Annotated in this window: 52 protein-coding genes and 2 pseudogenes (2 of these 54 cut by a window edge); 37 read left to right on the forward strand and 17 right to left on the reverse strand. The window is 57.5% G+C overall.

Annotated elements, in window-relative coordinates:
* On the forward strand, positions 1 to 127 hold the 3' end of the coding sequence (locus RAC60_RS19820) for an AraC family transcriptional regulator (protein WP_033739797.1). It extends 782 nt beyond the left edge of the window; only the last 127 of its 909 coding nucleotides appear in the window; its start codon lies off the left edge, out of view; the stop codon is at positions 125 to 127.
* Positions 128 to 138: 11 nt separating this feature from the next.
* Here the strand turns inward: RAC60_RS19820 and RAC60_RS19825 are convergent, their stop codons facing one another.
* From RAC60_RS19825 to RAC60_RS19835, 3 genes are all read right to left on the reverse strand, one after another.
* Complete coding sequence (locus RAC60_RS19825; RefSeq protein WP_006118175.1) at positions 139 to 798, reverse strand: DedA family protein; 660 nt, start codon at positions 796 to 798, stop codon at positions 139 to 141.
* 218 nt (positions 799 to 1,016) lie between these two features.
* The gene (gene metC / locus RAC60_RS19830) at positions 1,017 to 2,207 is read right to left on the reverse strand and encodes a cystathionine beta-lyase (RefSeq protein WP_185200142.1); all 1,191 of its coding nucleotides are present in this window, start codon (positions 2,205 to 2,207) and stop codon (positions 1,017 to 1,019) included.
* Between the two features lie 78 nt (positions 2,208 to 2,285).
* Positions 2,286 to 3,092, reverse strand: coding sequence for an IclR family transcriptional regulator C-terminal domain-containing protein (locus RAC60_RS19835; protein ID WP_110268406.1), 807 nt, complete (start codon positions 3,090 to 3,092; stop codon positions 2,286 to 2,288).
* 186 nt (positions 3,093 to 3,278) lie between these two features.
* Between RAC60_RS19835 and RAC60_RS19840 the strand changes: the two genes are divergently transcribed.
* From RAC60_RS19840 to pcaC, 6 genes and pseudogenes are all read left to right on the forward strand, one after another.
* Positions 3,279 to 3,968, forward strand: a complete 690-nt coding sequence (locus RAC60_RS19840) for a 3-oxoacid CoA-transferase subunit A (RefSeq protein ID WP_054633141.1) — start codon at positions 3,279 to 3,281, stop codon at positions 3,966 to 3,968.
* A gap of 10 nt (positions 3,969 to 3,978) precedes the next feature.
* Entirely contained in the window at positions 3,979 to 4,635 is a 657-nt protein-coding gene (locus tag RAC60_RS19845; RefSeq protein WP_033739788.1) for a 3-oxoacid CoA-transferase subunit B, read from the forward strand.
* Positions 4,636 to 4,645: 10 nt separating this feature from the next.
* Complete coding sequence (pcaF, locus tag RAC60_RS19850; protein ID WP_375094200.1) at positions 4,646 to 5,848, forward strand: 3-oxoadipyl-CoA thiolase; 1,203 nt, start codon at positions 4,646 to 4,648, stop codon at positions 5,846 to 5,848.
* Between the two features lie 3 nt (positions 5,849 to 5,851).
* On the forward strand, positions 5,852 to 7,192 hold the full coding sequence (locus RAC60_RS19855) for a 3-carboxy-cis,cis-muconate cycloisomerase (protein ID WP_162285892.1): 1,341 nt from the start codon (positions 5,852 to 5,854) through the stop codon (positions 7,190 to 7,192).
* Positions 7,189 to 7,944 (forward strand): annotated as a pseudogene (gene pcaD / locus RAC60_RS19860) (3-oxoadipate enol-lactonase); the annotation flags it as partial. The gene RAC60_RS19855 and the pseudogene pcaD, both read left to right, overlap by 4 nt.
* Entirely contained in the window at positions 7,945 to 8,331 is a 387-nt protein-coding gene (gene pcaC, locus RAC60_RS19865) for a 4-carboxymuconolactone decarboxylase (RefSeq protein WP_206536933.1), read from the forward strand. It begins immediately after the preceding pseudogene.
* Positions 8,332 to 8,340: 9 nt separating this feature from the next.
* Here pcaC and RAC60_RS19870 read toward each other — a convergent pair whose 3' ends face one another.
* From RAC60_RS19870 to pcaH, 3 genes are read right to left on the reverse strand one after another with little or no spacing between them, the layout of a single operon-like run.
* Complete coding sequence (locus tag RAC60_RS19870) at positions 8,341 to 9,273, reverse strand: LysR substrate-binding domain-containing protein (protein ID WP_375094201.1); 933 nt, start codon at positions 9,271 to 9,273, stop codon at positions 8,341 to 8,343.
* Between the two features lie 60 nt (positions 9,274 to 9,333).
* On the reverse strand, positions 9,334 to 9,954 hold the full coding sequence (gene pcaG, locus RAC60_RS19875; RefSeq protein WP_033739781.1) for a protocatechuate 3,4-dioxygenase subunit alpha: 621 nt from the start codon (positions 9,952 to 9,954) through the stop codon (positions 9,334 to 9,336).
* Positions 9,951 to 10,691 (reverse strand): protocatechuate 3,4-dioxygenase subunit beta, encoded by a 741-nt coding sequence (pcaH, locus tag RAC60_RS19880; protein ID WP_033739780.1) that lies wholly within the window; start codon positions 10,689 to 10,691, stop codon positions 9,951 to 9,953. Before pcaH ends, pcaG begins: the two co-directional genes overlap by 4 nt.
* Positions 10,692 to 10,924: 233 nt before the next feature.
* Between pcaH and RAC60_RS19885 the strand changes: the two genes are divergently transcribed.
* Both RAC60_RS19885 and RAC60_RS19890 read left to right on the forward strand, forming a co-directional pair.
* Positions 10,925 to 12,817, forward strand: coding sequence for a bifunctional sugar phosphate isomerase/epimerase/4-hydroxyphenylpyruvate dioxygenase family protein (locus RAC60_RS19885; RefSeq protein ID WP_162285896.1), 1,893 nt, complete (start codon positions 10,925 to 10,927; stop codon positions 12,815 to 12,817).
* Between the two features lie 279 nt (positions 12,818 to 13,096).
* The gene (locus tag RAC60_RS19890; RefSeq protein WP_162285897.1) at positions 13,097 to 14,473 is read left to right on the forward strand and encodes an aromatic acid/H+ symport family MFS transporter; all 1,377 of its coding nucleotides are present in this window, start codon (positions 13,097 to 13,099) and stop codon (positions 14,471 to 14,473) included.
* Positions 14,474 to 14,488: 15 nt separating this feature from the next.
* Here RAC60_RS19890 and RAC60_RS19895 read toward each other — a convergent pair whose 3' ends face one another.
* Positions 14,489 to 15,004 (reverse strand): hypothetical protein, encoded by a 516-nt coding sequence (locus tag RAC60_RS19895; RefSeq protein WP_226375065.1) that lies wholly within the window; start codon positions 15,002 to 15,004, stop codon positions 14,489 to 14,491.
* A 695-nt stretch (positions 15,005 to 15,699) separates the two neighbouring features.
* On the opposite strand from RAC60_RS19895, the gene exbB reads away from it, so the two are divergent.
* Positions 15,700 to 16,425: a tol-pal system-associated acyl-CoA thioesterase gene (gene exbB / locus RAC60_RS19900; RefSeq protein ID WP_193750319.1), complete on the forward strand. Its 726-nt coding sequence runs from the start codon at positions 15,700 to 15,702 to the stop codon at positions 16,423 to 16,425.
* A gap of 5 nt (positions 16,426 to 16,430) precedes the next feature.
* Positions 16,431 to 16,853 carry a TonB system transport protein ExbD gene (exbD, locus tag RAC60_RS19905; RefSeq protein ID WP_006118163.1) on the forward strand — a complete coding sequence of 141 codons (423 nt, stop codon included), beginning with the start codon at positions 16,431 to 16,433 and terminating at the stop codon, positions 16,851 to 16,853.
* A gap of 128 nt (positions 16,854 to 16,981) precedes the next feature.
* Here exbD and RAC60_RS19910 read toward each other — a convergent pair whose 3' ends face one another.
* Positions 16,982 to 17,116 (reverse strand): hypothetical protein, encoded by a 135-nt coding sequence (locus RAC60_RS19910; RefSeq protein ID WP_255421309.1) that lies wholly within the window; start codon positions 17,114 to 17,116, stop codon positions 16,982 to 16,984.
* 52 nt (positions 17,117 to 17,168) lie between these two features.
* On the opposite strand from RAC60_RS19910, the gene RAC60_RS19915 reads away from it, so the two are divergent.
* The gene (locus RAC60_RS19915; RefSeq protein WP_006118162.1) at positions 17,169 to 18,491 is read left to right on the forward strand and encodes an MFS transporter; all 1,323 of its coding nucleotides are present in this window, start codon (positions 17,169 to 17,171) and stop codon (positions 18,489 to 18,491) included.
* Here the strand turns inward: RAC60_RS19915 and RAC60_RS19920 are convergent.
* The 5 genes from RAC60_RS19920 to RAC60_RS19940 are packed head-to-tail and all read right to left on the reverse strand — an operon-like array spanning position 18,488 to position 23,742.
* A complete protein-coding gene (locus RAC60_RS19920) occupies positions 18,488 to 19,462 on the reverse strand; it encodes a spore coat U domain-containing protein (RefSeq protein ID WP_039342185.1) in 975 nt (324 codons plus the stop codon). The genes RAC60_RS19915 and RAC60_RS19920 overlap by 4 nt on opposite strands.
* Entirely contained in the window at positions 19,459 to 21,906 is a 2,448-nt protein-coding gene (locus RAC60_RS19925) for a fimbria/pilus outer membrane usher protein (RefSeq protein ID WP_039342188.1), read from the reverse strand. The genes RAC60_RS19920 and RAC60_RS19925 overlap by 4 nt, the downstream gene beginning before the upstream one ends.
* 6 nt (positions 21,907 to 21,912) lie before the next feature.
* Positions 21,913 to 22,611: a molecular chaperone gene (locus RAC60_RS19930; RefSeq protein WP_006118160.1), complete on the reverse strand. Its 699-nt coding sequence runs from the start codon at positions 22,609 to 22,611 to the stop codon at positions 21,913 to 21,915.
* A gap of 18 nt (positions 22,612 to 22,629) precedes the next feature.
* Positions 22,630 to 23,151 (reverse strand): spore coat U domain-containing protein, encoded by a 522-nt coding sequence (locus RAC60_RS19935; RefSeq protein ID WP_006118159.1) that lies wholly within the window; start codon positions 23,149 to 23,151, stop codon positions 22,630 to 22,632.
* A 24-nt stretch (positions 23,152 to 23,175) separates the two neighbouring features.
* Positions 23,176 to 23,742, reverse strand: coding sequence for a spore coat protein U domain-containing protein (locus RAC60_RS19940; protein ID WP_006118158.1), 567 nt, complete (start codon positions 23,740 to 23,742; stop codon positions 23,176 to 23,178).
* A gap of 52 nt (positions 23,743 to 23,794) precedes the next feature.
* Here RAC60_RS19940 and RAC60_RS19945 point away from each other — a divergent pair, with 52 nt between their 5' ends.
* The 3 genes from RAC60_RS19945 (at position 23,795) to RAC60_RS19955 (ending at position 27,955) form a co-directional block, all read left to right on the forward strand.
* The gene (locus RAC60_RS19945) at positions 23,795 to 24,133 is read left to right on the forward strand and encodes a hypothetical protein (RefSeq protein ID WP_375094204.1); all 339 of its coding nucleotides are present in this window, start codon (positions 23,795 to 23,797) and stop codon (positions 24,131 to 24,133) included.
* Positions 24,134 to 24,379: 246 nt separating this feature from the next.
* Positions 24,380 to 26,476 carry a bifunctional diguanylate cyclase/phosphodiesterase gene (locus RAC60_RS19950; RefSeq protein ID WP_205955664.1) on the forward strand — a complete coding sequence of 699 codons (2,097 nt, stop codon included), beginning with the start codon at positions 24,380 to 24,382 and terminating at the stop codon, positions 26,474 to 26,476.
* Positions 26,477 to 26,548: 72 nt separating this feature from the next.
* Complete coding sequence (locus tag RAC60_RS19955; protein ID WP_054633191.1) at positions 26,549 to 27,955, forward strand: PLP-dependent aminotransferase family protein; 1,407 nt, start codon at positions 26,549 to 26,551, stop codon at positions 27,953 to 27,955.
* Here the strand turns inward: RAC60_RS19955 and RAC60_RS19960 are convergent.
* Positions 27,952 to 28,434: a YlaC family protein gene (locus tag RAC60_RS19960; RefSeq protein ID WP_006118156.1), complete on the reverse strand. Its 483-nt coding sequence runs from the start codon at positions 28,432 to 28,434 to the stop codon at positions 27,952 to 27,954. The genes RAC60_RS19955 and RAC60_RS19960 overlap by 4 nt on opposite strands.
* Positions 28,435 to 28,512: 78 nt before the next feature.
* Positions 28,513 to 29,673: an amidohydrolase gene (locus tag RAC60_RS19965; protein WP_164482573.1), complete on the reverse strand. Its 1,161-nt coding sequence runs from the start codon at positions 29,671 to 29,673 to the stop codon at positions 28,513 to 28,515.
* A gap of 630 nt (positions 29,674 to 30,303) precedes the next feature.
* On the opposite strand from RAC60_RS19965, the gene RAC60_RS19970 reads away from it, so the two are divergent.
* The 14 genes and pseudogenes from RAC60_RS19970 to RAC60_RS20035 all read left to right on the forward strand — a co-directional run bounded on the left by RAC60_RS19970 (position 30,304) and on the right by RAC60_RS20035 (position 45,928).
* Entirely contained in the window at positions 30,304 to 31,305 is a 1,002-nt protein-coding gene (locus tag RAC60_RS19970; RefSeq protein ID WP_375094205.1) for an LLM class flavin-dependent oxidoreductase, read from the forward strand.
* A 15-nt stretch (positions 31,306 to 31,320) separates the two neighbouring features.
* Positions 31,321 to 32,475: an amidohydrolase gene (locus tag RAC60_RS19975; protein ID WP_110268396.1), complete on the forward strand. Its 1,155-nt coding sequence runs from the start codon at positions 31,321 to 31,323 to the stop codon at positions 32,473 to 32,475.
* Between the two features lie 77 nt (positions 32,476 to 32,552).
* A complete protein-coding gene (locus RAC60_RS19980; protein WP_039342208.1) occupies positions 32,553 to 33,866 on the forward strand; it encodes an LLM class flavin-dependent oxidoreductase in 1,314 nt (437 codons plus the stop codon).
* Positions 33,867 to 33,877: 11 nt separating this feature from the next.
* Positions 33,878 to 34,816 (forward strand): ABC transporter substrate-binding protein, encoded by a 939-nt coding sequence (locus RAC60_RS19985; protein ID WP_205955662.1) that lies wholly within the window; start codon positions 33,878 to 33,880, stop codon positions 34,814 to 34,816.
* Positions 34,817 to 34,826: 10 nt separating this feature from the next.
* Complete coding sequence (locus RAC60_RS19990) at positions 34,827 to 35,339, forward strand: GNAT family N-acetyltransferase (RefSeq protein ID WP_006118148.1); 513 nt, start codon at positions 34,827 to 34,829, stop codon at positions 35,337 to 35,339.
* Positions 35,340 to 35,348: 9 nt separating this feature from the next.
* Positions 35,349 to 36,275 (forward strand): amino acid ABC transporter permease, encoded by a 927-nt coding sequence (locus tag RAC60_RS19995; protein ID WP_058708812.1) that lies wholly within the window; start codon positions 35,349 to 35,351, stop codon positions 36,273 to 36,275.
* Complete coding sequence (locus RAC60_RS20000; protein ID WP_006118146.1) at positions 36,259 to 37,053, forward strand: amino acid ABC transporter ATP-binding protein; 795 nt, start codon at positions 36,259 to 36,261, stop codon at positions 37,051 to 37,053. Before RAC60_RS19995 ends, RAC60_RS20000 begins: the two co-directional genes overlap by 17 nt.
* Positions 37,054 to 37,062: 9 nt before the next feature.
* Positions 37,063 to 37,962: pseudogene (locus tag RAC60_RS20005) on the forward strand (ABC transporter substrate-binding protein).
* Positions 37,963 to 38,337: 375 nt separating this feature from the next.
* Positions 38,338 to 38,940 carry a cupin domain-containing protein gene (locus RAC60_RS20010; protein WP_033739757.1) on the forward strand — a complete coding sequence of 201 codons (603 nt, stop codon included), beginning with the start codon at positions 38,338 to 38,340 and terminating at the stop codon, positions 38,938 to 38,940.
* A 301-nt stretch (positions 38,941 to 39,241) separates the two neighbouring features.
* Positions 39,242 to 40,948 carry a lysophospholipid acyltransferase family protein gene (locus RAC60_RS20015; RefSeq protein ID WP_033739756.1) on the forward strand — a complete coding sequence of 569 codons (1,707 nt, stop codon included), beginning with the start codon at positions 39,242 to 39,244 and terminating at the stop codon, positions 40,946 to 40,948.
* A 74-nt stretch (positions 40,949 to 41,022) separates the two neighbouring features.
* Positions 41,023 to 42,090 carry an ABC transporter ATP-binding protein gene (locus RAC60_RS20020; RefSeq protein ID WP_375094208.1) on the forward strand — a complete coding sequence of 356 codons (1,068 nt, stop codon included), beginning with the start codon at positions 41,023 to 41,025 and terminating at the stop codon, positions 42,088 to 42,090.
* Positions 42,091 to 42,105: 15 nt separating this feature from the next.
* Positions 42,106 to 43,107, forward strand: coding sequence for an ABC transporter substrate-binding protein (locus RAC60_RS20025; protein WP_039342226.1), 1,002 nt, complete (start codon positions 42,106 to 42,108; stop codon positions 43,105 to 43,107).
* A gap of 2 nt (positions 43,108 to 43,109) precedes the next feature.
* Entirely contained in the window at positions 43,110 to 44,852 is a 1,743-nt protein-coding gene (locus RAC60_RS20030) for an iron ABC transporter permease (RefSeq protein ID WP_033739752.1), read from the forward strand.
* The gene (locus tag RAC60_RS20035; RefSeq protein WP_033739751.1) at positions 44,840 to 45,928 is read left to right on the forward strand and encodes an MBL fold metallo-hydrolase; all 1,089 of its coding nucleotides are present in this window, start codon (positions 44,840 to 44,842) and stop codon (positions 45,926 to 45,928) included. Before RAC60_RS20030 ends, RAC60_RS20035 begins: the two co-directional genes overlap by 13 nt.
* A 17-nt stretch (positions 45,929 to 45,945) precedes the next feature.
* Here the strand turns inward: RAC60_RS20035 and RAC60_RS20040 are convergent, their stop codons facing one another.
* Positions 45,946 to 47,010 (reverse strand): LacI family DNA-binding transcriptional regulator, encoded by a 1,065-nt coding sequence (locus tag RAC60_RS20040; protein ID WP_039342364.1) that lies wholly within the window; start codon positions 47,008 to 47,010, stop codon positions 45,946 to 45,948.
* 217 nt (positions 47,011 to 47,227) lie between these two features.
* Between RAC60_RS20040 and RAC60_RS20045 the strand changes: the two genes are divergently transcribed.
* Both RAC60_RS20045 and RAC60_RS20050 read left to right on the forward strand, forming a co-directional pair.
* Positions 47,228 to 48,535 (forward strand): MFS transporter, encoded by a 1,308-nt coding sequence (locus tag RAC60_RS20045; RefSeq protein WP_033739750.1) that lies wholly within the window; start codon positions 47,228 to 47,230, stop codon positions 48,533 to 48,535.
* A 10-nt stretch (positions 48,536 to 48,545) separates the two neighbouring features.
* Entirely contained in the window at positions 48,546 to 50,909 is a 2,364-nt protein-coding gene (locus tag RAC60_RS20050; RefSeq protein ID WP_375094210.1) for a TIM-barrel domain-containing protein, read from the forward strand.
* A 70-nt stretch (positions 50,910 to 50,979) separates the two neighbouring features.
* On the opposite strand, the gene ftnA is transcribed toward RAC60_RS20050, so the two are convergent.
* Positions 50,980 to 51,486: a non-heme ferritin gene (gene ftnA, locus RAC60_RS20055; RefSeq protein WP_006117595.1), complete on the reverse strand. Its 507-nt coding sequence runs from the start codon at positions 51,484 to 51,486 to the stop codon at positions 50,980 to 50,982.
* A gap of 423 nt (positions 51,487 to 51,909) precedes the next feature.
* Here ftnA and RAC60_RS20060 point away from each other — a divergent pair, with 423 nt between their 5' ends.
* The 6 genes from RAC60_RS20060 to RAC60_RS20085 form a co-directional block, all read left to right on the forward strand.
* Positions 51,910 to 52,509 (forward strand): pentapeptide repeat-containing protein, encoded by a 600-nt coding sequence (locus tag RAC60_RS20060; protein ID WP_375094217.1) that lies wholly within the window; start codon positions 51,910 to 51,912, stop codon positions 52,507 to 52,509.
* Positions 52,510 to 52,856: 347 nt separating this feature from the next.
* Entirely contained in the window at positions 52,857 to 54,443 is a 1,587-nt protein-coding gene (prfC, locus tag RAC60_RS20065) for a peptide chain release factor 3 (protein ID WP_039342235.1), read from the forward strand.
* Between the two features lie 255 nt (positions 54,444 to 54,698).
* A complete protein-coding gene (osmY, locus tag RAC60_RS20070; RefSeq protein WP_006117598.1) occupies positions 54,699 to 55,313 on the forward strand; it encodes a molecular chaperone OsmY in 615 nt (204 codons plus the stop codon).
* Positions 55,314 to 55,412: 99 nt separating this feature from the next.
* Positions 55,413 to 55,574 carry a DUF1328 domain-containing protein gene (locus tag RAC60_RS20075; RefSeq protein ID WP_003848537.1) on the forward strand — a complete coding sequence of 54 codons (162 nt, stop codon included), beginning with the start codon at positions 55,413 to 55,415 and terminating at the stop codon, positions 55,572 to 55,574.
* Positions 55,575 to 55,813: 239 nt separating this feature from the next.
* Positions 55,814 to 56,863: a patatin family protein gene (locus RAC60_RS20080; RefSeq protein ID WP_058702246.1), complete on the forward strand. Its 1,050-nt coding sequence runs from the start codon at positions 55,814 to 55,816 to the stop codon at positions 56,861 to 56,863.
* Positions 56,860 to 57,138 carry the 5' end (the start) of a metal-dependent hydrolase gene (locus tag RAC60_RS20085; RefSeq protein WP_006118238.1) on the forward strand. 495 nt of this gene lie beyond the right edge of the window, so only the first 279 of its 774 coding nucleotides appear in the window; its start codon is at positions 56,860 to 56,862; its stop codon lies beyond the right edge, outside the window. The genes RAC60_RS20080 and RAC60_RS20085 overlap by 4 nt, the downstream gene beginning before the upstream one ends.

Here is a 57,138-nt window from a genome sequence, read left to right on the forward strand (position 1 = left end):
TGCGGCGGTGCGCGTCGGTTATGAGAGTCCGTCGCAGTTTTCGCGGGAGTTTAAGCGCTACTTTGGCGTGACGCCGGGTGAGGAAGTGAATCGGGTGCGTCAGACGGTGGCCGAACCGCCCGCCTGACGCACGCGTGGTCAGGCTCTTTGACGACGTTTTTTCCAGATAACCACAATGCTGCCAACCAGCCCGACGACCAGCAGCACCATCGGTAATACCATCAGAACAGCCATCACCTGATCTTCGTGCCGTTTGATAAACGGCACCTGGCTGATGCCGTAACCCAGCGTCACCACAATGCCCACCCATAGCAGACCGCTCAGCCAGTTAAACAGCTGAAAACGGCTGTTCTTCAGGCCGGAAATGCCCGCCATTGTTGGCAAAATGGTACGAATAAAGGCCAGAAAACGTCCCACCAGCAGCGCCATCAGGCCATGACGATTAAACATATTCCATGCGCGTTGGTGATATTGTGCCGGAAGCTGCATCAGCCAGCTCTTAACCAGTCGGGTATTACCCAGCCAGCGGCCTTGCAGGTAACTGAGCCAGCAGCCCAGACTGGCTGCGGTGGTCAGGATCAAAAGCGTGGGGAAAAAATCCATCACGCCTTTGGCTACCATCGCGCCAGCCAGCAGCAGCAGACTGTCGCCGGGCAGAAAAGAGGCGGGCAGTAAACCATTTTCCAGGAATAGCGTCATAAACATCACGCTGTAGACGATCCATACCACTTCCGGATTGGCCAGCGCGGCGAAGTCTTGATGCCAAAGCGCGTGCACAATCTCATGTAAAACACCCATTAGCTATCCCATTACGTCACAATCATGCTGAATTATAGTGTTCAGATCGGCCTGACCTCTTGGTTGTCGCCTGTCCCAGAGTGGGCGACAACCTTAACCTGCGGGGGTTCTTCTGCTCGCTGAACACTTTTATATTAAGAGAATTTTAACATCTATCTGGCTGTGGCCTGTCGATATATCACACGGGTCTGTATCTGGTTTATATCAGGTTTACTCTTTTAGCGCGTCAGGCGTGCAAAACCCGCGTCAAGATCAACCAGTAAATCATCCACATGTTCCAGACCGATGTGCAGCCGTACCAGCGTACCGCTGAAATCAACGCCGCCCGCCGGGCGAATAGCCGCCAGCTCTTCGGGTTGACTGGCTAAAATCAGCGACTCATAACCGCCCCATGAGTACGCCATGCTAAAGTGCTGAAAATGATCAAGATACATCGCTAACTGCTCGCGGCTCAGTTTTTCTTTCAGCACAAACGAAAATAATCCGCTGCTGCCGCTGAAGTCGCGTTGCCAGAAGGCGTGACCGGGGCATGAGGGCAGCGCCGGATGATTCACTCTGGCGACCTCCGGGCGGGCGGCCAGCCATTCCGCGACCTGAAGTGCACTTTCTTCATGCTGCCGCAGACGTACGCCCAGCGTACGTAACCCCCGGCTGGCCATGTAGGCGGTATCGGCATCCACCATCTGCCCCATCAGGTAGCTGTTCTCGCGCAGTTGATCCCAGCAGCGGGCATTGGCGACGGCGGTCCCGATCATGGCATCGCTGTGACCAATCAGGTATTTGGTGCCAGCCTGAATCGAAATATCCACGCCCAGCGCAAGAGGACGAAACAGCACGCCCGCCGCCCAGGTGTTGTCGATCATAATAATCGCGTCCGGTGCTTTTGCGCGCACCGCCGCCACAATGGCGGGGACGTCCTGCACTTCCATCGTGATGGAGGCGGGCGACTCCAGGAACACCACGCGCGTGTTGGGCTGAATCAGGGTGGCGATCGCATCGCCGATGCCGTGATCAAACCAGGTGGTGGAGACCTGAAGTTTAGCAAGGATTTTGGTGCAGAAATCCTGGGTTGGTTCATACACCGCGCCGCTCATCAGCACATGATCGCCTGCTTCAACAAACGCCAGAATAGCGTTAGAGACCGCTGCGGCGCCGCAAGGATACAGCACACAGCCCGCGCCGCCTTCCAGCTCTGTCATGGCGTCCTGCAAGGCAAAGTGGGTCAGCGTGCCACGACGACCATAAAACAGTTCGCCCTTTGCCCGCCCTGCGGTCGCGCGTTTTTTCTCCGCAACGGTATCGAAAACCAGCGACGAGGCTCGCTGAATGACCGCATTCACCGAACCCTGGGTATAACGTTTATCGCGTCCTGCGCTGACGAGTGTGGTATCAATTTTTTTTGTGGTCATGAACTCCCTGCCTTGCCGCTTGCACCTGAGCCTTCACGTTAGCACGAATTCGGCGATGACGTTGAGGGGCAACACAGATTATTCGCGCAGCAACAGGGAGATTTCCCGTGCGGCCTCCTGCAGTAGCGGCAAATGGTGTTGACGCAGCGTATCCGCAGAAACCTGTCCGGCATGGACGCCGACGTTCAGAGCGGCCACGATGCGTCCGTCCGCGCCACAAAGCGGCACGGCAAGCGAACGCAGACCGATTTCCAGTTCCTGATCGTTAATGGCGTAACCCTGCTGCCGGACGCGGGTCAGTTCTTCACGCAGTGCGCTGCTGCTGACCAGCGTGTGGCTGGTATAACGCAGCTGGGTCAGCCGCGCCAGATAGTCGTTCAATGGCTCAGCGGCAAGCCCACTCAGCAGCACTCTGCCCATGGAGGTGGTACTGGCGGGCAGACGACTGCCGATATGCAGGTCGATCGTCATGATGCGCGACGCGGACGCGCGGGCGATATAGAGAATGTCATCCCCGTCCAGCACCGCCATTGAGCAGGACTCGTTCAGCGTCTGGCTCAGCTGGCGTAAAACCGGCTGTGAGGCGCTGGCGAGCGGCGTGGCGCCCAGCCAGTTATGACCCAGAGTGAGCACGCGCGGACGCAGTTCAAAGTTTTTACCATCTTCGGCGTAGACAAAACCCAGCTTACTCAGGGTGTACAGACAGCGCCGCACGGCTGCGCGCGGAATACCGGTGCGCTGACTGATTTGCGACACGGACATCACGCGTCGCTGTGGGGTAAATGCCTGCAAGACCTCCAGCCCACGCGCCAGTGAAGCCATAAAGTTCGGATCCCCTTTCCAGGGATCGCTGCTGCCGCGCAGCGTCTGATCGTCATCCGTCATGCTTTTCTCCCGAGATTAACAGGATCGTCCTGCAACTGTGCGAACGATCACAATGTGCCATTTGGTTTTGCCAGTGACCGATAATCGCACACTATTTCGATAATCGGTATTGTTTGCGCTCACAGAGCGATCTACTTTTTGGCTATTCACTACCAACCGGCTGATGCCGGGCTAAAGGAACAGCTAATGATCAATAAAAGTGTGGCAACACTGGCAGAGGCCGTGGCGGTCATCCCGGACGGGGCCAGCATCATGATTGGCGGATTTGGACCTGCCGGTCAGCCGCTGGAACTGATCGATGCGTTGATCGAAAGCGGCGCTCGCGGGCTGACGGTGATCAGCAATAACGCTGGCAACGGTGACAGCGGCCTGGCCGCGCTGCTTAAGGCAGGCCGCGTTGACAAAATGATTTGTTCATTTCCGCGCCAGGTTGACTCCTGGGTGTTCGATGAGCGCTATCGTCGTGGAGAGATTGAACTGGAGCTGGTGCCGCAGGGCAACCTTGCCGCCAGGATGCAGGCCGCAGGCAGCGGTTTAGGCGGCATTTTCACCCCCACCGCCTTTGGCACGCCGCTGGCGGAAGGCAAGGAAACGCGGGAAATCGATGGCCGCCATTACGTGTTCGAAAAACCGCTCAAAGCCGATTTCGCGCTTATCAAAGCCCATCAGGGCGACCGCTGGGGCAACCTGGTGTACCGCAAAGCGGCGCGGAATTTTGGCCCCGTGATGGCGATGGCCGCCACCACGACCATTGCCCAGGTAGCAGAGCTGGTGCCGCTGGGCCAGCTCGATCCTGAAAACGTCGTCACGCCGGGCATTTTTGTCCAGCGCCTGGTGTGCGTTCCCCATCCCGTTACCCTGACCGTTTCAGCCTGAGGAGTCGGCAATGCAAAAACTCACCCGTGACCAACTGGCACAGCGCGTGGCGCGCGATATTCCGGAAGGGGCTTACGTTAACCTGGGGATTGGCCTGCCGACCCGCATTGCGAACTACCTGCCTGCAGACAAAGAAATCTTTCTGCACAGCGAAAACGGACTGCTCGGCATGGGGCCAGCGCCTGCGCCGGAAGACGCCGATCCGGAGCTGATCAATGCCGGAAAAGAGCTGGTAACCCTGCTGCCGGGCGGCTGCTTTTTCCATCATGGCGACTCCTTTGCCATGATGCGTGGCGGGCATCTGGATATCTGCGTCATGGGCGCGTACCAGGTATCCGTCAGCGGCGATCTGGCGAACTGGAGTACCGGTGCGCAGGATGCAATTCCTGCTGTCGGCGGCGCCATGGATCTCGCCATTGGCGCGCGCAAGGTTTACGTGATGATGGACTACCTGACGAAAAAAGGGGAATGCAAGCTGGTGAAGCAGTGCAGCTATCCGCTCACCGGGCTGGGGTGCGTCAGCCGGATCTATACGGATATGGCCGTGATTGATATTACGCCGGATGGTCCGCTGGTGGTCGAGTGCTGCCCCGGACTGAGTTTCGAGGCGCTCCAGGCGGTCACGCCGGTGCGTTTACTGCAACCTGAACTGGCGACCACCGCCTGAGGAACCGCGAATGCAACAGGCTTTTATTTGTGATGCGCTCCGCACGCCATTTGGCCGTTATGGCGGCGCGCTCGCGGGAATTCGGGCAGACGATTTGGCGGCTTTACCGCTGGCGGCGCTGCTTGCCCGTCAGCCTGCTTCTGTCGCGCAGGCGATCGATGATGTGATCTATGGCTGCGCCAATCAGGCAGGCGAAGACAATCGTAACGTGGCGCGTATGGCCCTGTTACTGGCCGGGCTGCCGTCCAGCGTGCCTGGCACGACGATCAATCGTCTTTGCGGTTCGGGGCTGGATGCCATCGGCATGGCGGCCAGGGCAATAAAATGCGGCGAAGCCGAGGTCATGATCGCAGGCGGCGTAGAGAGTATGTCGCGCGCGCCCTTCGTGACCGGAAAAGCAGAAAGCGCGTTTAGTCGCAGCCTGAAAATGGAAGACACCACCATGGGATGGCGTTTCATCAACCCGCAGATGCGCGCCCGCTTTGGCGTTGAAACCATGCCGGAAACGGCGGAAAACGTGGCACGCGATTTTGCCATCAGCCGCGCCGATCAGGATGCCTTTGCGCTACGCAGCCAGCTTCGTACCGCGCGTGCGCAGGAGATGAGCCTGTTCAGTGACGAGCTGATGACCGTCACTCTCCCACAGCGCAAAGGGGAAGCCATCACTGTTGCCTGCGATGAGCATCCGCGCAGTACCTCCCTGGCGGCGCTGGCGGGATTAAAAGGCGTCGTGACGCCGGACGGCAGCGTGACGGCAGGCAACGCCTCGGGCATCAATGACGGGGCCTGCGCCTTATTACTCGCCAGTGAAAACGCGGTTGCCGCCCACGGCCTCACGCCGCTGGTGCGTGTGGTCGCGATGGCTGCCTGCGGCGTTGAACCGCGTATCATGGGTTATGGTCCCGTACCTGCGGTACGCAAAGTGCTGGCCCAGAGTGGCCTGACGCTGGCACAAATGGACGTAATCGAATTAAATGAAGCGTTTGCTGCCCAGGCGCTGGCTGTGACGCGGGCGCTCGGGCTGGCCGACGATGCCGCGCAGGTGAACCCTAACGGCGGCGCAATAGCGCTGGGCCATCCGCTCGGCGCATCCGGTGGAAGGCTGGCCATGACCGCGGCCTATCACCTGCGGCGCACCGGAGGACGTTACGCACTCTGCACCATGTGCGTCGGTGTCGGGCAGGGAATCGCACTTATTCTGGAACGGGTATAATCAATGTCTCTTTACCGCGCCATGTTTATGGCTTCTCCTCTCAGTGAGGGCTTCAGCGATACGGCGCTGCTGCAGGGGATGCTGGATTTTGAAGCTGGCCTTGCACAGGCACTTGCCAGTGCGGGGCTGATGGACCGCGAATCTGCGCAGATCATTCAGGACTGCTGCCGTGCCGACGCGATCGATGCCGCTGCGCTGACCCAGGCCGCAGGGCTGGCCGGCAACCTGGCGATTCCCCTCGTCAAACAATTGACCGCTTTGGTGGCTGCCCGATCGCCCGAGGCGGCGCGCTATGTCCACTGGGGCGCAACCAGCCAGGACGCAATCGACAGCGGACTGATGCTGCAACTGCGCGCGGCGCTCAGCGGTACGGCTACGCTGCTGGATCGGCTGATTGCCGTGCTGAGCGCGCAGTGCGAACGGCACAGCAAAACGCTGATGGTCGGACGCACGTGGTTGCAACATGCCTTGCCCGTTACCCTTGGGCTAAAGCTGGCAGGCACGCTGGACGCCCTGGTACGCGATCGACAACGCCTCAGGGCGATGCAGCCGCGGGTACTGGCGTTGCAGTTTGGCGGGGCGGCAGGCACGCTGGCCTCGCTGGGCGATAAAGGCGAGCAGGTCGAGCAGGCACTGTCCGAGGCGCTGAATTTGCCGCGTAGCGCCACGCCCTGGCATGCTCAGCGCGACAGGCTTACCGAGCTGGCAGGCTGGTATGCCGGCCTGACCGGGACGCTGGGCAAGCTGGCGCGGGATATGTCGCTGCTGATGCAGAGCGAGGTAGGGGAGATCAGCGAACCTCAGGCGGCAGGGCGGGGCGGCTCCTCAACCATGCCGCATAAACGTAACCCGGTATTGTGCGCCGCCATTCTCAGCGCGGCCAATCGGGTACCGGCGCTGATGTCCGGTCTGTATGCCGGGATGGTGCAGGAACACGAGCGTGCGCTGGGTGGCTGGCAGGCCGAGTGGCAGAGCCTGCCTCAGCTGATCGTACTGAGCGGCGCGGCTCTGGCCCACAGCACGGAACTGATCGACGGGCTGGAGGTGCATGAAGATGCCATGCAACGTAACCTTGGCCTGACGCAGGGATTAATTATGGCGGAAGCGGTCACGCTGGCGCTGGCGAACGAGATGGGACGCCAGCAGGCGCACCATCATATTGAGCAGTGCTGCCGCCGGGCGCTGGACACACAGCAGAGTTTGTTGTCCGTACTGAGCGCGGATGAAACGGTCAGAACGCGCCTGAGTCATTCAACGCTGGAGGCGCTGCTCGACCCGGCCAATGCCACGGGCAGTGCGGCGCGCTTTATTCAACAGGTTTTAGCGGCGGCGAGGGAATCATGACACTTCATTACATCCTTGAGGGGCCAGACGATGCTCCGGTGGTGTTATTCAGCAACTCCTTAGGAACGACGGCAGACATGTGGCAGCCCCAGCGCGATGCGCTGATCGGTCATTATCGCATTCTGCGTTACGATGTCCCGGGGCACGGTGCCTCGGCACCGAACGGACAAACCCGTTCGCTGGAACAGCTGGGGATGGCGGTGCTGTCGCTGCTGGATAAGCTGGCTATCGACAGGGTGCATTTTTGCGGCATTTCGATGGGCGGGCTGACCGGACTCTGGCTGGCCCGTTTCCATCCTCATCGCCTGATCACGCTCACGGTCGCCAACAGCGCCGCGAAGATCGGTGAGTCTGCGGCCTGGCAGCAGCGCGCAGCGCAGGTGCGTCAGTACGGTATGGCGGCGATTGCTGACGGGGCCGCCGCACGCTGGTTTACGCCGGCGTTCTGCGAACGGGCCCCCGCCACCGTGCAGGCGTTGCTCACGCAACTGCGTGCCTGTGATGCAGAAAGTTATGCGGACTGCTGCGATGCGCTGGCTGCCGCAGATTTACGTCACGAACTGGCGGCCATTCATCTTCCTGTGCTGGTCATTGCGGGGCGGGACGATGCCGTGACGACGGTGGCCGACGCAGAAGCCATGGTGGCGCACATCCACGGCGCGCAGCTGGTGGTGTTGCCTGCGTCGCATCTCTCCAGTGTGGAGGTGTGGCTGGCGTTTAATCGTGCCCTGCAGCCGTTTATTGACGCGCAACTGACGCAGCAGCAGCGTTATCAGCAGGGAATGACGGTGCGCCGCGCGGTACTCGGTGACGCGCATGTGGACCGCACTTTGGAGAATCTGTCCCCTCTGAACGACGAATTTCAACACTTCATCAGTCGTTACGCCTGGGGAGAGATCTGGACCCGGCCCGGATTGTCGCGCCACACGCGCAGCCTGATCACCATCGGTATGCTGATTGCGCTTAACCGTGAAGCCGAACTGAAAATGCATCTGCGGGCCGCATTCAACAACGGGGTCAGTCGGGATGAGATCAAAGAGGTACTGATGCATGCCGCGCTGTATTGTGGCCTGCCTGCGGCGAACGCGGCGTTCCACCTGGCACAAAGCATTTTCGACGAGCGGGATAGTGCCCGTTAAATCGCGGCGTCAGACCGGGACATCCAGCACCCGCTGACGCAATGCCGCCACCAGATGTTGTTGTTCAGGGGGCGGTGTATGCTGCTGACGGGTCAGGATGCCCACCGCTTCGGCCATGCCCTGGTTCGGCAGCGGCAGAGCCCGAAGCTGATTACTCGTTAAGTCGTCGCGCACCGCGCCGTAAGGCACCAGCCAGACGTAACCGTGGTTTTGCGTCAGCCGCCGCGCCAGCGTCGTTGACAGGGTTTCTACCGCGCCTTCAGGCAGGGTCAGCCCATGGCTGGTCATCAGCGATTCCGCATTCTGACGCGGTACGGTACCGCGTGGCGAAAGGATCAACGGCCAACTGAGCGCTTCTGCCAGGGGCACGCCCGCATGCAGCAAGGGATGGTGCGGGGCCACGACCAGGCGCAGTGTTTCCAGATACAACAGTTCAAAGTTCAGACCGTCCATCAGAACCGGTTCCGCCATCCGTCCGATTCCCAGCGTCATTTGCCCCGACTTTATCGCCATCAGCAGCGCGTCGTTCGAAAGCGTAGTGACCTGTATACGCCAGCCCGGATAGTGCTGCTGCAGGCTGGCCAGCACCGGCGCAACCACGCTGCCGATGGCGGTCGGCAAGGCACCGATATGCAGAGGCGCGAGATGTGGCGCGCTGTCCGGACGCATGACCTGATCGACCAGCGTAAGTGCATCCAGGATGCGAATGGCGTCATGCAGAAAGCGCGTCCCGCTGGCGGTCAGCGCTGTTCCCTGGCGGCTGCGCACCAGCAGTTGTTCACCGGTCAGGTATTCCAGTTCGCTGAGGGTTTTCGATAAGGCGGGCTGAGTAATACCCAGTTGGCGGGCGGCACGGCCCAGCGTCCCTTGCTGCGCGGTGGCAACAAAAGCGTGAAGATGACGCACGCGCACGCGCTGACTGAACCGGGAAACACTATCCATGGCTCATGGTAAGAATTTGCCGCCGCAGCGGCAAGGACAATGTAGCGACTTTGTTAAGCGTCAGACATCAAAAAATACGGTTTCGTTTTCGCCCTGCAGAACGATATCGAAACGGTAAACCGTTTCGCTGCCGCGTTGTTCACGGTGTGCCAGCAGGGTGTTGCGCCGCTTCTCCCACTCAATCAGATTCAGCACCGGATCCCGGGCATTTGCCGCCTGTTCATCGGCAAAATAGAGGCGGGTGTTCAGGCCGATATTGATACCTCGTGCCACAATCCATAAGTTGAGGTGAGGCGCCATGGGACGTCCGTCGCGGCCGGTCACGCTGCCGGGCTTGATGGTTTCAAAACGCCAGATGCCGCTGTCAAAATCGGAGCAGGTGCGCCCCCAGCCGCGAAACGCCGGATCCAGCGGCTTGTCGTGCTGCTGGTCAGCGGGATGCTGGTAGCGCCCGGCGGCATTGGCCTGCCACACTTCAATCAGCACATCGCGCACCGGCGTGCCAGAACCATCGTAAACACAGCCTTCAACGGTAATGCGCTCACCGCGCGTTTCCGGCTGCGTGAGCACCTCGCTGAAATTATGTTCAAAGATATCAAAGCCCGCGGCATGCGGTGCCAGGCCAATGTGCACGTAAGGGCCGGCAGTTTGTGAGGCCGTTTCAGGCAGATAGTTTTTCATGATGCGGCTCCCTGAGTGCGGTTTTCGAACCAGGTTGCGCGGTGACCCCGCAATACCAGATCAAAGCGATAGGCCAGACAGTCCAGGGGAATCGCCGAATGCGTATCCAGCTCTGCAATCAGGGTGCGGACGGCTTCTTCGCTGCCTACCGACTGCAGGATAGGACAGCGTCCTACCAGCGGATCGCCCTCAAAATACATCTGCGTAATCAAGCGCTGAGCAAAGGCTTCGCCAGAAAGGGAAAAATGAATATGGGCTGGACGCCAGTCGCTGACCTGGTTACGCCAGGGATAGGGGCCGGGCTTAATGGTCCGAAAGCAGTAGTAGCCATTGTCGTCGGTCAGCATGCGACCACAGCCGCCAAAATTCGGATCGATGGGGGCCAGATACTGATCTTTTTTATGACGATAGCGACCGCCAGCATTGGCCTGCCATACCTCAACCAGGGCATTCCGCACCGGCTGACCAAACGCATCGCGCACGTAGCCATGCACAATGATGCGCTCGCCAATCGGCAGGCCGTCCTTCGCATAATTAAGAATCAGATCGCTGTCCCGGGGGCCCAGCTCCTGACGAGTGAACACCGGTGCGGTGATTTCCGATAAGGAATTTTGCAGCGAAATCAGTGCATTGCGCGGCGAGCGCAGTATGCTGGTTTTGTACAACGGCGCAAGCGCCGGCGGGTGATGGCGGTAATCACGGTGTACCAGTTCACGGGCGGGCCAGTCATTTTTCATCCAGGCATCCTTATTGTTTTGTTTTTCGCGTACAGAGGAACGAGTGTAGGAAGCGTAACTTGTAAAAGAAAAGTGAAAAAACGTAGCTGTGCTCATAACCAAAAATCATGACCTGTCACATTGACGAAATGTTCCATCTGGTTCATAACAATTGCCAATCTCCGTTAGCAGAACGCCTCGCTGCTGACTGGCTGCTTTAAGGTCACCCTGTGACCGTTTATCAGGAGGCAATAATGAAACGTTCTGTCGCAACGGTCTCGGTATCGGGCACGCTGCCGGAAAAGCTGCGCGCAATCGCGGCCGCCGGCTTTGATGGTGTCGAAATTTTCGATAACGATTTAGTCTATTATCCCGGCTCACCCGTGGAGATTCGCCAGCTGTGCGAAGAGCTGGGGCTGGAAATTTTGCTGTTCCAGCCCTTCCGTGACTTCGAAGGCGGCCCACGTGACAGGCTGGCACAAAATCTGGCCCGTGCGGCGCGCAAGTTTGAGGTGATGACGCAACTGGGCTGCCAGCGGATGCTGGTATGCAGTAATGTGTCACCCGACTGCAGCGATGATTTCAACACCCAGGTCAGCGATCTGCGTGCGCTGGCGGAGCTGGCCGCGCAGTACGGTATTACCCTCGGTTATGAGGCGCTGGCCTGGGGCCGACATGTCAGCCTGTGGCGTGATGCCTGGGCCCGCGTGGAAGCGGTGGACCATCCCTCCTTTGGCATTGTGCTCGACAGTTTTCATATTTTGTCTCGCGGCGACAGCCTTGACGGCTTGGACATCGTGCCGCCCGAAAAAATAGTGTTCGTGCAACTGGCAGATGCGCCGCTGCTGAAAATGGACGTGCTTTCCTGGAGCCGTCACTTCCGCTGCTTCCCCGGCCAGGGGGAACTGAATCTGACGCAGTTTATGACGCAGCTGTCAGCACATGGCTATCGCGATGCCTGGTCGCTGGAGATTTTTAACGACGGATTCCGCGCTTCACCGGTAGTGCCGACGGCGCAGGACGGCTACCGATCGCTGTTGTGGCTGGAGGAGCAAACCCGCGACTGGCTGGTCAGACAACCGCTGCTGCCCAGCGCGCTGGCTTCACTGGCGGGAGAAGAATTATTTCACTCAGCGCCTCAGCCGCCGCTGCTGGCACTGGAGTTTATTGAATTTGCCGTCAGCCATAACGATGCGCTGGCGTTAGGGCAGTGGCTCACGCAGCTTGGCCTGGTGCACGCGGGCGAGCACCGTTCGAAACAGGTTTCGCTTTATCGCAACGGCAAGGTCAACGTCATTCTGAATGCGCAGCCCGACAGCCAGGCCAGCGGTTACTACCATCAGCATGGTATTTCCCTCTGTGCAGTGGCCTGGCGCGTACGCGGCGTGGAGAACCTGATTCAACGGGCGCAGGATTATGGCTACGCTATCTGGCAGGGCGAAACCGGCCCGAATGAACGTCAGATACCGGCTTTATGCGCGCCGGATGGCAGCCTGATTTATCTGGTGGAAGACGAGCCCGCCGGTCAGGACGGTTACCACAGTGATTTCAATTTAACGCATCGCAGCGCGCCTCAGCCTGCGATGCAGACCCTGGATCATCTGGCGATCGCGTTGCCGGATGAAACGCGCGACAACTGGATTATGTTCCTGCGCAGCGTACCGGGCTTTGTTCAGGATACCGAATGGGAACTGCCTGATCCGCTTGGGCTGGTGCGCAGCCGCGTTTTACGCAGCCCGAATGATGCTATCCGTCTGCCGTTGAATATGTCGGTCAGCCGGGAAACGCAGATCGCCCGTGCGTTGACGACCTACCAGGGGGCGGGATTACAGCACGTGGCGTTTGGTTGCGACGATTTGTTTAGCGCAGTAAAAGCCGCCCGCGAACGCGGCCTGAAAACCTTGCGCATCCCCGCTAACTATTATCAGGATCTGCTGGCGCGCTTTGACCTCGACCCGGATTTTCTGGCGCAGTTACAGCGCTTTGACGTGATGTATGATCGCGATGAACAGGGCGGAGAGCTGCTTCACGTCTATACGGAACCCTATGAAAAAGGGCGCTTTTTCTTTGAACTACTGGAGCGGCGGCGTCGCTATCACGGCTTCGGTGCGGCAAACGCGCCGGTACGGCTGACCGCCATGCGGTAATTCACAGGGGCCAGGCTGACTGGCCCCGTTACCCCAATCCCGCGTTTTCTCTCTTTCCCCTTCCTGGCATCACGCCGATCACGCTCACAATCCTCACCGGACAGTCCAGACAGACTTTCCAGAAAATTCCTTATTTTTAACAAGCCATTAACGCATTTCAGCTGCCCGCACGGGCGCAGGTTGCGCGATAAACGCACGAAATTTCGATTATCGCCATTTCTTGCCCTGCAGCGCCTGCATATAGTAACTGCACATTACTTATTTCACCGGAGAGTCACCGTGGCGGAAAGCAAAGCAATTGATGTTCGGGCGTTAATCGACAGCCGCCCGCTGGGGATGTGGCAAAAGATGGTGGTGCTGTTCGGCTTCTGCATCATCGCGCTTGATGGGTTCGATATCGCCATCATGGGGTTTATTGCCCCTGAATTAAAAGCAGACTGGGGGATCACGAATCGCGAACTGGGGCTGATTATCAGCGCGGCGCTGGTGGGACTGGCGCTGGGGGCGATGCTCTCGGGTCCGCTGTCCGATAAGCTGGGCCGAAAAGTGGTCATCATTAACAGCGTGTTCTTTTTTGGCGCGTGGACGCTGATCACCGCCTTCTCGCAAAATATGGAACAGATGGTCCTGTTTCGCTTTCTCACCGGCCTGGGTTTAGGCGCGGCGATGCCGAATGTGGGGACGCTGGTGGCAGAGTTTGCCCCGGCCAGACGGCGCGCCTTTCTTATCACCGTCGTTTTTTGTGGCTTTACTTTTGGCGCGGCACTGGGCGGTTTCGCCGCCTCCTGGCTGATGCCGCACTTTGGCTGGCATGCTGTGCTGTTGCTGGGCGGCATCCTGCCGATCCTGTTTGTGCCGTTACTGCTGTGGGCGCTGCCGGAGTCGGTCTGCTTTCTGGTGGTCAGGCGCGCGGCCAGCCAAAAAATTCACCGTATCCTGGCGAAACTGGCCCCGGATCTGGATCTGCAACAGTGTACGGTGGCGTTGCCCCCGGTCAGTCGGGCTCACGCGCAGCCTGTGAAAGTCGTCCTCAATGACACCTACCGCTTCGGCAGCCTGATGCTGTGGGGCGCCTATTTCACCGCACTGTTTCTGTTTTACACCCTGGGCAGCTGGCTGCCGATGCTGATTAAAGACAACGGCTTTAGCGTGGTTCAGGCGGCGGTTATTACGGCCTTGTTCCAGGCTGGCGGCACCTGCGGTTCTCTGTTTTCCGGCTGGCTGATGGATCGTATTGAATCGCATCGTGCCTTATCGCTGATTTACGGTGCGGGTGGACTGTTTACTGTTTGTATGGGGCTGTCGATGACGCATCCGGTGTTGCTCGGCGGCTGCGCACTGATGATAGGCTTTTGCATTGGTGGCGCGAACACGGGAATGAATGCCCTGTCGGCCAGCTTTTATCCCACCGAGGCGCGGGCAACCGGTTCCAGCTGGATGCACGGCGTCGGGCGCGTTGGCGCAATCCTGAGTGCACTGGCGGGCGCGGAAATGCTGGCGCTGGGATGGGGCGTTACCACGATTTTTGCGGTATTAGCGATTCCGGCCTTGCTGACGGTGGCAATGATTGCGGCGAAAGGACGCTATCAGCAGCGTCAGCGCGCGGACAGCGGCACCGTCTCCCGCTGGGGCGTCAGCCCGGGGGATATCCATTAACCTGCCCAGCCGCGGTCAATGCAGACAGGGCAGTAAGCCCGCGTCCATGTCCCGTTGCGGCACAAACAGATTTTGCTGTGCCGCGTTGTCTGCCTGACTCAGGCAGGGCGGCAGCGGTTGCGCAGGGCGCTGACGCAGTAAGGTATCAGGCTGGAACAGGGGGGAGGTTGACGTACTTACCGGTGTTGGCGCTTCCCCGCTGTCTGCACGGAATGGCGGCCGGACGGACTTTTTACCGGCGTGATGCGCATAGTGAAAACGCTTCAGTTTGCCCGGCGGTGCCGCATTGCGTGAAGCATGAATAAAGCGAATGAGCGCGACCGTGCGGAGCTGACGACTGAAACACTTCACCATACCGGATGAGGGCTTGCCCGATTCATAGCAGCGCCTGAAGAAGTGTAACGTAATCAAGGTGTTCGTCGCGGCATAGCACGCCCCTGAACAGGGTGAAACCATGCCCGAACCCGGCAACAGCAGTGAGATAAGCAGGAAGACGCGCGACAGCCAGAGAGAGGCTGGGCGTCCCGGCATTTGTGGCGAGTCCTCAGCGCCTGGTACAGATACCAAAGAGGACCGGCGCGCGCCGGCACTCAGTGACGCATCTTCCGGATGGGCCCGGACGGATTGCCGATCAGCGTGGCGATTGCAGGCAGCGATCCTGTTATGTGAAGCACAGCGGCCCTGCTGCTTTATTCGACGAAAAAACGTCATCAGGCTGGCGATAAAGAGGTTACTCATCGGCTGTTTTCATTATGTTTGCGCAACGGCCACTTACAACAGGCAAACCCTGACTGGCGGCCTCAATGTTTTACGTGCTGGCTTATCTGACAATGAAAATTCAGATTGATGCTGGACCGGATAAAATTATTTTTCTCGCGCCATTATGACGCCCGATGGCTTATTAAACGCCACAAAACACTTTCCCTGCGTCTGCGGTTAGCGTGCTCAGCAGGGCGGGCTGCGGATCAACTCACTCTCCATGCGCATCAGCCATCGACCAGGCAGTTTCTGACCGCCCTCATCGCTGCGTTGCATACTGTCCGGATACAGGCAACACGGTGCAACAGATACGGCTACGCGTTATCCCTTCTTCCAGCGATGTCCAGCTATTTGATTGTAAATACTAATGAGAACCACTATCAATTCGATTGATTTTTGCTATCATTTGCCCTTATTCCGCATCCTGTATATGAAGTTGGAGAAGCAGCGTGGTAGCCAGTGATTTAATGCAAGCGGACCTTTCCGTGTGGGGCATGTATCAGCATGCCGATATTGTGGTGAAGGTTGTCATGATCGGTCTGTTACTGGCCTCGGTCGTGACCTGGGCCATTTTCTTCGGGAAGTACGCTGAGCTGAGCGCCGCCAGACGTCGCCTGAAGCGTGAACAGCTGGCATTAGGCGAAGCCCGCAGTCTCAATGATGCCGCGCGCGCTTCCCAGAGCTTCCATGCGGCCAGCCACAGCGCGGTACTGTTACATGATGCGCAAAACGAGCTGGAACTGTCCGCAGGCGTGGAAGAAACCGGCGGCATTAAAGAACGCACTGCGTTTCGTCTTGAGCGTCGGGTTGCGGCATTCTGCCGTCATGCGGGGCGCGGGAATGGCTTCCTGGCCACGATTGGCTCGGTGGCCCCCTTCGTCGGCCTGTTTGGTACCGTCTGGGGCATCATGAACAGCTTTATCGGTATTGCCAAAACCCAGACGACTAACCTGGCGGTCGTGGCACCGGGTATCGCCGAAGCGCTGCTGGCGACGGCCATTGGTTTAGTCGCGGCGATTCCGGCGGTTGTGATTTATAACGTGTTTGCCCGTATGATCGCTAATTACAAAGCCTCCTTAGGCGACGTTGCCGCACAGGTCATGCTGCTGCAAAGCCGCGATATCGACCTGGGAAACCTGGCTCAGCCTGAGGTCAGCCGTCCTGCCGCCGCGCAAAAACTGCGTCTGGGGTAAGCGTTATGGCAATGCGATTTAACGACAGCTCAGAAACCGATGGTGAAATGCATGAAATCAACGTCACGCCGTTTATCGACGTGATGCTGGTACTGCTGATTATCTTTATGGTGGCTGCGCCCCTGGCAACGGTGGATGTGCGTGTGAATCTGCCCGCGTCCACCAGTGCGCCGCAACCGCGTCCGGAAAAACCGGTCTATCTCTCGATTAAAGCCGATAAGCAGCTTTACGTAGGTAACGATCAGGTGAACAAGGACGCGCTTATCAACGTGTTGATGCAGCAGACGCAAGGCAACAAAGATACCACCATTTTCTTCCAGGCCGACAAATCGGTCGATTATGAAACTCTGATGAGCGTGATGGATGAACTGCGCACGGCGGGTTATCTCAAGATCGGCCTGATGGGGATGGAAACGGTAAAAAAATAACGCGTCGTTGATGTGCGCAGGCTAAACCCGTCCTGCACAGCCTTGCATTGAGTGCGTTTCGCCTGTTTCTCCTTCATCCATTTATCCCTTGTTTTGTAATACAGCGCGTTCAGCCCGACGCGCTTTTTTTATGCCTGAATTTTTGCCACATCTTGTCTGGCAAATCCTGCGCCGAGCAGGCAGTTATGCTGCTGTAACCCTTCTGTTAATTTCTTGTTACTTAAACCAGAGAGTTTGTAAAGTGCAATGGTGATGGAGGTCACATTAATCTCACCTCTGGCAGGCTAAAAGGGATAAAAAACCAAGGAAGCAGTTATGAGCCAAAGTGAAACTTTACAAAAGCCGCCAAAAGGTGCGGCCAGAACCATTTTCAATGTTACCAGCGGTAACTTCCTTGAAATGTACGATTTTATGGTGTTTGGCTACTACGCCACGGCCATTTCCAAAACCTTTTTCCCCGGAGACGATCCCTTCTCCTCATTAATGCTGACACTGATGACCTTTGGTGCCGGCTTTCTGATGCGTCCTCTGGGGGCGATTATTCTGGGAGCGTACATTGACCATCATGGCCGTCGTAAAGGACTGCTGTTAACGCTTGGGCTGATGGCGTTAGGCACGCTGACTATCGCACTGGTACCGGGTTATGCCACCCTGGGTGCTGCCGCACCGATACTCATTTTACTTGGTCGCTTATTGCAGGGTTTTTCTGCCGGGGTAGAACTGGGCGGCGTTTCGGTTTATCTGGCCGAAGTGGCACCGAAAGGGCGTAAAGGGTTCTTTGTCAGCTGGCAGTCCGGTAGCCAGCAAATCGCGGTGATCTTCGCGGCTCTGCTGGGGCTGGGGCTGAACCATCTGCTCTCACATGATGAGGTGACCGAATGGGGCTGGCGTATTCCGTTTGTCGTGGGCTGCCTGATCGTCCCTTTCCTGTTCTATATTCGTCGCATGCTGGAAGAGACCGAAGCCTTTAGTCAGCGTAAACACCATCCATCAATGACCGACATTATGCGTTCCGTCGCCAGTAACTGGGCACTGGTGCTGGCCGGTATGCTGATGGTGGTGACTACCACGGTGATGTTTTACATGATCACCGCGTTCACCCCAACCTTCGGCAAGACCGTATTAATGATGAGTGACAAACAGGCCTTTATGGTGACGCTGTTTGTGGGGATTTCCAACCTGTTCTGGCTCCCGGTGATGGGCGCGCTGTCTGACCGCGTAGGTCGTCGTCCGCTGCTGCTGACGTTTACGGTATTGATGATTGCCACCGCCTGGCCCGTGCTGCACTGGATGGTTGGCGCGCCGAGCTTCGGCCACCTGCTGGCGGCGGAGCTCTGGCTCTCCTTCCTGTACGCCAGCTACAACGGCGCGATGGTGGTTTATCTGGCAGAAATTATGCCCGCCGAGGTGCGTGCCGCCGGTTTCTCGCTGGCTTACAGCCTGGCCACGGCGCTGTTCGGTGGCTTCACGCCCGCCGTTTCCAGCTATCTGATCCACGCCAGCGGCGATAAGGCGATGCCCGGCGCGTGGCTGACCTTTGCGGCCATTTGTGGATTGATCGGGACATTACTGATTGGCCGCATGGTGAAACAGTATCGCGCCCGCCATAGCGGAACCCCCGTCAGCGCGCCGCTCTAAAACGCGATATCCACCACGACGCTGTCGGTATAATTCCCTGCAGGCGGCGTATTTTGGGTGGTGAGGACACGCGCAGTGTAGTTGTAGCTGCGCGTCAGCCCATCGGTACTGACGGTATCCGCCGCCGTGCTGCTTACCCGTTCCGTGCCACTCGGTCCCCAGCGATTACTGGTCGTTCCTTTATAAATCTCGTAACTCAGTCGGTTCGTCCCACTCGCCATATTACGTACGCTGCTTACCGCGTTATTGCCGTTGCTTAACCCCACTGTATAGGTGCTGCCTTTACTGCACAGGACATTGATGGTTTGTGACACGCTGCCAAAACTGGCGACCAGCGGTGCGCTGCCAAAGCTGATATTGGGCGCGGTGATGGCGGTACAGTCGTTGCTGAGCACCACGGTAACAGTAATGGGAATGACGCCGCTGCCGGTTTGCGGTGTGAGACACAGGCCAACAGCCGAAACGCTGGTACAGATGTTGTAGGTGACCGTCATATTCAGCGTCACCGTGTAGGTCCCGGCGGCCACGGTTTGCCCGGTGAGGGTGCGCAAATAGACCGGAATGGCAAAGTTGAGACTACCCAGCAATCCCGCCAGGTTGATTAAGGTGGCGGAGTTGTAGACAAACGCAGGTCCGCCAATGGTGAGCTCACTGGCACAGGCGCTGTCGGTACATAACCGCACCGGAATGTTGTCGCTGCCGGTATCGCCGCTCCGTTTGAGGATGCCGCGCGTCCCATTGGCGTTGCTGGCGCTGGTCAGCTGAAAGGTGATCTGGTTATTGCTCAGCAGCGACAGCGCGCTGCCGGCCCCGCAGTTGACGTCAGCATTGGTCGAGGTGCTACTGACCGTGGTGTTAGCCACAAAGGTGGTCACACTGCCAAAGCTGGCGCTGGAGGCGGGCAGGGCACAGGCGGCATAACTCAGCGAGGGTAACAGCAGCAGGCAAAGCAGCAACATTAGCGTTTTCATGGGGTGATTCCGGCAGTGGCGTTATCGGGATTAGGCACGGATGCGCCTCTGGGGAGCGGCGGCAACGGGCAGGTAAGCGGGCCATACGTTTTGAGTGCCTGCGGCTGACCGCCAGGCAACGTCAGGATCGTTTCGCAGGCGCGACCATCAGGGGCGATCACGCGGATGGGATTGGTGGCACCCAGTTCTTCCATCCAGACAATACCGTCCCAACCCACATAGCCCGTAGCCCGTCCCGGCCGAATCACCTGGCTGGACACGGGCAGCGGCTTATCCTGACCGTCATGCAGTATCACGCTGGCGGCGCGCAACCGCTCGACCGGGAAGTTCAGCAAAAACCCACTTTGCCGTTTAACGGCAAAGCGCTGCTCGACGTTGGGCACCGTCATATCGGCGGGCAGATCGAGCGTATCGATGTCGTATTTAGCGGGATAGTAGCTGCTGATCGACGGCACCAGCAGATAGCCCTGGCGGTCAGTGCGTCCCATCGACTGATTTTCATAGCGCACATTCACGTCAGGGTAATGGGTTTTCACCACCACAAACGCATCGTTAATGGTGTTAGCGGCAAACACCTGGCTGTCCATTAACACCACCGAGCCGGACACATCGGCCCACTGGGTGAGGTTGTCGTCATCGCCGTAGAAGCCGGCAGAGGTATCGATCTTGTTATTGCGGTAACGCAGACTGCCCTGGCGATAGTCGCCACTGTTGCCGCCCTGGTTCGCCCAGGAGGCATCCCAGGCGAATCCGCCATCGCTGGGCATGGCGCGGGATAAATACGCCCGCTGGCTTTGTTGACCCTGTTGATCGCGTTCGACGCTCAGGGAAGCATTACTGTTTTCACCAAACGGAATCACCAGCGAGACTGCGCCGCTCCATTCTCCCTGCTCTCTGTCGCGGCTGGCGGAGACATACAGGCTGGCATTGCCCCACAAATTTTTACTCCAGGAGAGGTTCCACAGGCGGGTACGCTGGTTATCGCCACTGGCAATGTCGATCCAGGCCGCGCCCAGACTGCCATAGCGATTGAGCGACACGCTGGCGGTGTACTGCGCCGTGCGCCGTGCCAGGCTGTAGCGGTTATCTGCATAGAGGGCGTTGCTCTGGCTACTCACCAACGCCAGGTTGCCAAAGCCCGCGCTGCGCACCGTATGCTGAGTGCCCAGGCTGAAACGGCTGGTGTTGTATTGATAACCCCAGCTGTACTGATTGCCCGACTCGCTGTCCAGGTGGCTCTGTGCGGCGGCTCCGTTGATCACGCCCCAACTGCCGACTTTAAACAGGGCACCTGCGCCGCCCATGGCCAAATCGCGGCTCCCTTCACCATGGGTTTCCAGTGTGAGCCAGTCTGTCAGGCCATAGCGCCACGAGCCGCTCATCGCGGCCGCACCGTAATCGGCGTTTTTGATGCCGTAATTTTGCCGAAGCGCACCGGCTGAAAAGGCGTAGTCAGACAGGCCTGGCTTGAGCAAGTTACTGGACACATAGAACGGCAGCGTCGTGACGACCTGACGACCCACCGCATCCGTTGTTGTAATCACGGCGTCACCGGCACCGTTAACGAAAGGCACGTTAGTGAGCGACCAGGGGCCGGGCTGGACATTCGCCTGAGTAGAGCGGTAGCCATTGACAAACAGATCCACCGTTGACGGCACCGCCGCCTGGCCAAAAAAGGCAGGCAAGGGATAGGTGATCAGATCCGGCCGCACGCTAAAGTCGCGGGCAATCTGGATGCCGCCGAGCCGCACGCTGCTGCTCCATGACAGCGCATCGGTAGTCAGATCCCCCACCCGCCAGCTCAGTATGGCGTTTTCATCTTCATTGCTCCACCAGGTGTCGTAGCGAATGTAGCCGTCATTCTGGTAGCGATTCTGTCCTTCCAGCTGCTGCTGTAAAACGCCATTGCTGGAGAAGTGCCCGGCGGGACCAAACACGCGCAGCTCATTAAAGGCGGCCAGACGCGTGCCTGCCACATCGGTGCGCGTGGCATAGAGATCGTAATTGAACAGCGCCCCGGTACTCACGCGTCCGGGGAAGCGCGACCCGTTCCTTTCCTCACCAATGGTCTGTTCAGGCAGCCAGCCGGGCGGCACGGTCAGCAACAGGCGCTGACGGCGATCGTCGTACTCCACGTTGACCCCGGCGAGCTGATTCACATCGACCTGCTGTTGCCCCTGAATCTTCTCCGCCGGGATTCCCGCGCGTTGTAAGTCGCCTGCCCGCACCAGGAAGTGGCCGTTTTGTTGCTCCACGGGCACAATATCGCCACGTGACAGCTGATTCACCACCAACTCCAGCATATAGCGCTGGCCCGTGGCCCCGTTGTCAACGGGCGGCGGCGGGGGAAGCGACGTAAACGTTTCTGCCCACACAAACGTGGGCACCAGACAACACAGACTCGCAATGGCGAGCGCAACGGGATGCGGGGAATACGGCTTCATTGCGATTTACTGCGCCGCGGCGCTGCGCCACTGTCCGGTGTTGGTCTCTGCGCGCAGTTCACCGCTGACGGCGGATCTGAGCGGAAAGCGCTGTGTGCTGTTCGCCAGCACATAACCATAGAGGCCGTTGCCGAGCCGCTGGCCACCAATGGTGACATTGCTGAGTCGGGCATGGCCGTTACCGCGATTCGTCAGTTCCAGGTAGCGCTTACCGCCCGCATTCACCTGACGCCAGCTCAGGGCGGGTTTTGCATTGTCGCGCACCAGACCGTTGCCATAGACAAAGAGCGGCACCGAATAGCGCATCTGAAAATTGAGCCCGGCCTGATTATCGCCAACGGCACGTGGCGTGGGGATTTCATCCAGCACAACGCGATAGGCCATTTCCTGTCCTGCGGCAGGCGGGATCTGTTTAATCAGACGGACCAGTTGCTTTTGCCCCGGTTCAATGCGCACTAACGGGGGACTGGCAACAATCTGCTGCTGGGTCTGATACTGCTCCTGGTTGTTCGTTTGCTGCCAGGCAAAAATGCGCACCTGCATCAGCGTGGTAGTATTGCCTCGGTTTTCCAGCCACAGTTCACTGGCCTTATCTTCCGGATCGATGGCCGGATCGATGGGCCAAATCATTACGGAATTTGCACCCTGAGCCTGAGGCAACACCAGAAAAGCGAACAGAAAAAACAGGGCACGCAGGGATGGCATGGTAAAGCTCCTTTTTCATCACCAGGTCAGCGTGACGCTGAGGGTGTCAGAATAAACCCCGGCGCTTGTCGGACCGGGTAATTGCAGCAAGCCGTAAATAGGTAACGTAATGTTGTTCGCGTTGCTGTAACTCAATGGCACGGCTGTGTTCACCGGAATCGGCGTGGTGTGTGCAGCATTGCTGTAGAGGTAATAAGGAATCGTGTTGGTATTGTTCGCCAGCTTCAGGTTACGGGCCGTGGTGTAATTGCTGCCGCCGTTGATGGTCATGCTCAGCGTCGTACCCGGCGTGCAGGCCAGGTTAATCGTGGAACTTTGTACATAGCTGGCGCTGACGCTGCTACTGGCCAGCCCCGACTGGGTGCCAAAATTGAGCGTGCCGAAGATCCCCGTATTGGTGCCGGAGATCACGCAACCTGCCACGATTGACGCTGAAACCTGGAATGTTGTGGAGCTGGTCGTAATGCTCCACCCATTCATACACACGATCAGCAGCAACCCGCCAGCGGTGAACGAAACAGGTGACCGTCTTACCGTCATCTGCATCTACGCCAACACAGGCACTTAATAGTTCACGGCAACGTTAATCGTGTCGGTATAAGTCCCGGCCGGGATCACCGGATTAAATCCGCCGCCTACCACACGTCCATAGATCGCGTAATTGGTGCCGAGGGTCGGATCGGTCGTCCCGCTGGGCGCAATATTCGTGTTGTTGGCGATGGCGGTCGTAAAGGACGCATCGCTGTAGAGGGTATAAGCGATGCCTTGAGTATTATCGGCGCCCAGCACCAGATAGCGTGGCGCAGAAGAAACGGTACCGTAGACGGTTCCCGGTGCTGCGTTACTGCTGGTCACCTGAACGTTAAACGTTTGGCCGGTCGTACAGCGCACATAGATGCCGTTACCCGCCGCGCCGACCAGCGTAGCGTTCAACGTACCAAAGGTGGCTGCGCTGCTACCGAAGTTCAACGAACCGAAGTTGACGCCAGAGGTGGCCGACTGGCCGTTCACCAGACATCCCGTGGTTAATGTTAGCGTAGCGTTAATTGCACCTGTGGTAGTGGCAGCAAACGTCGCGGACGGCAGGGTGGTAGCAACACCGGCAGCTAACAGAAAAAGCTTGAATTTCATAACCATTCCTTACTGATTATTTAGGGTCAGTGCTTTTTCACCTGATGGTATAATGCAAAAACCTCGAAAAAATAACATTAAATCGCCAGATAACAGCAACCTGCCGTCACTCTCTCCAGCGCCCCAGGAAAAAGGGGCGCTGATTTATATTAGTTTTTTTTACTATACATCAGCGCAGGCAAAGTGGCGAAACTCATCGATAAATTTTTTATTATTTTGTTACATTGCCTGCCGCAACGGCGAATCGACAGGCGATCACGGGCTGAAGACGCAGAGCCGCAGAACTGTTTTGCCTGTCTGTGGTGTCGCTGTTATGTCTCCGTCAGTTTGGTATGAGAAAGAAGCGCATGCGGGATGTGAGGCTGAAAAGCGGCAGATGCGCTATCTTTGAATAGCTGCTGTCTGCCCGTGCGGTAAAGGTCGTCAGTGCAGGCATAACGTTGTGGTCAGGCAGCAAAACGGCGGCTCATATGCCAGCTAAAAGAATTGATTGAGCCGGACGCTTGCAGGTATCGGAAAGCGCTATTAAAAAAGCCTAATTTAGTCGTTTCCCGCGCCGATAAAAGGGTAACAAGGCGAAAATTCCTTTTCATCATCTCTTTAACAGCGGCGTGTTCGGCGCTATTCGGAAATCACTATGTTAGTGGCCTCATACAACTCATTCATTGTCGTCATTTCGGTCTTAGTGGCGATGCTGGCTTCATTCACCGCGCTGGATATGGCGGGACGGGTTGCGACCTCAACCGGTAAAGTGGCCCTGGCGTGGCTCTTTGGCGGTGGCTTTGCCATGGGGATAGGGATTTGGGCCATGCACTTCATTGGCATGCTGTCCATGGACCTGAACATGATGATGAGTTACGACGCCTCGCTGACGGCGCTGTCCGCCGGCATTGCGGTGTGCGCATCCATCTTCGCCTTGTGGCTGGTTTGCCAGGGCAACCTGCCGCTGTTCCGCTTGCTGGGCGGCGCGATTGTCCTGGGCTGCGGCATTGTCGCGATGCACTACACCGGCATGGCCGCGCTGATGCTTTCACCGGGTATTCGCTGGAAGTGGGGCTGGGTCGCGGCTTCAGTCGTTGTTGCCCTTGTGGCCTCGGTGGCCGCACTGTGGCTGGCTTTTAAACTGCGCGAAGGCCCACAGGGGCGAATTGCCGCCTTGCGGCTGTGTGCCTCTATCGTAATGGGGGCCGCGATTGCCGGCATGCATTATACCGGCATGATGGCGGCGGAGTTCCCGATGGGAAGCCACACGATGTCATCCGGCGTCAACAGCAACTGGCTGGCGATTGTCGTCACGGTAGTAACCCTCGCCATACTGGGGATTACGCTGCTGGTTTCCATGCTGGATGCCCGTATGCAGGCGCGCACCTCGATCCTGGCCAGCTCGCTGGCTGAAGCCAACCGTGAGCTGGCACAACTGGCGCTGCACGACAACCTGACCCGGTTGCCAAACCGTATTCTGCTCGAAGATCGCCTTGAGCAGGCCATCAATAAAGCGAATCGTGAAAGCACGCAGTTTGCGCTGATGTTTATGGACCTTGATGGCTTCAAGGCTGTAAACGATGCCTTTGGTCACCACATCGGTGACAGCCTGTTGATCAGCGTCACCAAAAGAATGAGTGACCAGATGAAAGGCTACTACACGCTGGCACGTCTGGGCGGCGACGAGTTTGTACTGCTGATTGAAATTACCGAGCCGAATGATGCGGCGGCGGTCGCCGATCAGCTGGTTAAGGCCGTTGACCGCCCGTTCCCCATTTCGCGTTACGATCTGGTGGTCTCACTGAGCATTGGCATTGTTGTCTATCCCGGTGATGGCGAGGATGAGCGCGAGCTGATGTTTAATGCCGATGCCGCGATGTACCACACCAAAAACAATGGCCGAAACGGTTACACCTTTTTCCAGCCTTCTATGAATCTGCTGGCACAGAGCCAGTTACAGTTGAACAACGACCTCTGGCATGCGCTGGACAATGATGAACTGCGCCTGTTTTATCAACCCAAATACTGCGCACCGCACGGCCCGATTCTGGGCTTCGAAGCGCTACTGCGCTGGCAGCATCCCCAGCATGGCCTGCTGTCGCCGGATCGCTTTCTGCCGATAGCGGAAAAAACCGGCATGATTGTGAATATTGGGGGATGGGTCATTAACGAAGCCTGTCGCCAGCTGCATCAGTGGCACCTGCAGGGCCATCAGACGTGGTCAGTCGCGGTCAACCTGTCGGCGCTGCAGTTTGAGCAAAGCAATCTGATCGACACCGTTAAGCTGGCACTGGCGACACACCAGATTCCGGCGGAGCTGTTGACGCTGGAGGTGACCGAAACCACCGCCATGCGTAATCCCGATGAAAGCGTGCGGATTCTGACTGAACTGACGCAGTTGGGCGTGAAAGCCTCGATTGATGATTTTGGTACCGGCTATTCCAGCCTGTTGTATCTTAAACGCCTGCCTGCAAGTGAGCTGAAAATTGACCGCGCCTTCGTCAACGAACTGGAGCATCATTCTGAAGATGCCACCATTGTGTCGGCCATTGTGGCACTGGCGCAGTCATTGCAGTTAAAGGTCGTGGCAGAGGGCGTGGAAACGTCGGAACAGCAAGCGTTTCTGACCCAGCTTGGCTGTAATACGCTGCAGGGCTATTTGCTTGGCAAACCGCTGCCACCCGATCGGATCGATGAGCTGAAGGAGTTTGTCGGCCCGCACGCTACTGAGCCTGCCGCACTGGAAGTGTAAGGCCCGCCAGGGATTTTTGTTAGCGCTGATCAACATGATAAAGTGACGCCTCTGCATCAGGAGCGACAGGCCGTGGCGAAATATCAGCGATTAATGGATGACATTCAGCAGCAAATAGAAGCCGGTATCTGGCCGCCGGGTACCCGGCTCCCGTCGCTGCGCCAGCAGGTCGCGCGTCAGGGGCTGAGCCTGATGACGGTGCTGCATGCCTACGAACTGCTGGAAAGTCAGGGCTGGATCGTTTCGCGTCCGCAGTCAGGCTATTACGTCGCGCCCCGTGCCCTTGCCGCCGCGCCGCTCAGCGTTGCCATCAGCGAACGGGTCGATATTAATGACTTCGTGTTCGATGTGTTACAGGCCTCGCGCGATCCCGCCATTGTGCCGTTTGGCTCAGCTTTTCCCGATCCGGCGCTGTTCCCGCAACGTCCGCTGATGCGTTCGCTGGCAAATGTCTCGCATCAGCTCACGCCCACGGATGCGCTGCATAACCTGCCGCCGGGCAACGCGACATTGCGCCAGCTCCTGGCTCAGCGCTATGCCCGCCAGGGCATCACCTTGTCGCCCGACGAAATCGTGATAACCAGCGGCGCACTGGAAGCCCTGAACCTCAGCCTGCAATCGCTCACCGAACCGGGTGACTATGTGGTGATCGAACAGCCCAGTTTTTATGGTGCCCTGCAGGCCATTGAGCGCCTTAAGCTCAAGGCGCTGGCGATCCCGAGCGATACCCAGCACGGCATCGACCTGCAACAGCTTGAAGACGCGCTTCAGCGCTGGCCGGTTAAAGCCTGTTGGTTAATGACCACGCTGCAAAATCCCCTCGGCGTGACCTTAACGCCGGCGCGTAAAGCGCAACTGGTTGCCCTGCTGGAACGCTATCAGGTGCCATTGATTGAAGATGATGTCTACGCAGAGCTATGGGACGACAACAGCACACCGCCGTTGCCCGCTAAAGCCTGGGACAGCCAGGGGAATGTGCTGCACTGCGGTTCCTTTTCGAAATCGCTGGTGGCGGGGTTCCGTGTCGGTTGGGTCGCGGCCGGGCGGCATGCGCAGCGAATTCAGCGCCTGCAACTGATGAGCACACTCTCGACCAGCGCGCCGATGCAGTTGGCGTTAGCCGATTTCCTGGCGACCCGACGTTACGATAATCACCTGAAACGGCTGCGGCAAAGTCTGGCTAAGCGTCAGCAACTGGCGCGCCAGGCCCTGATAAAGGTGCTGCCTGCGCAGTCAACGGTCAGTGACGCGGCGGGGGGCTATTTTTTATGGGTGACGTTGCCAGACAGTATTAATACCACACAGCTGTATCAGCGTGCGCTGGCAGAAGGGATCAGTATTGCACCGGGACAGATGTTTGCCGCAGGCGAACAGTTCAGTCACTGTTTTCGGCTTAACACCGCCTGGCCGTGGGATACGCGGGCCGAGGCGGCGGTGGTCACGCTGGGCAGGTTAATGGCAGAGATGGCGCAGGATTAAACCTGAGCGGCCTGACGATGTCCCCAGGTCAGGTAATACACATCGTAAAAGTCCACTTCACCTTTCTGCTTCAGCAAACGGGTAATGCCGCTTTTTACACGCTCTGGCGCATCCGGCAGTGACAGGATACGGGAGACCGCCTGTTCAGGGACGGGCTCCACGTAATACCATTCGCCGTTGTAGCAAACCCGCAGATCCAGAGCATCAATATCCTCAAAACGGTATTTAGGATTGATGTCCAGCAACATCAGAAAGCTCATCACCAGCACAAATGCCGTCGCAAACCAGAACGCGGGCCAGCCCAGCATATCCGTAGAAAAAATCAGCGCGACGCACAGGCCATAGCACAGGTACATCACTGCCCACAGTCCGGGATGGGTTTTTAAAAACGAGAAGCTGAAACGCGGCAAATTATCGCGGCGTCCTTCACGGTTTAGCGTATTAATTTCGTCGATTAAGATCTGTTTAATGGCGTCCATCGTTCCCCTCACTTTCAACTGATAGCGATTAGAACAGATAACAGTCAACTTGTTCAGACACAGATTACGCCCGTTTTTCTATAACAGTTGCGCCAATGCCTCCTTGCGCGCCGCAATCCGGCGTAGGGCGTGCGGAGCCAACTGACTAAAATAGTCGACAGCCGGTCCCATCAGCGCTTCGTCAGGGTTAAAGGCCGGATGATGAAGCCCCGATTCACTGGCACTGCCAATGCTGACAAATGCCCCCGGCACCTGCTGCAGGTAAAAGGCAAAATCCTCACCTCCCATCAGCGGTATTTCAGCCCGTTCGGCGCGATAACCGCTTTGGGCAGCCTGTTGCAGGGCAAAGTCGGCCCATTCCGGGGTATTCAGCAGCGCAGGCGGTCCCGTTATCCACGCCAGTTCAGCGCGCGCGCCAAAGCCCGACGCGATGCCCTGAATCAGCGCGGTCATGCGTTCAGGCATGTGCTCACGTATGGTCGCATTGTGCGTACGTACCGTACCTTCCAGTTCCACCTGCTCTGGCAGCACATTCCAGGTATTGCCGGCGGTAAAGCGGGTGACGCTTAACACCACCGTGTCCAGCGCGCTAAAGACGCGAGCCGGTAGGGTTTGCAGTGCCGAAACGATATGACTGGCGATCACGATGGCATCAATGCCTTCCTGCGGTCGGGCGGCATGCGCACCTTTACCCAGCACCCGAATGGTAAAGCGGTCAACATTGGCGTAAAACGCGCCGGGGCGGGTGCGCAGCGTACCCAGCGGCAAATCCGGCGCGTTATGCAGGCCAAAAATAGCCTGTACGCCCGTCAGTGCACCGGCATCAATCAGCTGTCTGGCACCGTCGAACGTTTCTTCTGCGGGTTGAAAAAGAATGCGTACCCGGCCAGGCAGGGCGGCTTCCTGCTGTTTCAGCTGATGCGCAACGCCAAGCATGACTGACGTATGAATATCATGTCCGCAGGCGTGCATGACGCCGGGCCGCTGAGATTTCCAGGGCACATTCACCGCCTCGTCAATGGGAAGGGCGTCAATGTCGGCGCGAAAAGCAATCAGCGGCTCGCCCTGACCAATCTCCACCACCACACCTGTCGTTAACGGCAGGGGCAACAGACGAATATCCGCCTGCTGTAACCAACGGGTAAGACGTTCCGTGGTCGCAAACTCCTGATGAGAGAGCTCGGGATGCTGATGCAGTTCACGCCGCCACTGCACCAGTTTTTCCGTTAAAGAAGTCATGATTCTCCTGATAACACAGGCTGAGACCCGGTCAGCAAAATCGGCCGCGTTGTCTTTAAATTTGATTGGGCTGCCAGCGATAATCCGGTAATACCGTGAGGGCACTGTCGTTCCGCGATAATGGCGTTTGGATAAAAGCTTGCTGCGCGTTGTTCTTTTTACGCGTCTCAGGCGCAGGAATATTATTCAGGCATGAACCGCTGTCAGAATACGTCTGATTAGATGTGTGGTCTGGCGTGGCAGGCGGGATAGCCGACAGTCTTTTTTTTGAAAACCCACCCGATTTCAGAACGTTTTCCCGTATCAGGCCAATGATGTTGTTCATCCTTCTTTTCCTCTTGAAACGCGGTATTTTTACAATGGTTTCATCATTAAACGTTCTGTCTGTCAGATAAAATAAGGAATAGCGCAAAGCTTAGTGAAAATACGCAAATGCCTGAGATATGTTGCCGGGTTTATTTCCACAGGTCGTCTAAACAGGGAGTCGGAAATAACGTTATTCTCTGCCTGGTTTTTATTATTTTAAATTCTATTGCCGTTTTTTAACTTCATATTCTCATAATTGTTGTTTTACGAAATATAACGTTCTCGCCACACTAGCTTTCAAAGGAAATAAGCGAGGGCAGGTGAATGGCATATCAGTTAAGTCTGTTAGATAAAGCGCCCGTGGCGGAAGGGGAATCGCCCGCCGCGGCCCTGCAACGTACGCTGCGGCTGGCGCAACAGGCCGAGAAATGGGGCTATCACCGTTTCTGGCTGGCTGAGCATCACAACATTGAACAGCTGGCGAGTCCGTCGCCCGAAGTGTTAATCGCCTGGATTGCGGCACAAACGACGCGCATCCGGCTGGGATCGGGTGGCGTGATGCTGCAGCACTACAGCCCTTACAAAGTGGCAGAAAATTTCAATGTACTGGCCTCGCTGGCCCCCGGACGTATCGATCTGGGTATTGGCAAAGCACCGGGCGGCCTGCCGCTTTCCACCCGGGCGCTGCAGCGCGGTGTGCATCAGGATGAAAAAGGCAGCTTTGCGGAACAGCTGCGCCAGTTAGCACACTGGCTGACACCCGGCGCGGCGCAAGAGGATAAGGACGAAACGTTACGCGCCACGCCGATACCGGCGCGCCCGGCGCAGCGTTTTTTGTTGGGTGGCAGTGAACAGAGCGCACAGCTGGCGGCAGAGCTGGGCTGGCAGTTTGTCTTTGCCGCTCACATCAATGGTGATCGCCCGTTACTTGAGCGTGCACTGAAGACCTATTCACATCTGACCCGCGGCAAGCGGGCACTGGTGGCGGTACAGGTTGTGGTGGCGGATTCTCCCGCCCAGGCCGATCTGCTGGTCGCGGGGCTCAAACAGTTCCATGTCCAGGTTAAAGACGGGCCGGGCGTCAATGTTGCCAGTCTGGAACAGGCTGAACGTTATGTCCGTCAGGGTGGATTCACGGACTACCTGATTGAGCCGCGCACGCCCTCGCTGCTGAAAGGCACGGCCTCACAGGTTCACGCGCAGCTTGACGCGCTGCATCAGAACTTCAGCATTGATGAATTCGTTATCGACACGCCGGTTGCCGATGCGCGCGCCCGATATCGGTCTCTGGAATTACTGGCAACCCATCAATGGGTCGCTGCCTGAATCGCCGAGGTCATGATGAGTCTGAACGAAGCACAGCTAATTGAATGGCGACGTGAACTGCATACCTGGCCCGAACTTTCCGGTCAGGAATTTGCCACCACCGCGCGCCTTCGCCAGTGGCTCCAGGCCGCCGGGGTTCGCTTACTGGATTACCCACTGGCAACCGGCGTGGTGGCGGAAATCGGCCAGGGTGAAAATCTGATCGCACTGCGTGCCGATATTGACGCGTTGCCAATCCATGAAGCCAGCGGCGTCAGTTTTCATTCCCGTCAGCCCGGCGTCATGCATGCCTGCGGTCATGATCTCCATACTGCCGTCATGCTGGGCGCAGCCCTTGAGCTGCAGACAAGGGCGCATCAACTACCAGGACGGGTACGTATTTTATTTCAGCCCGCCGAAGAGATCGCACGCGGTGCCAGACAGTTTATTGAGGCCGGCGTGCTGGAGGGCGTTCAGGCAATTTTTGGCATGCATAACGAGCCGGGCCTGCCGAGCGGCACCTTTGCCACGCGCAGCGGTGCGTTTTATGCCAATGCAGACAAGTTCGTCATTCAGGTTACCGGCAAAGGCGCGCACGCGGCGCATCCTGAGCAGGGCGTGGATGCCATTGTGGTGGCCAGCCAGATTATTCAGTCTCTTCAGACGCTGACCAGTCGCAGCTTCAATACGCTCGACAGCCTGGTGCTCAGCGTGACCCGTATTGATGGCGGCAAAACCTGGAATGTATTGCCGGGTTCTGTGGAATTTGGCGGCACTGCCCGCACCCACGACCTGCAACGCCGTGCCGAACTGGAAGACCGTGTGCGCACGCTGGTGGAGCACATCGCCCGGGCCAGCGGCGCGCAGGCCAGTCTGAGCTGGCACGCCGGACCGCCTGTGCTGATCAATGATGCGCAGTGGGCGCAGTTTACCAGCGAAGTAGCGCACGATGTCGGCTATCGGGTACAGACGGCTGACCTGCATCTGGGGGGAGAAGACTTTGCCTTCTACCTGCAGCAGGTGCCCGGTGCCTTTGTCAGCATCGGCAGCGGCAGCGACTTTGGTCTGCACCATGCCGGTTTTACACCCGATGAAGCGTCGATCGCGCCCGCTGCCCACTACTTTGCTCAACTCGCGCAGCAGGCCCTGCGCCATCTTCATGACCGATGTCGTGAACCCGCCCTGAATTAAGTTCCACTTCCTGACGACCTGTGCGGCTTGTCGCGGACAACCGCCTGGCATTGTGACGCAGAAAAAAGAGAGTAATCATGACCACAAGACAGCTTAGACTGGGTACCCTGTTGCACGGTGCCTCGGGTAACATGTCCGCCTGGCGCCACCCGGCCGCTCAGGCGGATGCCAGCATCAGCTTCGACTATGCCAAAAAAATCGCGCGTAAAGCCGAGCAGGGCAAACTGGACTTTCTGTTTGTCGCCGATGGTCTGTTTATCAATGAAAAATCGATTCCTCACTTCCTGAACCGTTTTGAACCTTTAACGCTGCTCTCGGCGCTGGCCGGCGTTACGGAACATTTAGGACTGGTGGGCACGGTCTCCACTTCCTATAGCGAACCTTTTACCGTGGCGCGCCAGTTTGCCAGCCTGGATCATCTGAGCGGTGGACGCGCGGGCTGGAACGTCGTCACCTCGCCACTCGAAGGGTCGGCAAAAAACTTTTCCCGCCAGCAGCACCCGGAACACGCTTTGCGTTACCGCATTGCCGACGAATACCTTCAGGTAGTGAAAGGGCTGTGGGATTCATGGGAAGAGGATGCCTTCGTTCGCAACAAAGAGAGTGGCCAGTTCTTCGATCCCGCCAAACTACACACACTGCATCATCACGGCGATTTCTTTCAGGTACAGGGGCCGCTCAATATTTCACGCACGCCGCAGGGACGGCCTGTCATTTTCCAGGCCGGCGCGTCTGACGACGGTAAAAAGCTGGCGGCGCGACATGCCGATGCCATCTTTACGCACCAGCCGACGCGGGAAGAAGCCCAGGCCTTTTACCGGGATGTGAAGCAGCAACTGGTGAAAAACGGACGGCAACCGGACGATTTGCATATCTTTCAGGGCGTCAGCGTCATTGTGGGTCGCGATGCAGAGGATGTGGAGCAGCAGTATCAAACTACCGCTGCGCTGGTCTCGATTGATGATGCGCTGAATTATCTCGGCCGCTTCTTCGATCATCATGACTTCTCCCAGTATCCACTCGATGCGCCGTTCCCCGACGTTGGCGACATTGGCCAAAACAGTTTCCGCAGCACCACCGACGAAATTAAACGCAAAGCCCGTGAACAGGGACATTCACTGCGCCAGGCGGCACTGGAAGCCGCCACGCCACGGCCGCTGTTTCATGGCACGCCAGCGCAGGTTGCCGACGGCCTGCAGGCATGGTTTGAGAGCGAGGCTGCAGACGGTTTCATCATCAATGGCGGTACGCCGGATACGTTTGAGCGCTTTGTTGATGAAGTGGTGCCTGTTTTGCAGGCGCGTGGCCTGACAAGACGTGAGTATCCGGGGCGCACACTGCGTGACAGCTTCGCCTTGCCCAAGCCGGTCAATCAGTTCACTTTGCAATAAGGACCTTTGCTATGCAGAAAAAAATGCTGATGGCGCTGATGCTGCTGACGGCCAGCGCTACCAGCCATGCCGAAAGCACCAGCGTCGCGGTAAATGGGCAGCGCGTCAGTCTTGAAGCCAATAAAACGCCTGTCCATACCGTAAAGAATGCGCAGGCCATCGCACAGTTGCCCGCCGGTTATCACTTTGCTGTGCCGGGTTCGTTCACGGTGGCGGTGGCGGCCCTGAACTCGCCGCCGCTCACCGTTTTCTCGGACGACAATACCACGCTGTTGGGGAGCGAAGTCGATATCGCGCGACTGGTCGCAGACAGCCTGGGGTTAAAGCTCAACGTGGTGCCCACCTCGTGGGAGGACTGGCCGCTGGGCGTGGCGTCCGGAAAATATGATGCCGCCATTACCAACATCACCGTGACGAAGGCGCGCAAAGCGAAATTCGATTTTGCTACCTACCGCAAAGATTCGCTGGGGTTCTACGTAAAAACCAGCAGCCCGATTAAATCACTCACTCAAGCCGACGATATCGCCGGGCTGCGCATCATTGTCGGTTCCGGGACCAATCAGGAGGCCATTTTACTGGCCTGGGACAAACAAAATCAGGCCAAAGGGCTTAAACCGTTTACACCCATTTATACCAAAGACGATGCGGCACAGACGCTGGCGCTGCAGGCCGGACGTGCAGATGCCTATTTTGGCCCTAACGTGATTGGCGCCTGGAAAGCCGCGCTCAACGGTAAGACTCGTCTGGTCGGCAGTGTGGATGGCGGCTGGCCCAAGGCGGCGCATATTGCCGTGACGGTGAAGAAAGGCAGCGGCTTAGCGCAACCTGTCAGTACGGCGCTGAACGGCGTCATTCAAAATGGCGCTTACCAGAAGGTACTGGATCGCTGGGGCGAAGGCGTTGAACGCATCGACCATTCCGAAATTAATCCACCTGGTCTGGGTGACTGAGGCGCACACGATGAGTCAACAGCAATTCCGTGAACTGTCACCTGATGCACCAGAGTTAGAGCCCATTCTCACCGGCTTATTTGGTGAATATGCGGCCCGCTATGGCGATTACTTCAGCCGCCACAAGGAGCAGGAAAAAACCGAATGGTATCTGCCGCCGCACGGCTTATTCATCGTGCTGGAGCGCGACAAGGAGATTATCGCGATGGGGGCGTACAAACCTTACGACGCGCAGACGGCAGAGCTGAAGCGAATCTGGACGCGTGGCGATCTCCGGCGACAGGGGTTAGCCCTGGTGGTGCTGAAAGAGCTGGAGCGACGGGCCCTGCGCGCCGGTTATCAACGGCTGTTTCTGACTACCGGTTTCCGGCAGCCCGAGGCCGTTCGCTTATATACCGGCCACGGCTATGAGCCGCAGTTCGATCTGAGTGGCGATCTGGAGCGTTACGGGCAGCCACCGCACGATGGCCGCTTACGGTTTATCAAAGTGATCGGCGTGCACAGCGTTGTGCAGGCAAGTTAAGGAGTCAGTATGAACTCTCATCAACATTTACATGTCGTGCCTGCCCGTTATCCTGCCCGCACGCTGGGCGCGGTGGTCGCGCTGTTTATCCTGGCAGGCGTGGTGCAGTCGGTCGCGTTTAATCCACGCTGGGAATGGGGCGTGTTTGCCCGCTGGTTCTTTGATCCCGTCATTCTGCATGGTCTGGGGCAAACGCTGCTGCTAACGCTGTTGGGCACGGTATTCAGCCTGCTTTTAGGCGGGCTACTGGCGCTGGCGCGGCTGTCGTCGTCCTGGCTGCTAAGCAGCCTGGCGTGGGGATACATCTGGCTGTTTCGATCGCTGCCGCTTATCGTGGTGCTGATCATTCTCTATAACTTCTCTTATCTCTACGACACGCTGTCCATTGGCGTGCCTTTTACCACGCTGTCCTGGGGCCATTTTCAGACGATTAACGTGCTGGGGCAGTTTCCGGCGGCCGTCATTGGCCTGACCCTGGTCCAGGCGGCCTACAGTGCAGAGATCATCCGGGGTGGTTTTCTGGGCGTTGATCACGGTCAGGTGGAAGCGGCTTCCGCACTCGGGCTGTCTGCCACGCGGCGCACCTTCCGCATTATTCTGCCCCAGGCCCTACGCGCCATTATTCCCACGGCCTTTAACGAAATTATCAGCCTCGCGAAGGGCACGGCAATGGTCTATGTGCTGGCGATGCCGGAACTGTTTTACACCATTCAGATGATCTACAACCGCAACCAGGAGGTGATCCCCTTACTCATGGTCGGTGCGGCCTGGTATCTGATTATCACCACCGTTCTGTCACTGATTCAGCACAGCGTCGAACGCTGGCTGGCGCGTAGCGTCAGCCGTGAACCCCAACCGTCGCGCTGGCGACAATGGCGCAGCCGCGTCACACCGCTCAATCCTGTTGAGGAGATCAGCCATGTCCGAAGCCATTGATTACCGCGTAGCGCAACGTACCGGGGCCATCAGCATTACCGGGGTCAGCAAACGTTTCGGCAAGCTCAAGGCGCTGGACGACGTCTCGCTGGAACTTGAACCCGGTTCTGTGACGGTGATTCTGGGGCCATCCGGTTCAGGAAAGTCGACCCTGCTGCGCACCATCAACCATCTGGAACGCGTGGACGAAGGCTTTATTCAGATCGACGGTGAGTACATCGGTTATCAGCGTCGGGGAAATACACTCTATGAACTGAAGGCGCGAGCGATACTGCGCCAGCGCGTCAACGTTGGCTATGTTTTTCAGAACTTCAATTTGTTTCCTCATCTCACGGTGCTGGAAAATTTAATCGAAGCGCCGATAGCGCACCGGCAGCTCTCAAAACGTGAGGCGATCATCCGGGCTGGCGAGCTACTGGAGACGGTCGGCCTGCGCCATAAAGCGGATGCCTGGCCGCGTCATCTGTCGGGCGGTCAGCAACAACGCATTGCGATTGCCCGGGCCCTGATGCTGCAACCCCGTGTCATGTTGTTTGATGAGCCGACTTCCGCGCTGGATCCTGAACTGGTAGGCGAGGTGCTGGATGTGATTAAAAAACTGGCCCGCTCCGGCACCACCCTGGTTATCGTGACGCACGAGGTTGGCTTTGCCCGTGAAGTTGCCGACAACGTGGTGTTTATGGTGGACGGGAAAATTGTCGAGCAGGGCAGCAGTGCCCAGGTGCTAAACCATCCACGTCATGAACGCACCCGCCGCTTTCTGGCACGCGTATTATAAGGAGCCGATATGAAATACGCGTCTCTGACGCTGTTAGCGGTGTTGGTGAGCGGTGCGGTATGCGCCGAAGAAAGACGGGATGCCGCCCAGAATGAACAGCCCATTCATGCGCCCGTGAACCCGGAAGCGGTGAGAAAAATCCCGGCGAATTTTCCGTTTGTGGAGCCGGGCACCTTGACCGTCGCCACCTCGGCTATCCACTCACCGCCGCTGGCGCTGCTGGCGTCGGATAACGTGACGCGCATTGGCAGCGATCCGGACATCGCCCGCCTGCTGGCAGACAGCCTGGGACTCAAACTGAAACTGGTGCCGGCCTCCTGGGAGGACTGGCCCCTGGGCATTCGCGCAGGCCGCTATGACGTAGCCATGTTTAACATCGCAGTAACCGAAGAGCGAAAGCAGAAATTTGATTTCGCGACCTATCGTGCCGATAACCATGCCTTTTCGGTCAAAGCTGACAGTCCCCTCCGCGCGATCACCTCACCGGCGGACGTGGCAGGGAAACGTATCATCGTGGCCTCGGGGACCAATCAGGAACGCATTCTGCTGAACTGGGACGCACAGAATCGGGCGAAGGGCTTGCCGCCGGTTACGCCGATCTATCTGACCGATGATGCTTCAGCCACGCTGTATTTGCTATCAGGGCGGGCCGATGTGATGTTTGGTCCACATTCTGTGGCGGCCTGAAAAGTCGCCTCACGGGGCCAGACGAAACTGGTGGGCCAGGGGCCGTTTCGCGCCTGGGTTGCCGTCACGACGAAAAAGGGCAATGGCCTGGCGGCGGCGCTGCAAACTGCACTCGATGGCACGATTGCAGGCGGACAATATCAGCAGGTTTTGCAACGCTGGGGTGAGCAGGATGAGGCGATCACCCATTCCACGATTAACCCACCCGGTATTGTGTACTGATTCAGGGCCTGCAGGCGGATTTTCCCCCACAGGCCCTGACAGTCCAGCGCCAGCACGGGCGAATAATCCCGTCTCATCTGACAGAAGAAGGCTGCGCGGTCAGCCTGTTTTCGCTCATCCCTTCCTGATATAAACAGGCTGCATGGCCGGTTGCCCTGGCAGGTTTTCCCGGCCTGCTCAGCGACGGGCGCATTGTGTTGCGCGTTTTACAGATTAATCCTACCACGATACAAAGCCTTACCGACTTAAGGTGGAATTGTTAACAATTAATTTGGCTTTGGTTAGCGAGTTTGGATGATTGTGTAAATTGTGATGCATGGCGCACATTACATCACCTGCGACCTTTGTCACACTATAGAAAAAAGGAGACATTGTATGACTGCCCAAACTTCCAGTCTGATGTTGCTGATGTCTTTCGCCGCAGGGACATTTTCAGCCGGTGCATCGAATAACCCGCAACATTTGATGTTCGCCAGCCCGTCTGCTGGCGTGCCCAATAATCCGTTGCCGCTCATCATCTGGCCGCGCGTTGTGCCTGAAGAGGAAGAGGACATCGCGCGCTGGTTTGAGACGACGTTTGAAAAAAATGGCTGGCCTTCGGACTGGCGCGATCAGATCTTCCCCTACATGCACTATCATCCCAACACGCATGAGCTGCTGGGTGTGGCGGAAGGCTGGGCTGAAGTGCTGTTTGGTGGGGACAGCGGCCGTATGATTACCCTGCGGGCGGGCGATGCCGTCCTGATTCCTGCGGGCGTTGGGCACCGTCAGGTGTCGGCCAGCGAAGACTTCGTGGCCGTGGGCGCGTATCCCGAGGGCCTGAAGCCCGAGATTCTGCGCGACGAAATCGGCCTGCTCAAACTGTCGCAGGAAAAAGTGAAAAAAGTGCCCCTGCCAACACGCGATCCCTTCACAGGCAAAGCCGGGGCGATGACGGAGATCTGGAATCCCGTTGCCACCATCATGCACCAGCAGTAAGGCAGGGACCCGCTGCACGGTTGCGCTGCCGTTTTTTACGCCGCGCAACCGCCCCTTGTTTCTCCCGGCAAGGGCAAGTGGCTGCCACGTCATAGCCGACTTTTCCCCCTTTACGCCGCGTTTCGCTCTGGCGAAATTGTCTTTATTAACCTGCTGTTTTTAGTAAATAAAATCCGTATTTCCATGCGTTCTCAGCAGACTGTGCTGACAATTTTGCCCTTCGATTTGTCCCGATTCATAAAAGTGCAAACATCGCGACTTACTTTCGCTGTATCTCTGGGACAGGCACGAAAGGTTAACTATGTTTTCAGTCGATCAGGTTATTGAGAGTTTCTGGCCTAACCAGCGTCCTGCCAACTGGCAGAAACGGATGCTGAAGTGGGTGTTGCGTGAAGATGAATTCCAGCGCTTTGCCGCGCGCTATCCCCACCTGAAAGGGCTGGATATGGTGGAGCAGGTACTGGAACACCTTGATGTACGCTGCGAACTCAGCGAGCGCGATCTGGAACAAATCCCGCCGCGCGGCCCGGTCGTGGTGGTGGCGAACCATCCGCTGGGCACGATTGATGGCATGGCACTCCTGCATGCGATCTCCCAGGTGCGCCGTGATGTCAAAATCGTGGCAAACCGGTTGATTATGTTACTGGAGCCGCTCAACAGTCTGATGTTGCCTGTCGACAATATCGGTAACCGTACCAGCCGCCAGCAGCTGCAACACATGCAGCAGCACCTCAATAATCAGGGCGTACTGATTATTTTCCCTGCCGGGGAAGTTTCCCGTCTCACCAGCGCGGGCGTTCGCGACCGTGAATGGCATCACAGCTTCCTGCGCCTTGCCGCGAAAGCCCGCGCACCGCTGGTACCGGTGCACGTTGAAGGGCGTAACAGCTCCCTGTTTTACACCACCGCCAAAGTCGCCCCACCGGTGGCGATGCTGATGCTGGTGCGTGAAATGTTTAAGCAGCGCGGCATGCGCATCAAACTGCGCATTGGAGCACAGATTCCGTTCGCGCACTGGCACGATGGTCACACGCCAGGCAAAGAGCTGGCAAAACGTGTGCGTAAACATGTCTATCGCCTGGGGCAGGGGAAAAAGGGGCTCTTCCAGACCGAATCCGCTATCGCCCTGGCGGAAGACCGCGCTGAACTGAAGAAAGCGCTACTGCAAAGCGAGCTGCTGGGAACGACCACCGACGGTAAGCAGATCTATCTGTGGCGACGCAACGGCGCAACCTGGGTGCCAATCCTGCGCGAGCTGGGCCGGTTGCGTGAAATTGCGTTTCGCGCCGTGGGCGAGGGCAGCGGACGTCGTCGTGACCTGGACAGCTACGATGATGACTATTATCACCTGATTCTGTGGGACGACGCCGAACTGGAAATCGTCGGTGCCTACCGGTTTATTCCGGGTGGCGAACAACTGGAAAGGCGCGGAATGGAAGGCCTCTACAGCCACAGCCTGTTCCATTACGATGAACGGATGATCCCGATCCTGCGCCAGGGCATCGAGCTGGGCCGTAGCTTTATTCAGCCAGCCTATTGGGGCAAACGTGGACTGGATTACCTCTGGCTCGGCATTGGTGCCTATGTCGCCAAATATCCCGAAGTACGCTATCTGTTCGGGCCGGTCTCGATTTCAGGCACCATGCCGCTGGCGGCGCGTGATTTGCTGGTGGCGTTCTACCGCATCTACTTCCCCACAGATTTTCCGCTGGCCACCTCACGCTGCCCGTATCCGGCCTCGCTGCCTGACGTGCTGGCACAGTTCAGCGGTAATGATTACAAAGAGGATCTGCAGCGGCTGAAACAACTGCTCAGTAACCTTGGCGCCGCGATTCCGACCCTGTACAAACAGTACTGCGAAGTGTACGAGCCGGGCGGCGTGCAGTTTATTGATTTCGGTAGCGATCCCGATTTTAACAACTGTATCGATGGGCTGGTGCTGGCGGATCTCACCAAAATCAAGCCGTCGCGCTATGAACGTTACGTGGCGGTGCATCTGCCGAAGTAGCGGGATGTCACGGTGCTGTCATCAACGTGTCGTAACGTTTAACGCAGGACGTTTATGGCAAAGGCACAGTAGATATGGCCGCACTCTCTCTCACCGGGCTGCATAAGGCCTTCGCGGCGCAGCCGGTTATCCATGACGTAACGCTGAAGATCCAGCAGGGCGAATTTGTCGCCGTGCTGGGTCCGTCCGGCTGCGGCAAGACAACCTTGCTACGCCTGATCGCCGGATTCGAAACCCTGGATCGCGGCGAGATTCGGGTGGACGACACCGTGTTTGCTGCTCCGGATTTTCACCTGCCTCCGGAACGTCGCGATCTTGGCGTGGTGTTTCAAAACTACGCGCTGTGGCCGCACATGACGGTGGCCGAAAACGTGGGCTACAGCCTGAAAGTCACCGGCGTAAACCGAACTGAACGGGCGGATCGCATCCGGCAGGCCTTGACGCTGGTCGATCTGCTGGCGTTTGCCGATCGGCACCCGGCCGATCTCTCCGGGGGCCAGCGTCAGCGCGTGGCGCTGGCGCGTTGTCTGGTGGCCAGGCCACGGCTGGTGCTGCTTGATGAACCCCTGGCTAACCTTGACGTACATCTGCGCGCGGCGATGGAAGACGAATTTCGCCGTTTTCATCGTCACAGCGGCGCGACGCTGATTTACATCACCCACGATCAGCGTGAGGCCATGGCACTGGCCGATCGTATTGTGGTGATGGAGGGGGGGCAGGTGATGCAGTTTGCCTCGCCACAAACCTTGTGGCGCGAACCGGCCAACGAGATGGTTGCTACCTTTATCGATGAAGGACGTGTGCTACCGATACAGGATATTGAACCCCTGGGACAGGGCGTGGCATCGGTCATGCTCTGCGGTACGCGACTACGGCTGCGTTGTGCCGCGCAGCAGACAGCCTTACCTTATGGCAAAGCCAGTTTCCATCGCGCCAGTTTCCGCCTGGCCCGGGGCGAAACCGGGCATTTTGCCGCGCAGATCACACGTCTGGTCTACCGTGGCGGTCATTACGACGTCCATCTGTCCCCCTCGGCAGCGCCTGATGTGTCTTTTACCCTGGCCCTCGACGACGTTTCTGCGCTTACGGTTGACGATACCGTCGGCATTATCGTGACTGACGGCTGGATTCTCCCCGCATAAAGGACTTCAGACAGTATGAAAAAGGCTATTTTCACTTCGGTGACCTCGCTGCTGTTTACCGTATTGCTGGCAGGCTCAGCGCTGGCGCAGGCGGCAGACCAGCCCACCGGTAAACTGGTGGTGTACACCTCGCAGGCACCGGAAATTGCACAGCAAACGATGGATGCGTTCAAAGCGGCCTATCCCGATATTCAGGTGGAGTGGACGCGCAACGGCACCACGCAGTTAATGAATGTGCTGCATACGGAAATGATGAGCGGAAGAGTCAAGCCTGATGTGCTGCTGGTTGCGGATGCCATTAATCTCGGCGCGCTGAAGAAAGAGCAGCAGCTCTATGCCTATCAGGACGCCCCCGTTGCACACCTGAAGCCGTCCTTCTACGATCGTGACAAGACCTTTTTTGGCACCAAGATCATTGCCACGGTCATTGCCTACAACACGCAACGGGCCAAACCGGTCAACAGCTGGAACGCATTGCTCAACGCCGATAACAAAGGGCAAATCGCGATGCCGAGTCCGCTCTATTCCGGGGCGGCCTTGTACAAACTGCATACCGACATCGCCACGCCTGACATCGGCTGGAACTTCTATAAACAGCTGGCGGCGCTGGGCATTGCGCCGCAGGGAGGCAACGGGCCAGCACTGAAAGCCGTGGCGAGCGGGATGGATAAATATGGCGTGATCACCGATGCCGATATTATCCGGGCGAAAAAGCAAGGATCGCCGATCGATCTGGTGTATCCCAAAGAGGGCGTGTCTTACGTCACCGAACCGGTTGCCATTATGAAATCCGTCCACAACCTGCCCGCTGCGAAAGCCTTTGTGAATTTTTTACTGTCAGAGCAGGGCCAGAAACTGGTGGCCGATCAGGGCAACCGGCCGGTTGACGATCGCGTAGCCGCGCCGGAAGGCTTTGCTCCGGTTGCGCAGATCAAACTGCTGACGCCGGACGTGGAAAAGGCGGTTGCGGATGATGCGCAGGTGCGGGCGCAGTTTACCGCACTGTTCGGAGGCTGAGCATGAGCGTGCTGAGTCACGACAGTCAGCCTCGCTGCTGGCATCTTACACGCGGGCGTTTTCGCGCCGAGCCGTGGGTGCTGGGCGTGCTGGTGTTGATGATTGGGCTGCTGTCGGTGGCGCCTTTTGCCCGGCTTATCTGGACGGCGGTAGCGCCGCAGGGCGTCCCCGATCTGACGCGGCTGGCGCAGTTGCTGGTCAGTCGGCGGGTCCTCAGTGCAACGCTCAATACCTTGAGTATCGGGCTTTGTGCCACACTGTTGTCGCTGCTGCTGGGCACGCTCGCTGCCTGGCTGGTCGCGCTCAGCGATATGCGCGCCAAAGCAGCCTGGGTTTTTGCGTTTATTCTGCCCTTGATGATTCCGCCCCAGGTGACCGCGCTGGCCTGGCTGCAGGCGCTGGCACCGGGTAGCCTGCTGGCCTCACTGTTTCAGTTACTGGGTTTACCCTGGTTCGCGCCGGGCGATCAGCCGCTCTTTTCATGGGGCGGCATCGTACTGCTGCTGGGCCTGCACAGCGCGCCGCTGGTGTTTCTGACGGTACGGGCCGGTCTGCGGCGTTTACCCGCCGAACTGGTGGAAGCGGCGCGTATCAGTGGCGCGTCACATGGGCAGATTCTTCGCACCATCATTTTGCCGCTGGCGCGTCCGGCCCTGTTTGCCGGCGCCGCGCTGGCCTTTGTCGCGGCCGTCGGCAATTTTGGTATTCAGGCCATGCTGGGCATTCCGGCGCGCCTGCCCACGCTTATCACCCTGGTCTATCAACAGCTTAACGCGACAGGTCCGGGGGCGTTGCCGGACACGGCTGTCTATTCGTTGCTGATGGCGCTGATTAGCCTGTCGGGCATGCTGCTGAGCGGCTGGCTGGGCGGACGGCGCGATGTCCGCGTCAGTGGATCCCCGCAGGCGTGGCGACAACCGCTACAGGGCGCACGTTTGCCGACAGAAATTCTGGCCTGGCTGTGGATGGTCGCAACGCTTATCCTGCCCGTCAGTGCGTTGCTGACCAGCGCGTTGACGCGGGGTTTTGGACAGGCTCTGACGTGGCAAACCCTGACGCTGGAAAACTTTTTTCAGGCGCTGTGGGGCTATCCCGCCATCCGCCATGCTTTTGCAACCAGCCTGTGGCTGACCGGGCTGGCGACGCTGATCCTGACCGCCATGGCGCTGTTTCTGGCTTTTTTTCTGAGCTGGCAGCGTACCCGACTGGTTCGCGGCCTGTGGTTCGCCAGCGAGCTGACCTATGCGCTGCCCGGTATTGTCACCGGCGTGGCGGCAATCCTGTTTTTTCTGCCGCCGCTTCCGCTGCTGGACGTGTCGATTTATGGCACGGTCTGGATCATTCTGGCCGCCTATCTGTCCAACTTTCTGGCGCTGGTGTTGCGGCCTGTGCTGGCTGGCTTCGCGCAAATCGAACCTGCGCTTGATGAAGCCGCCCGTCTGTGTGGCGCAGGACTGATGCGCCGTATGCGCGATATCTTACTGCCGCTGGCCGCACCCTCCGCACTGGCAGGCGGTCTGTTGGTGTTTCTTACCGCGTTAAACGAAATTCAGGTATCGGTTCTGCTGGTGACATCGGAAACGCAAACCCTCGGTCCCACGATTATCTTTCTTGATGAAGGCGGATCTGCCCCGCTGGCGGCGGCGGTGGGTTGCCTGATGATACTGGTGGTTCTGACCTTAATGCTGCTGGCGACGCGTTTAACGCGTCGTCTGCCACAGGGTACATTGCCATGGCAAGCCTGACCGTTGTAAGCGGGGTGGGCGGCAAATTGCCCGCGGCGTTCCTGCTGGAGATTCAGGGCTATCGTCTGCTGTGGGACCTGGGAGCCGGGCCGGAGCCGGGCGTCAGACCCGATCTGGCCGCCATCGGTCAGGTTGATGCGATCTGCCTGACCCATTCTCATCGCGATCATACCGGGGCGCTGGACAGCTGGCAGCAACTGGGCTCGCCACCGGTTTACGCGACGGACATCACCTGGCAGCAGTTGGGCGACGGTCCGGTGCCTGCGCGCTGCCGACATGCGCTGCCTTTACAGGGCCAGTGCGCCGTAGGGCCACTGAATCTGTTTACCGGCCGGAGCGGACATTCACCGGGATCCGTGTGGCTTCATCTGCCTGTCGCTGGCGGCATCACCTATATGGGTGACTGGAGCCGCGAGTCATTATTGTTACCGTTTGACCGCCCACCACGGGCGCGCTGGCTGATTACCGATGCGTCCTACGGCGACCGTCATCAGCGTCTGCATCAACAGGTCGACGCGCTGGTGCAGGCGGCCCGACACGGGGCGGTGGTCACGGCACCGTTACATGGCAGAGGGCCAGAGATGGCCCTGCGACTGCGCAGCCAGGGATTACCGGTCAGGCTGTGTCCGCAGGTGCGCGAGGAAGTCTCCCAGTTGCTGGCGCAAAAAACGTTACCGGCCGCCACGGCGCTGGCGTTACTGCCGCTGCTGCGCGAGCCGACACCGGCACGCTGGCAACCTGACAGCGTAATCGTGGCTGCCGATGCGGTCGCCGACAGCGGTCTGGCGGCCACGCTGAGCCACTGCCCTGAGTTTACCCTGATTTTTAGTAGCCACGTCGCCCGCGGGACACGAGCCTTTGAGATGCTGCAAAACGGGCTGGCGCAGTGGCTGCCCTGGAACGTTCATCCGCCGCTGGACGATCAACTGGCCCTGATAAAACACTGCGGAGCCGAGCAGGTGATCCCCGCCTTTGTCGCACCCGAACAGTGTCAGCAGTTGATGGCCCGTGCAGGTAGCACGCTGTGCTGGCAGCGTCACTTCACGCTGTCATCCCGCTGGGAGAGTTTTGTCTGACGCTTTAGCAAACGGCTTCAACTGTAAAGCCCGTACTGCTGGACCGGCGCATGGCCCGGATTATCCCGGATACGGCGTACCGAATCGCGCACCACCAGTTTGCCGTTCAGCAGCAGGTTACCCGGAGGAAGATCCGGATCTAACCGGAGCGACTGAAGAATTCTCACCGCGGCTTCGCCCAGCTCATCGCGTGGCACCTGTACCGAGGTTAAGGGAATCTCCTGAACGGTCGCCAGGTTAAAACCATCCATGCTCATCACCGACACATCCTCCGGCACCCGCAGGCCCGCCTGCTGTAACGCCTGAACCGCCCCGGCGGCAATATAATCGCCGCTGGCCAGAATGGCCGTGGGCCGCTGCGCCTGAGGGCAATGGCGCAGGTAGTCGCTCAGCCGGTCACGGGCGTCATTGCTGCTAAAGCTGTTCAGCGTTAACAGATGCTGACGGCTGTCGAAGCGCAGATTCATGGCATGCCAGGCATCACGGACGCCCTGTAGCCGCTGCTCCATCGTGTAGCGCCGCAGGCAGTGCAGCGACAGGATTTGCCGGTGGCCCTGTTCAAACAGATAGCGTGCTGAGAACTCGCCAATCAGATGATGATCGGGGGAGACCGACGGCAGGCGCATCCGGCGGTCGCGGGCATTAATCAGCACGCAGGGCTTGTGCATTTCAGCGGCCAGCTGATGGATATGTTCATCATCAATACCAATCACCAGCGCAGCTTCGGTCTGCTGCATCTTATCGATAAACAGTGCCGCATCGCTGTCGACTTCTTCCAGCGGGCAGTAGCGCACCCGGACATCGTGCGGTTTCACGGCTTCGCTGATCCCCTGGATCACCTTGTAATAGAAAATATCCGTACGGATATCGAAGGCACGCGGCGGCGCAAACACGATCAGGTCATTAAGCAGCAGCCGGCCATGGTGTAGGTTGTCCAGCACACCTTGCTGTTGGGCAATACGCAGTACCTTGTCGCGCGTGGCAGGGCGAATGTTGGCTTTGCCGGCCAGAACGCGTGAAACCGTGCTCACCGACACACCGCTCAGGGCGGCAATTTCGCTCACTTTTAAGCTTTGTTTCATTCTGTGATCGCCCTCAAGTCTGCAAATGAAAAATTTTTCATAAAGTGCTGAATCGTGTCCTTTCTGGTGTGAACGGACATTTTTGTTGTGCTGCAAGCTTGCCATGAAAAGAGTTGCAAAAAATTGGCTGTACCCACGTTTTGCGCTTTTTTAAGGTCGGGGCAGAGAGAAGTTTGTTCACGGCAACGTGATAATCACTGGCTACAGGAGCGTCATCATGAGTCTCGACTCAACCTCTGCCCGCAGCGCATCGCGCCCGCTGCGGATCATAAAAAATCTGCGCTGGTGGATGCTGGGCATGTTTCTGCTTGGCGTGACGGTGAACTACATCACCCGAAATTCCCTGGGCATTCTGGCCCCTGAACTGAAAAACACCCTGAATATGAGCACCGAGCAATATTCCTGGGTCGTTGCCGCCTTCCAGCTGGCCTACACGTTGTTTCAGCCCGTGTGCGGTTGGTTAATCGATGTCATCGGTCTGAAGATGGGCTTTCTGATTTGCGCCGTCATCTGGTCGATCACCTGCCTGCTGCACGCCGGGGCGGGAAGCTGGCTACATCTGGCGCTGCTGCGCTTTGTGATGGGTGCCTCCGAAGCGGCGGCGACGCCGGCCAACGCCAAGGCCATCGGCGAATGGTTTCCGAAAAAGGAACGTCCGGTTGCGGCAGGCTGGGCGGGCGTGGGGTTCTCTATTGGCGCGATGCTGGCACCGCCCATCATCTATGTCGCCCATATCTCCTTTGGCTGGCAGGGCGCGTTCCTGCTGACCGGCGGCCTTGGCCTTATCTGGGTCGCGCTCTGGTGGTGGGGTTATCACTCACCGGAACGCCATCCTCGTTTGTCGGATGAAGAGCGGGATTTTATTACGCAGGACAAGGAAGTCATCGGTGAAAAGTTACCGTTCTTTACCGCGCTGAAAGTCATCGGCAAAGAAAAGAAATTCTATGGCATTGCCATTCCGGCCTTTTTAGCCGAACCCGCCTGGGCCGTGCTGAGCTTTTGGGTGCCGCTCTACCTCGCCAATGAACGCGGCATGGATCTGAAACAGATCGTGATGTTTGCCTGGCTGCCCTTCCTGGCGGCAGATATTGGCAGCGTGGCCAGTGGTTATCTGACCAAAATCTATGTGCGCTGGTTTGGCTGCACCCGGGTGAACTCGATCGTCGCCAGTTCGATCACCGGTGCGGTGCTGATGATCTCGCTGGCGTTAATGACGCTGGTTAAAGATCCCTACCTGGCCATCGCGCTGATCTCCATTGGTGGCTTCGGTCATCAGGTGATCTCCTGCATGTTGAGTGCGCTGGTGGTGGAGCGTTTTGATCGCCGTCAGATGGCGACGGTCAACGGCATGCGCGGATCCTGCGCCTGGATCGCCAGCTTTATCTTCTCGCTGATTATCGGCGTCACCGCCGACACGATTGGCTTCAATCCCCTGTTTATTGCCATGGGTTTCTTTGACCTGATTGGCGCGGTTTTCCTGGTGATGTTTATCGCCGAACGCCGCCAGAATATTGCTAAAAATTGAGGGTAATCTGATGAAAACGCTTAAGACATGGACGCTCCATCAGCAGGCAGCGCACTTCGTCGAACTGAAAACCGAGCAGCGTCACATTTTACGTATTTACGTATTGGAAAGCGGGCTGATGCGCGTGTTATTGAAACGCGACGGGGAGCTGGCATTAAACCGGACCTGGAGCATTGCGCCTCAGGATGACGTGCCCTGGCAGGGGCGCGATCGGGAATCGCTGGAAGGCTTTTCGTTGCCCGCGTTCACCTTTGAACAGGGGGCGCAGTTTGTTCGCCTGGCCACCGACCGGCTGCGCGTGACGGTCCATTCGCCGTTGTACCTTAGCTGGGAGCATTTCGATGGTACCGAGTGGCAGCCGCTGGCGGCCGATCGTCATACCGGGGCTTATCTGCTGAACATGCATGGCGATGGCGTTGAACATTACCAGCGCCGTCAGCCGCAGGATCGGGTGTATGGCCTGGGCGAAAAGAGCGGGGATCTTAACCGGGTTAATCGCCGCTATGAGATGCGTAATCTGGATGCGATGGGCTATAACGCGGCCAGCACCGATCCGCTCTATAAACATATTCCCTTCACGCTGACCCAGCGCGACGGCGTCAGTTTTGGCCTGTTCTACGATAATCTTTCCAGTAGCTGGCTCGATCTGGGCAATGAGCTGGATAATTACCATCTGCCTTATCGCCGCTATCGTGCAGAGGCGGGCGATCTGGATTACTACATGATGCTGGGGCCGACGCTGCTGGATGTGACCAAGGCGTTTGTGCGCCTGACGGGCCGAACGCTCTTTCAGCCGAAATGGAGCCTGGGCTACAGCGGATCCACCATGCACTACACCGATGCGCCGGATGCGCAACATCAGCTGCTCTCCTTCATCCAGCTGTGCCGTGAGCATGAGATCCCCTGTGATTCGTTTCAGCTGTCATCCGGTTATACCTCGATTAATAACAAGCGCTATGTCTTTAACTGGAACTACGACAAAGTGCCCAATCCCGAGGCGATGACCGCCGCGTTCCATGATGCCGGGATGAAGCTGGCAGCCAATATCAAACCCTGTCTGTTACAGGATCATCCGCGCTATGACGAGGTGGCGGCTCAGGGGCTGTTTATCCGTGATTCTGAGCAGGATAAGCCAGAACGCTCCGTGTTCTGGGACGACGAAGGTTCGCATCTGGATTTCACCCATCCCAAAACGGTGGCGTGGTGGCAGGAAAACGTCACGGAGCAGTTGCTGAAAAAAGGCATCGACGCGACCTGGAACGACAACAATGAATATGAAGTCTGGGACGGCGAAGCGCGCTGTCATGGCTTCGGCCAGCCGATTGCCATTAAGCATATTCGTCCGGTCATGCCGTTGCTGATGATGCGCGCCTCGCTGGAAGCCCAACAGCGTTTTGCCCCGGAAAAACGCCCGTACCTGATTTCCCGTTCGGGTTGTGCCGGTATGCAACGCTATGTGCAGACCTGGAGCGGGGATAACCGGACCAACTGGCAGACCCTGCGCTACAACATCCGCATGGGACTGGGGATGAGCCTGTCAGGATTGTTTAACGTGGGGCACGATGTCGGCGGCTTTGCCGGGGATAAACCGGATCCGGAGCTGTTTGTGCGCTGGGTTCAGAATGGTGTTATGCATCCGCGTTTTACCATTCACTCATGGAATGACGATCACACCGTGAATGAGCCGTGGATGTATCCGGAAGCCACGCCAATGATTCGCGAGGCGATTCGCCTGCGTTACCGGCTGATGCCGTATCTGTATACGCTGGCATGGCAGGCCAGCGCGCACGATGAACCGATGCTGCGTCCGACTTTCCTGGACCATGAGAACGATGCACGGACCTATGATGAGTGCGATGACTTTATGCTGGGACGCGACCTGCTGGTCTCCAGCGTTGTGGAGCAGGGCGCGCGTACCCGATCCGTATATCTGCCCGAGAATCCACACGGCTGGTATGACTGGCATAACGGCAACTGGCTGGCGGGCGGACAAACAGTTACGCTGGATGCACCGCTGGATCGCCTGCCGCTGCTGGTGCGCGCAGGTGCCGCGCTTCCGCTTGGCCAGTGTGAAACCACCACCGATGCGCAACGTGACAACGTGCGTGAACTGCAGGTATGGCCTGCGCCGGGCAACGCCACGACCCACGGTGAGCTGTTTGACGATGACGGCGAGTCGCACGGCTGGCGCCAGGGCAATGCACTCTGGCTGAGCTGGACGTTAACCAGTAGCGCGTCGCGGCTGGATCTGACGGTCGAGAAGCGCGGGGATTATCTGCCAGCATGGCGGGAAATGACGGTTATCTTACCGCCGGGTGAGAAACGTACGTTGTGGATCAATGGTGAAATGACATCATGCTATCGGCTGGCATAAGCCGTAACGTGTCAGACCGGTAGGGTTTGTCACAATAACCACCGGCCCACCTGCGTGGGCCGGTTTGTATTCAGGCTGAGTGCGTTTCAGTGCTCATGCGTCCCAGGTCTTTATCTACCAGGAACAGGCCATTGCCGCCTTCGCCGACCATCGCCAGTTTGTCCAGTACGGTTTTAAACAGCTTCTCTTCTTCATGCTGTTCCGCAACGTACCATTGCAGGAAGTTGAAGGTCGAATAGTCCTGGGTGGTCATTGCCGCATGGGCCAGCTCGTTAATCTTACTGGTGATCAGCTTTTCATGATCCAGCGCCTGAATCAGCACTTCGTTCAGTGAATTGTAGGCAACAGGCGGGGCTGCGATGGTACCCAGCACCGGCATCGCACCGGTATCGCTCAGGTAGTTAAACAGGCGCTGCATGTGTTCCATTTCTTCACGTGAGTGCATTTTCAGGAAGGACGCTGCGCCCTCATAGCCTTTATCGCTGCACCACGCACTCATCTGTAAATAGAGATTCGCGGAGAAAAATTCCAGGTTCAGCTGGTCGTTTAAACGCCCAGTCATTTCAGCAGTCAGCATGGCCGCGTCCTTATTTCATTGTAAATAGACAGGTGATAAGTGATGAATTATGCATCAGGCTTATAAGAAATGTGAAGCGTTTTGTTAAAAAAATACCATTTTATCTGATTGATTTAAAAAGAATTATTTCAACTCTTGAATGCGAGCGATTATCATTGTGGTCTGCTTTTCTGCCTGTGTCTGAGCCAGGTTGTGCCGGACGCGCGGGCGTGAAGGCGGTTTATCCAGTCGGCCCGGATCCGTCAGTGGACTGCGTTCTGCGGCGTTCTGCTACTGTCCGGCAACCGCTTTTTCCCGTCATGGTGATAAGGTAAGGCCATAATCGCGTCAGGAAGCATGAACAGCATTACACTGGTGTGCCTGGCCGGGGTTTACTATGCGGAGCGGGGTCTGTGTCTTCGCACGAAAGAGGATGGCGTAAAAATGCAATCTTTGGAAAGCAACACTGAATACTATGATGCGTGTTTTACCACCTGCGATCTCAGCGAACGGGTGCTCACGCAGGCGCATTTTGAAGACTGTGAATTTACGCACGTTAACTTTATCTCGGCGCGCTTTTTGGCCTGTAAATTCATTAACTGCGTCTTTACGCACTGTAACCTCAGTCTGGTCGATCCGTCTGGCACCCGCTTCTTTGGCGTTCACTTTAACGACTGCAAGCTGACCGGCATGGACTGGACGAAAGCCTGGTGGCCTGATTTTTACCTGGACCATGAATTGCACTTTTCAACGTGTATCCTGACCAGCGGATCGTTTTTTGGTCTGCGGCTGCACGGCGTGAAAATGGAAGGATGCAAACTGATCGAGGTGGATTTCAGAGAGTGCGATTTAACGGGTGCCGCGCTGACCGAGTGTGACATGACGGGCAGCCTGTTTCATCACACCGTGCTGCGCGGGGCCGATCTGACGGAATCCTGGCATTACGCCATCAACATCTTTAACAACACAGTCGAAAAAGCCCGCTTTTCGCGGCTGGAGGCGGTTTGCCTGCTGGAAAGTCTGGGCATTGAGTTGGTGGATTAACCCGCTGGCGAGGCGGCGGGATGAATACCGTAAAGACGGGAGAAAACCCGGCGTCATTTCCCCCGCGTTGACTTCACCAGTAGCCATCTGCTGCACAGTGAACCGCTGTTTGCCGGTGGCGCGACTTTCTCTTCCGTCCGCTGTAGGCCAATAGCGCAAAATATTGTATGCTATGCCGCCTTAAAGTTGACCAGGTAACCGGAATCACGCCAATGTAACTTTGCGCTCATCCCGCGACGACAGAAAGTCGCATCTGGCACCGTTTACTCGCCGGTAAAATTCTGCCGGCCACCGTGATTTATCTGCCGCGCCTGAGAGTGCGTGGCTACGTTGAGAAGAATTCACTCATGTCTAATCCCTTTTTAGAAGAGGTGGCACGCCGCCGCACCTTCGCGATTATCTCGCACCCGGATGCCGGTAAAACCACCATCACCGAAAAAGTTCTGCTGTTCGGACAGGCTATCCAGACCGCCGGTACGGTAAAAGGCCGTGGCTCTAACCAGCACGCAAAATCCGACTGGATGGAGATGGAAAAGCAGCGTGGTATTTCGATTACTACCTCCGTTATGCAGTTTCCCTATCGTGACAGCCTGGTAAACCTGCTGGATACACCGGGGCACGAAGACTTCTCCGAGGATACCTATCGTACGCTGACGGCGGTCGACTGCTGCCTGATGGTGATCGATGCGGCGAAAGGCGTCGAGGATCGTACCCGTAAGCTGATGGAAGTAACCCGTCTGCGCGATACGCCGATCCTGACCTTTATGAACAAACTTGACCGTGATATCCGCGATCCGATGGAGTTGCTGGATGAAGTGGAAAGTGAGCTAAAAATTGCCTGCGCGCCCATCACCTGGCCGATTGGCTGCGGCAAGCTGTTTAAAGGCGTTTACCATCTCTACAAGGACGAAACCTACCTGTATCAGACCGGTAAAGGTCACACGATTCAGGAAGTCCGCATCGTTAAGGGCCTGAACAACCCTGACCTCGATGCGGCCGTCGGGGAAGAGCTGGCCTCGCAGCTGCGTGACGAGCTGGAGCTGGTGCAGGGCGCATCACACGAGTTTGAACTGGACGCGTTTCTCAGCGGTCAGCTGTCGCCGGTGTTCTTCGGAACCGCACTGGGTAACTTCGGCGTAGATCATATGCTGGATGGCCTGGTGGCGTGGGCGCCGCGCCCTATGCCGCGCCAGACCGATACCCGCACCGTTGAAGCCAAAGAAGAGAAATTCACGGGCTTCGTGTTTAAAATTCAGGCCAACATGGACCCGAAACACCGTGACCGCGTGGCCTTTATGCGCGTCGTGTCGGGGCGTTATGAAAAAGGCATGAAGCTGCGTCAGGTCCGTACCGGCAAAGATGTAGTGATTTCGGATGCGTTGACCTTTATGGCGGGCGACCGTTCGCATGTGGAAGAAGCCTATCCGGGCGACATTATCGGCCTGCATAACCACGGCACCATTCAGATCGGCGACACCTTTACGCAGGGTGAAAACATGAAGTTTACCGGGATTCCGAACTTCGCCCCCGAACTGTTCCGCCGTATCCGCCTGCGCGATCCGCTTAAGCAGAAACAGCTGCTGAAAGGATTAGTCCAGCTGTCGGAAGAGGGTGCAGTGCAGGTGTTCCGCCCGGTGCATAACAACGACCTGATTGTCGGTGCGGTCGGTGTGCTGCAGTTTGACGTGGTGGTGGCGCGCCTGAAGAGCGAATACAACGTCGAAGCCATCTATGAGGCGATTAACGTGTCGACGGCGCGCTGGGTTGAATGCAAAGACGCCAAAAAATTTGAAGATTTCCAGCGTAAAAACGAGGTCAACCTCGCGCTGGATGGCGGCGATAATCTGACCTATATCGCCCCAACAATGGTGAACCTGAACATCACTCAGGAGCGCTATCCTGACGTCATTTTCCGCAAAACCCGCGAGCACTAATCGCGTTTTCCGGGCCATTCTCCCTGGGAATGGCCCGGTTTCCCACGATACAGAACCCTCCTAAAACACGCTTTTTCCTCGCTTTTGACGCACGATCAACCAGTTACCCGAGCAAAGTGCCAAATCCCGACTATCCTTATTTCATCGGACGGTTAAAGAGACTTATTTCTCCATGCGTCCTGTGCCGCAGTAGCGTTGTTTGCTGCTCTTGCGCCCACAGTCTGGGGCGAATTAACAGATAGAAGGATGATATCGATGCACACAACTAAGCTTACTAAAACATTAATGGCTGCAATGGTAGGTACCGCACTGTTAAGCGGAAACGTCTTTGCAGAAGAGTCCGCGTCTCAGAAAGCGTCACAAACTGCTGACAGCGCGGGCGCGAAAATCGACAGCTCAATGAAGAAAGTCGGTGGCTTTATGGACGACAGCGCGGTGACCGCGAAAGCGAAAGCGGCGCTGGTGGATGACGACTCGATTAAGAGCACCGATATTTCGGTCAAAACCCACAACGGCGTTGTGACGCTGAGCGGTTTCGTGACTTCACAAGACCAGGCGGAAAAAGCCGTGGCCGTGGTGAAGAAAGTGGAAGGCGTGAAATCCGTTAGTGACAAGCTGCACGTAAAAGACGTGAAAAAGCAGTCCATGAAAGGTTATGCCGGTGACGCTGCCACAACCAGCGAAATTAAAGCTAAGCTATTAGCAGATGACAAGGTTCCTTCACGTAACGTGAAAGTTGAAACCACCGACGGTGTGGTACAGCTCTCAGGTGAAGTGGCGAACCAGGCGCAGTCCGATCGTGCCGAGAGCATCGCGAAAGCTATCGAAGGCGTAAAAAGTGTTAAAAACGACCTGAAGGTCAAGTCTTAACATGAATCCGTGCGGCCTCTGTCCGGGCCGCACAAATAAGAATACCCATCCTGGGATGAAACAAGCAGTTCAATATTAAAAATGGTTAAGGAGAGGCTTATGTTTCGTTGGGGCATTATTTTTCTGGTGATTGCACTGATCGCCGCTGCATTAGGTTTTGGTGGCCTGGCCGGTACCGCAGCATGGGCAGCGAAAGTCGTGTTCGTGGTGGGTATTATTCTGTTCCTCATCAGCTTGTTTACTGGCCGTAAAAAGCTATAGCGATGACCCAGACAGGTTAACGCTGGCATAGTCAGCGTTAAACGGAGACCAGTTATTTGTCGCGAAAGGTAGTGTGAAGCAAAGGATGCTTCATATTCGCAACGAAGTGTTAAAAAGCGCAACGCTAATAGCACAATTAATGGACACTCTGACTGGTTCTCCGTGCTAGTATCGACCCACAATTAACTCCCTGCATTCTCTTCATTCGTATTTCGGGATCCCACTCTGAGGTCGGTACATTGGGTATACGTATTCCCGTGACGCTCGGGGCCATTGAACCCCTTGCACTCACACCGTTTAAAGCCAACAAAATTGCCTTAGTGTGCGAGGGCGGCGGCCAGCGCGGCATTTTCACAGCAGGCGTTCTGGATGAGTTCCAGCGGGCAAAATTCAATCCCTTTCAGTTGCTGTTAGGCTCTTCTGCTGGTGCGCAGAACCTTTCCGCTTATGTCTGCGGCCAGCCGGGCTATGCACGTCGGGTGATTACCCGCTATACCACCAGTAAGCTGTTCTTTGACCCCGTGCGTTTCCTGCGCGGCGGTAATCTTATCGATCTCGACTGGTTAATTGATATCACCCGCAGCGAATTTCCACTGGCCATGACCAGCGCAGAAACCTTGTTTGCTTCGGGGCGGCAATTTTACATGTGCGCCTGTCGCAGTGATGACTATGCCCCCAGTTACTTTGCCCCCACAGCCAGTAACTGGCTGGATATTATTAAGGCTTCCAGCGCTATTCCGGGCTTTTACCGTCTGGGCGTGGATCTGGAGGGCATAAGCTATCTGGATGGCGGCGTCAGCGATGCGATTCCCGTACGCGAAGCGGCAAAACGCGGGGCCGATACCATTGTGGTCATCCGTACCGTGCCGTCGCAGATGTTCGATGTGCCCCGTTGGGTGACCCGTATGGAACGCTGGTTCAGCGGCGGGGCGCTGCAGCCAATGATCAAGATTCTGCACCATCACGAGCAGACCTATCGCGAAACCCAGCAGTTTATTGAAAAGCCGCCGGGTGATTTACGTATCATCGAAATCTTCCCGCCGCGCGTGTTAGCCAGTAACGCACTGGGCAGTCGTATTGCCGCATTGAATCAGGATTACCATCTGGGGCGCCGCTGTGGTCGCTACTTTATTGCCACGCTGGGGCAATGGCTGAGCGATGCCGAGCCCCACACAGGGCTGGATATTGTGGTCCCTTCTGCGCCGGTGGCAAATGAGCCGGGGGATATCGCTCCGGTCATCCCGCTGACCGGCAACGATGGCACTTATGGCGAGGGTACGCTGACATGAGGTTTGTTGATACCCACTGTCACTTTGATTTTCCGCCGTTTGTGGACGCGGCCGACGTCAGTCTGCGCCAGGCTGCGGACGCGGGCGTAGAAAAAATTATTGTGCCATCGGTCGAGGCAGGGCGCTTTGACCTTGTTTGTCAGTTAGCCCGGCAGCACCGCGCGTTATATGCCGCACTCGGCCTGCATCCGATTGTGACGGAGCAGCACGAGGAGCAGCACCTCGCTCAGCTTGAAAGCCTGTTACAACAGCGGCCCCCAAAGCTGGTGGCCCTC

Source organism: Pantoea sp. BR_17 (genome assembly GCF_041955125.1).
GTDB classification, from domain to species: Bacteria; Pseudomonadota; Gammaproteobacteria; order Enterobacterales; family Enterobacteriaceae; genus Pantoea; species Pantoea stewartii.

Excerpts from the sequence above, each read along its gene's own strand:
- RAC60_RS19960 (WP_006118156.1), bottom strand. The coding sequence starts at position 28,434 with ATGGACGCCATTAAACAGATCTTAATCGACGAAATTAATACGCTAAAC.
- metC (WP_185200142.1), bottom strand. The coding sequence starts at position 2,207 with ATGACCACAAAAAAAATTGATACCACACTCGTCAGCGCAGGACGCGAT.
- RAC60_RS19835 (WP_110268406.1), bottom strand. The coding sequence starts at position 3,092 with ATGACGGATGACGATCAGACGCTGCGCGGCAGCAGCGATCCCTGGAAA.
- RAC60_RS19935 (WP_006118159.1), bottom strand. The coding sequence starts at position 23,151 with ATGACGGTAAGACGGTCACCTGTTTCGTTCACCGCTGGCGGGTTGCTG.
- RAC60_RS19845 (WP_033739788.1), top strand. The coding sequence starts at position 3,979 with ATGCAAAAACTCACCCGTGACCAACTGGCACAGCGCGTGGCGCGCGAT.
- ftnA (WP_006117595.1), bottom strand. The coding sequence starts at position 51,486 with ATGCTGACTGCTGAAATGACTGGGCGTTTAAACGACCAGCTGAACCTG.
- RAC60_RS19995 (WP_058708812.1), top strand. The coding sequence starts at position 35,349 with ATGAACTCTCATCAACATTTACATGTCGTGCCTGCCCGTTATCCTGCC.
- RAC60_RS20060 (WP_375094217.1), top strand. The coding sequence starts at position 51,910 with ATGCAATCTTTGGAAAGCAACACTGAATACTATGATGCGTGTTTTACC.
- exbD (WP_006118163.1), top strand. The coding sequence starts at position 16,431 with ATGGCAATGCGATTTAACGACAGCTCAGAAACCGATGGTGAAATGCAT.
- RAC60_RS20020 (WP_375094208.1), top strand. The coding sequence starts at position 41,023 with ATGGCCGCACTCTCTCTCACCGGGCTGCATAAGGCCTTCGCGGCGCAG.
- RAC60_RS19870 (WP_375094201.1), bottom strand. The coding sequence starts at position 9,273 with ATGGATAGTGTTTCCCGGTTCAGTCAGCGCGTGCGCGTGCGTCATCTT.
- RAC60_RS20025 (WP_039342226.1), top strand. The coding sequence starts at position 42,106 with ATGAAAAAGGCTATTTTCACTTCGGTGACCTCGCTGCTGTTTACCGTA.
- RAC60_RS20015 (WP_033739756.1), top strand. The coding sequence starts at position 39,242 with ATGTTTTCAGTCGATCAGGTTATTGAGAGTTTCTGGCCTAACCAGCGT.
- RAC60_RS19970 (WP_375094205.1), top strand. The coding sequence starts at position 30,304 with ATGGCATATCAGTTAAGTCTGTTAGATAAAGCGCCCGTGGCGGAAGGG.
- pcaH (WP_033739780.1), bottom strand. The coding sequence starts at position 10,691 with ATGAAAAATGACTGGCCCGCCCGTGAACTGGTACACCGTGATTACCGC.
- RAC60_RS20075 (WP_003848537.1), top strand. The coding sequence starts at position 55,413 with ATGTTTCGTTGGGGCATTATTTTTCTGGTGATTGCACTGATCGCCGCT.
- RAC60_RS20000 (WP_006118146.1), top strand. The coding sequence starts at position 36,259 with ATGTCCGAAGCCATTGATTACCGCGTAGCGCAACGTACCGGGGCCATC.
- RAC60_RS19940 (WP_006118158.1), bottom strand. The coding sequence starts at position 23,742 with ATGAAATTCAAGCTTTTTCTGTTAGCTGCCGGTGTTGCTACCACCCTG.
- exbB (WP_193750319.1), top strand. The coding sequence starts at position 15,700 with ATGCAAGCGGACCTTTCCGTGTGGGGCATGTATCAGCATGCCGATATT.
- RAC60_RS19885 (WP_162285896.1), top strand. The coding sequence starts at position 10,925 with ATGAAACGTTCTGTCGCAACGGTCTCGGTATCGGGCACGCTGCCGGAA.
- RAC60_RS20035 (WP_033739751.1), top strand. The coding sequence starts at position 44,840 with ATGGCAAGCCTGACCGTTGTAAGCGGGGTGGGCGGCAAATTGCCCGCG.
- RAC60_RS19990 (WP_006118148.1), top strand. The coding sequence starts at position 34,827 with ATGAGTCAACAGCAATTCCGTGAACTGTCACCTGATGCACCAGAGTTA.
- RAC60_RS19925 (WP_039342188.1), bottom strand. The coding sequence starts at position 21,906 with ATGAAGCCGTATTCCCCGCATCCCGTTGCGCTCGCCATTGCGAGTCTG.
- RAC60_RS20010 (WP_033739757.1), top strand. The coding sequence starts at position 38,338 with ATGACTGCCCAAACTTCCAGTCTGATGTTGCTGATGTCTTTCGCCGCA.
- osmY (WP_006117598.1), top strand. The coding sequence starts at position 54,699 with ATGCACACAACTAAGCTTACTAAAACATTAATGGCTGCAATGGTAGGT.
- RAC60_RS19980 (WP_039342208.1), top strand. The coding sequence starts at position 32,553 with ATGACCACAAGACAGCTTAGACTGGGTACCCTGTTGCACGGTGCCTCG.
- RAC60_RS19945 (WP_375094204.1), top strand. The coding sequence starts at position 23,795 with ATGCAAAAACCTCGAAAAAATAACATTAAATCGCCAGATAACAGCAAC.
- RAC60_RS20030 (WP_033739752.1), top strand. The coding sequence starts at position 43,110 with ATGAGCGTGCTGAGTCACGACAGTCAGCCTCGCTGCTGGCATCTTACA.
- RAC60_RS20050 (WP_375094210.1), top strand. The coding sequence starts at position 48,546 with ATGAAAACGCTTAAGACATGGACGCTCCATCAGCAGGCAGCGCACTTC.
- RAC60_RS19920 (WP_039342185.1), bottom strand. The coding sequence starts at position 19,462 with ATGAAAACGCTAATGTTGCTGCTTTGCCTGCTGCTGTTACCCTCGCTG.
- RAC60_RS19855 (WP_162285892.1), top strand. The coding sequence starts at position 5,852 with ATGTCTCTTTACCGCGCCATGTTTATGGCTTCTCCTCTCAGTGAGGGC.
- RAC60_RS19950 (WP_205955664.1), top strand. The coding sequence starts at position 24,380 with ATGTTAGTGGCCTCATACAACTCATTCATTGTCGTCATTTCGGTCTTA.
- RAC60_RS20045 (WP_033739750.1), top strand. The coding sequence starts at position 47,228 with ATGAGTCTCGACTCAACCTCTGCCCGCAGCGCATCGCGCCCGCTGCGG.
- RAC60_RS19930 (WP_006118160.1), bottom strand. The coding sequence starts at position 22,611 with ATGCCATCCCTGCGTGCCCTGTTTTTTCTGTTCGCTTTTCTGGTGTTG.
- RAC60_RS19915 (WP_006118162.1), top strand. The coding sequence starts at position 17,169 with ATGAGCCAAAGTGAAACTTTACAAAAGCCGCCAAAAGGTGCGGCCAGA.
- RAC60_RS19895 (WP_226375065.1), bottom strand. The coding sequence starts at position 15,004 with ATGCCGGGACGCCCAGCCTCTCTCTGGCTGTCGCGCGTCTTCCTGCTT.
- RAC60_RS19965 (WP_164482573.1), bottom strand. The coding sequence starts at position 29,673 with ATGACTTCTTTAACGGAAAAACTGGTGCAGTGGCGGCGTGAACTGCAT.
- pcaF (WP_375094200.1), top strand. The coding sequence starts at position 4,646 with ATGCAACAGGCTTTTATTTGTGATGCGCTCCGCACGCCATTTGGCCGT.
- RAC60_RS19825 (WP_006118175.1), bottom strand. The coding sequence starts at position 798 with ATGGGTGTTTTACATGAGATTGTGCACGCGCTTTGGCATCAAGACTTC.
- RAC60_RS19975 (WP_110268396.1), top strand. The coding sequence starts at position 31,321 with ATGAGTCTGAACGAAGCACAGCTAATTGAATGGCGACGTGAACTGCAT.
- RAC60_RS19985 (WP_205955662.1), top strand. The coding sequence starts at position 33,878 with ATGCAGAAAAAAATGCTGATGGCGCTGATGCTGCTGACGGCCAGCGCT.
- RAC60_RS19840 (WP_054633141.1), top strand. The coding sequence starts at position 3,279 with ATGATCAATAAAAGTGTGGCAACACTGGCAGAGGCCGTGGCGGTCATC.
- pcaG (WP_033739781.1), bottom strand. The coding sequence starts at position 9,954 with ATGAAAAACTATCTGCCTGAAACGGCCTCACAAACTGCCGGCCCTTAC.
- RAC60_RS20040 (WP_039342364.1), bottom strand. The coding sequence starts at position 47,010 with ATGAAACAAAGCTTAAAAGTGAGCGAAATTGCCGCCCTGAGCGGTGTG.
- prfC (WP_039342235.1), top strand. The coding sequence starts at position 52,857 with ATGTCTAATCCCTTTTTAGAAGAGGTGGCACGCCGCCGCACCTTCGCG.